The following is a 57671-nucleotide window of genomic DNA, read 5'->3' on the forward strand; positions in this document are numbered from 1 at the left end:
GATCGTTTTCCGATCCGATTTCCTCGGTGCTTTCCAGGTCTTCGCTCTCGCGTTTCCCTTTCCGGCGGTTCCGACTCTATCAGATCCTTTCGGCGTCTGATTCCCAGTCAGCGGGTTTGTCTTCCCGGCCCTGCGGCCGTTCCGACATCCCAAACCTTAGCGGATCTTCCCGGCGGTTCCCAATCGGGGCGCCGAATCCCTATTCGAATTGAATTCGGGCAAGCCGAAATCAACCCTGAGGGGCGATCGTGCTGGTGGTTGAGGTGCCGCTCCAGGCGGCGGATGGTGCCGAAGAACCGTTACGGCTCCGTGGCAACTCGGAGAACTCTACGGATCTGCCAGGGGGGTGTCAAGCATCCCTGTCAAGATTTTTTTCGGGACCGGATCAGTCCAGGTCGGAGAGCCGGCCGCCGGCGTCCGGCTGGGCGTGCTCCACCCGGCGCAGCAGCCTGGTGAGCACCTCGCCCAGCACCGCGCGCTCCGCGGGGACGAGGTCCTGGAGCAGGTCCTCCTCGAACACGGTCGCGAGGCGCATCGCCTCCAGCCACTTCTCCCGGCCCTCGGGGGTCAGCTCGACGATGACCCGGACGCGGTTGGACTCGTCGCGTTCGCGGGTGACCAGACCCTCGGCGACCATGCGGTCGATCCGGTGGGTCATGGCGGCCGGCGTGAGGCCGAGCCGCTTGGCCAGGTCGCCGGGTCCCATCCGATAGGGGGCCCCGGAGAGCACCAGCGCCTTGAGGACCTCCCACTCGGCGTTACTGATGCCGAGAGCGGCGGTCTGGCGGCCGTAGGCGACGTTCATACGGCGGTTCAGCCGGGACAGTGCCGACACGATCTTCTCGACCTGGGGGTCGAGGTCTCGGAACTCGCGCTGGTAGGCGGCGATCTGTTCTTCGAGTGTCGGCTCGGTGACGCCGTGGGTGTCGGCCATGGCGGCAGTATCGCACGGCACCCCTTTGCTTTGAAGTCCTTCGCTGTGTAGTCTTTAGGTCTGAATTTTAGCTTCGAAGTCTTCAGACTTAACGAGTGAGAGAGGTGAGCGTGACCAGGGCGAGGGGCGCGGCGATGCGCCGGATCCACGTGGGCAACGCACTCAGCGCGTTCGGGCTCGGCTTCACGGTCCCCTACCTGTACGTCTATGTGGCGCAGGTGCGGGATCTGGGGTCCATGACGGCGGGACTGGTGCTCGCCGTCTTCGCCGCGGCGGCGCTGGTCGCGCTGCCGTTCGCCGGCCGGGCGATCGTGCGGCGCGGCCCGCTTCCCGTCCTGCTCGCCGCCCTGGTCACCGCCGCGCTGGGCGCGCTGAGTCTGGGCCTCGCCGGAAGCGCCGGGACCGTACTGGTGTCGGCGGGGGCGCTCGGGGCCGGGCAGGCCGTGATGCAGCCGGCGCTGGCGACGATGATCGTGGACTGCTCGACGACGGAGACCCGCTCGCGGGCGTTCGCCATGCAGTTCTTCCTGCAGAACCTCGGTCTCGGGGTCGGCGGGCTCATCGGCGGTCATCTGGTCGACACGACCCGCGTCTCCTCCTTCACGCTCCTGTTCATGATCCAGGCGGCGGTGTTCCTGCTGCTGGTCGTGATGATGGCGACGGTGCGGATGCCCGCGTCGCCGCGGATCACGGACACGCCGACCGGTTCCTCGAAGGGCGCCTGGAAGCAGCTGCTGGGCAACCGGGCCATGGTGCAGCTCTGTGTGCTGGGCTTCGTGCTGTTCTTCGCCTGTTACGGCCAGTTCGAGTCGGGCCTGAGCGCGTACGGCATCGAGGCGGCGGGGATCTCCGCCTCCACGCTGGGCACGGCGCTGGCGGCGAACACGTTGATGATCGTCGTCGCGCAGTTCGCCGTGCTGAAGTTCGTGGAGCGGCGCCGGCGGACCCGGGTGATCGCCGCTGTCGGGCTCATCTGGACCGTGGCGTGGCTCGCGGCGGGCTACGCGGGCCTCGGCCACGGCAGCCAGGAGATGGCCACGGCCGCGTTCGTGTCGACGTACGCGCTGTTCGGGCTGGGCGAGGCGATGCTGTCGCCGACGGTCGCGCCGCTGGTGGCGGACCTGGCGCCCGAGGGGATGGCCGGGCAGTACAACTCGGCGTTCGCCCTGGTCAAGCAGTTGGCGCTGGCCCTCGGACCGGCGATCGGCGGTCCGCTCGGCGCCTCGCTGCACGCGCCGTACATCGTGACCTTCCTGGTCTTCTCGCTGGCGATCAGCGTGCTGGCCCTGCGGCTCGGCAGGCGGCTCGCCCCCGCGCACGACCAGCCGTGGGCGGTCTCGCAGAGCCGGGTGGTGGCCCGGGGCGGGGCGGCGGAGCCGGTCGCCGCGGAGGCCTGAGGCCGGCCGGACCGGCCGGGAGTGTGAGGAAGGGGCGCGGGCGCGCGTGAAGCGGCCCGCGCCCCTTCGTCATGTCCTACCGCCCGGCGGGCGGTCTCAGCCCTTCGGCAGGAGGAACTCGCACCACACGGCCTTGCCGCCGCCGGGGGTCCTGCGCGATCCCCAGCCGGAGGCGATGGTCGCCACGATCGCGATGCCCCGGCCCGACTCGTCGCCGGGGTCGGCCCGGCGGCGGCGGGGCAGGTGGTCGTCGCCGTCCGTGACCTCGATGATCAGGCGGCGGTCGGTGCGGCGCAGCCGCAGCCGCATGGGCGGGGTGCCGTGCTGGAGGGAGTTGGCGACCAGTTCGCTGGTGGCGAGGACACCCAGGTCGTGCAGCTCGACGGGGAAGCGCCAGCTGGTCAGGACGCCGGAGGCGAACGCGCGGGCGCGCGGGGCCGCCTCGACACCGCCGAGGAGTTCCAGGGCAGCGTTGCGGAAGAGGTCGGCCTCGGGGCCCGTACGGGCGGGGTGCTGGAGGACGAGGACGGCCACGTCGTCGTAGTGGTCGGCGGTGACGCCGGCCGAGCGGACCAGCCGGTCGCAGACGACCTGGGGCGTGCCGGTGGCTCCGGCGAGGGCCCGCTCCAGGGAGGCGATCCCCTCGTCCAGGTCCTCGTCGCGCCGCTCGACCAGGCCGTCCGTGTAGAGGACGGCCGTGGAGCCGGGGCTCAGCGCGATCGAGCCGGACGTGTGCACCCAGCCGCCGGTGCCGAGGGGCGGCCCCGTGGGTTCGTCGGCGCGGGTCACCGTGCCGTTCTCGTCGCGGACCAGGATCGGCAGATGGCCGGCGGTGGCGTACACCAGGCGGCCCTCGTTGGGGTCGTGCACGGCGTACACGCAGGTGGCGATCTGGTTGGCGTCGATCTCGGTGGCGAGACCGTCGAGGAGCTGGAGGACCTCGTGGGGCGGGAGGTCGAGGCGGGCGTAGGCGCGGACGGCGGTGCGCAGCTGGCCCATGACGGCGGCGGCGCGCACCCCCCGGCCCATGACGTCGCCGATGACGAGGGCGGTGCGGCCGCCGCCGAGGGTGATGACGTCGTACCAGTCGCCGCCGACCGCCGCCTCGGTGCCGCCGGGCTGGTAGGTCGCGGCGATGCGCAGGTCGTCGGGCTGCTCCAGCTCCTGCGGGAGCAGGGAGCGCTGGAGGGTGACGGCGGTCTCGCGCTGGCGGCGCTCGCTGGCGCGCAGGCGCTCGGCGGCCTCGGCGTGGTCGGTGACGTCGGTGGCGAACACCAGCACACCGGCGTCCCGGTCGCCGTCCTCGGCCACCGGGGTGCAGGTGAAGGTGTAGGAGCGGCCGTCGACGGCCTTGCGGGACTTCAGCGTGCGGGGCTTGCCGCTGCGCAGCACCTGGTCGAGAAGGGGGAGCAGGCCGAGCTCGGCGAGTTCGGGCAGCGTCTCGCGGGCGGGTGCGCCCGGGGACCGTGCGCCGAAGGCCGCCGTGTAGGCGTCGTTGACGTAGGCGAGGTGGTGGTCGGGGCCGTGGACGAGCGCGACGAGGGCCGGGACACGGTCGAGGACGTCGCGCGCGGGCAGTTCGTCGACGGCGGGCACGCAGGGGGCCGCGTCGGCCTGCCGTTCGGCGCGGGCCGCGGGCACGGAGCCTTCCCCCCGCCGGTCCGGGGAGGCCGCCTGCTCGGTCCGCGCGGCCGCGCGGCGCTGCGTTCCGGGGAGCCGGGCGCTCCAGCGGGTGAAGTTCACAGTGGGGAAAGCCTCGTGGGTGCTGAGGGCGGGCGGGTGCCCGTCCGAGGACGTGGGGCAGTCTGGCAGGTGGCCGGCCGCGGCGACATCCGTCAGACGCCGGGTCGTGCCGTGGAGTTCCTCGGTCCGGTCAGGACGACCCCTTCGGGTTGTCCGAGGGGCTGTGAGGAGGTTTTCCACCGGCCGCGAGTTCGAACTCCGCTCGCGGGTGTTCGAGCGAGCCGAGCGAGACGATCTCCCGTTTGAAGAGCCCGGCGAGGATCCACTCGGCGAGGACCCGGGCCTTGCGGTTGAAGGTGGGCACCCTGCTGAGGTGGTAGAGGCGGTGCATGAACCAGGCAGGGTAGCCCGTCAGCCTGCGTCCGTAGATCTGGGCCACGCCCTTGTGCAGGCCGAGCGAGGCGACGGAACCGGCGTTCCGGTGGGCGTACGTCTCCAGGGGTTCGCCGCGCAGCGCGTGGACGATGTTGTCGCCGAGGACGCGGGCCTGGCGCACCGCGTGCTGGGCGTTGGGCGCGGTCGTGGTGCCGGGTTCGGCGGCGGTGACGTCGGGGACGGCGGCGGCGTCGCCGGCGCCCCACGCGTGCGCGGTGCCGTCGACGGCCAGCTCGGCGGTGCACTTCAGCCGGCCGCGCCCGGTGAGCGGCAGATCGGTGGCGGCGAGCAGCGGGTGGGGCTGGACGCCGGCGGTCCACACGACCGTGCGGGTGGGGAAGCGCTGGCCGTCGCTGAGGACGGCGACGCGGTCGGCGCAGGAGTCCAGGCGGGTGCCGAGCAAAACCTGGATGTTGCGGCGGCGCAGCTGGGTGACGGTGTAGCGGCCCAGTTCTGCGCCGACCTCCGGGAGGACGCGTCCGGTGGCCTCGACGAGGATCCACTTCATGTCCTCGGGGCGGACGTTGTGGTAGTACCGGGCGGCGTAGCGGGCCATGTCCTCCAGCTCGGCGAGGGCCTCGACCCCGGCGTAGCCGCCGCCGACGAAGACGAAGGTGAGGGCGGCGTCGCGGACGCCGGGGTCGCGGGTGGAGGAGGCGATGTCCATCTGCTCGATGACGTGGTTGCGCAGCCCGATGGCCTCCTCGACGGTCTTGAAGCCGATGCCGTGCTCGGCGAGACCGGGGACGGGGAGCGTGCGGGAGACCGAGCCGGGGGCGAGCACGATCTCGTCGTAGCCGAGGAGCTCGGCCGCGCGTCCGTCCTCGGCGGTGGCGAGCGTGCTGACGACGGCGGTGCGCACCGCGTGGTCCACGGAGGTGACCTCCCCGACGACGACACGGCACCGGTGCAGGACCCGGCGCAGCGGCACGACGACGTGCCGGGGGGAGATCGAGCCGGCGGCCGCCTCGGGCAGGAACGGCTGATACGTCATGTACGGGTCGGGGGTGACGACGGTGATCTCGGCCTCGCCCCTGCTCAGCTCTCCCTTGAGCTTCCGCTGGAGGCGCAGGGCCGTGTACATCCCGACGTAGCCGCCGCCGACAACCAGAATGCGCGCACGTTCCTTCACCGTCCCATGACGCACCCGGCGCTGTCGTTTGTCCACAGGCTCGGCAATTTGTGTGACCGGCGGGCGGATGTGCGTGCCGACGGAGCCGGGGACTCCGGTGGCCCGGAAGGGGGGAATGCGGGCAGGTCAGCGGGGGCGGGCGGGTGCGGGCGAAGGGGTGGGATCCGGACATAAATGGCCCGTACTCCGATCGGGGGGCGCACTGTGCGGAACCTGCCCCTTCTGAATTGAGTCCCTCTCAACTATGTTCGTGTGTCGACGGGGTGTAGGGAATGTGGTCGAACCGGTCCGCGACGGGCGGTAGCGGTCGTCGCCCGGCGGCAGTTCCGCGCACTCCGGACTCAATGGCGGGGAGTCTCCGGGGGGAGACGTCATTTCCGGGGGAACACATGCATGTTCAGGACACTCACTGGTCGTCGGCGGCAGCGGTGGCACACGGCGACGCGGCGATGAGCGCGGCGGTCGGCGGGCGCGTGGACGGGGCGCGGACGACGCCGCTGCGCGTGGACGCACAGCGGAATCTGGAGCACGTGCTGCGCGCGGCGCGTGAGGTGTTCGGCGAGCTGGGGTACGGCGCGCCGATGGAGGACGTGGCCCGGCGTGCGCGCGTCGGGGTCGGCACCGTGTACCGGCGCTTCCCGAGCAAGGACGTGCTGGTGCGGCGGATCGCCGAGGAGGAGACGGCCCGGCTGACCGAGCAGGCGCGGACCGCGCTCGGCCAGGAGGACGAGCCGTGGTCGGCGCTGTCGCGGTTCCTGCGGACGTCCGTGGCGTCGGGCGCGGGCCGGCTGCTGCCGCCCCAGGTGCTGCGGGTGGGTGTCGCGGAGGAGGGCTCGTCCGGCGGCACCGAGGAGGCCCGGGTGCCCCAGCAGCGGTCGCAGACCGGGGTGGGGGCCGGTGAGCTGCGGCTGGTCGCGGAGGAGCGTACGACGGCGCCCGGCGTCGCCGACGACCCCGGGGTGGCCGCGCTGCTCGACGTCGTGGGTCAGCTGGTGGAACGGGCGCGTGCGGCGGGCGAGTTGCGGACCGACGTGTCCGTGGCCGACGTGCTGCTCGTGATCGCCACGGCGGCTCCGTCCCTGCCGGACGCGGCGCATCAGGCCGCGGCGTCCTCGCGGCTGCTGGACATCCTGCTGGAGGGCCTCCGGTCCCGGGGCGCTTAGAGGGTGCCCGCGGGGACCTGGGGGTGTCCGCCTGGACTTGGCGGTGCCCGGCTGGACTTGGCGGTGCCCGCCTGGACTTGGGGGTGTCTTCCCGGTCTTCGTGGATCGGCCCGCGGGGTCCCGCGGGCCCGCTTCACTTCCTCCCAGAGCCGCCCGGCGGATTCCGGTGGGCCCGAAGGTCACTCGTTCGGGGGAGGTTTCGGCGGGGAGACTGGCGTGATCGCGGTCCGAACGTGGCCTGTTCGGGCGGTGTTCGGGGTGAGTCGGTGGCGGTTTGCCCGGATGAGTGACGGGGTGGGAGAGCAGGCCGTCGGCCATGGCCGGTGTGGCACCCTGAGCCGGTGACGGATTGGGCTGGGCCGGTTTCGGGGGCTTTCCGCAATGGGCGTTGAGGGGTGGGACGGGGGGCGCGGCGAGGAGGACCCGGATGCCGGGGGACTGACCTCGCCGCAGGTGCCCAGTCAGGGTGGCCGGGGAACCGGCGGTGCCGGGAGCACCGGCGGCGCCCGGCACACCGGCGGGCACGGGGACCACGGGGAGGCCTCCCTGCCGGCCCAGCGCGAGGGCGGCATCCTGCCCCCGCCCCGGGAGATGCCGCCGGCCGACGGCGAACTGATCGGACTGATGCGGGCCGGCGACGACTCGGCCTACGAGGAGCTGTACCGGCGGCACGCGGACGCGGTGCGCCGGTACGCCCGCACCTGCTGCCGTGACGGGCACACCGCGGACGACCTCACCGCCGAGGTGTTCGCCCGCATGCTCCAGGCGGTGCGGGGCGGTTCGGGACCCGAGTACGCCGTACGCGCCTACCTCCTGACCTCCGTGCGGCGCGTCGCCGCGCACTGGACCCGGTCGGCCCGGCGCGAGCAGCTCGTCGACGACTTCGCCGTGTTCGCGCAGCAGGCCTCCCGCGCCTCCGAAGTGTCCGAGGACACCGCGGCGACGGGGTCCCTGGGGTCCTACGGTGCGGGGCTCGACCTCGGCGCCGACGTGCGTGCCATGCACGACGCCGAGCAGACCATGGCCATGCAGGCCTTCCGCTCGCTGCCCGAACGCTGGCAGGCCGTGCTGTGGCACACCGAGGTGGAGGACGAGTCCCCCAGTGACGTGGCCGTCCTCTTCGGACTCGACGCCAACGGCACCCGGGTACTGGCCAGCCGTGCCCGGGAAGGGCTCAAGCAGGCCTACCTCCAGGCCCACGTCAGCGCGTCCCTCGCCGACGACGAGGTGTGCGCGCGCTACGCCGACCAGCTCGGCGGCTACGCGCGCCGCAAGCTGCGCATCCGCGCCGAACGCGGGCTGCGCAAGCATCTGGAGGAGTGCGCCAAGTGCCGCCTCGCCGCGGCCCAGATCGAAGAGGTCGCGAGCAGCATCCCGGCCGTCGTCCCGGTCGCGGTCATCGGCTGGTTCGGTGCCGCCGGGTACGCCAAGGCGCTCGGGCTGATCGCCGGGGGCGCCGGAGTCGGCGCGGCCGGCGCCGCCGCCGCGGCGACGGGCTCCTCCGGCGGCGCGGGCGGTGGAGCGGCCGCCTCGGAGGGGATCGGGGCCCCGCTGAAGGCCGGTATCGCCGCGGGCGTGGTGGCGGTGGCCGCCGCGGCCGTGGCGCTGGCCCTGGTGAACGACAGCCACCCGGTCAGAGAGGTGGCCGAGCCGTCGCCGCCCGCGCCGGTGGTCCAGCAGCCGCAGAAGCCGCCCCCGCCCCCGCGGAAGAAGCCCGCGCCCGAACCGGTGGTGGCGGCCGCCGCGCCGGCCCCGGAACCCACCCCCACACCGCCGCCCCGGCCCACGCCCGCGCACACCCCCCGGCCGGCCCCCACACCGCCGCCCGCCCCGAAGCCTCGGCCCAGTCCGCCGCCGGAACCCGTTCCGAAACCGACGCCGAAGCCGAAGCCGCCCGCGCCCACCCCGGCCCCGCCGGCCCCGGCGCCCGCCGTGTACGAGGTGAGCGAGCTGAGCTACGACATCGACGGCGACGGCACCCGGCCCGAGATCCGGCTGCGCGGGAGCAGCTGGGTGTGGCAGCGCGGACACAACACCATCGGCGGCACCCGCTACGCGCCCGGCGTCACCGTGCGCGGGCAGTCCTCCGTCACCATCGACCTCAACCGCCGGTGCACCGCCTACGACGCGATGGTCGGCGTGGACGACCTCACCCTCGGCCTCGGCAACGTGTCCTTCTCCGTCTACGCCGACGGGGTGCGCCTGTGGCGGTCCGGTGTCGTCAGGGGCGGTGACGCGGCCGTCCCCGTCCATGTCGACCTCACCGGCCGCAGCACCGTCCAGCTCGTGGTGGAGCCGCACAGCGACCTGATCGACCAGGGCGCGCTGGCCGACTGGGCCGAGTCCCGGTTCACCTGCGGCTGAGGGCCTGCCTTCGGGGTCTTGCCGGGGTCGCGGGGTCCGGCACGCACCTCTGCGGCGTTGTCGTCGGTTGCCGACGCGCCGCGTCGGCGCGTCGGCGCGTCGGCGGGTCGGCGGGTCGGCGGGTCGTCGGCCCAGATGCCGCCGATCAGTGCCTGGGGGCGGCGCTGCGGCCACCCGCACGGGCGCGGCTCCGGGCGGCCGATTTCCCGGCGGCCGGCCCGCCGTGGCATGCGCCGGAGGTCTTCGCCGGACGCATGAGCGGGGCGGGCCCGGGCGGGCGGCGGCACGGAGGGGAACCGGGCCGCCGTCGCATCCGCGACGGCGCCGCGGACGGTGGCGGCAGGGGCGGCCGCGGGCGGTGGTCGCGCTCGGTCACCGCGGGCGGGTGGCGACGCCCGCGCCCAGCGCGCCCCGCTGGGGCGTGATGCCCGCCGGTACGGCCCGCGCGCGTGCGGGGGTTCCCGTCCAGCAGGTGCCCCGGCGGGAGAGGAGGCGGTGGAGCCAGAGTTCGAGGGAGACCAGGTCGGCGAGGCCGTCCAGCGGGAGGGGTTCGCCCGCGGCCGCCGCGCGGACGGCCTTGCGGACCACGCGGGCCTCGACCAGGCCCGCGTCGGCGAGCAGGGGTGAGGCGAAGAGGTCGACGAGAGAGTCGGCGGCGACCCGCAGTCCGGTGCGCGCGGCGGCCGCGGCGGTGGCGTGGGAGGGGACGCCCCAGCCGGACGGCAGATCGGTGACCCCCGCGCCCTCCAGGACCGTGCGCAGGACGGCGGAACGGGCGCCGGGCTGCACGCGCAGGGCCTCGGGCAGGGCGCGGCAGGCACGGACGACCTGGTTGTCGAGGAAGGGCGCGTGCAGGCGCTGGGAGCGGACCTCGGCGGCCTGTTCGAGCACGCGCAGATCGGCGGCGTAGCGGGCGAGGACGGCACGTGCGCGGAACTCGCCGGGGCGCAGGCCGGCGCCCGCGGCGGAACGGTCCGCGTCCGACTGGAGCAGAACCGATACTTCAGCCAGTGCCTCTCCGGTCAGCCAGCGGGCGGCCGGCCCGGGTCTGGCCCAGGTGAGCGCCGCGAGCGACGCCCCGACCGCGCCCCCCGGCTCCTCGAAGCGGCGCCGCTTCAGCCGGTCGGCCAGCTCCTCCAGGCCCGCCCGGTAGGAGGTGCGGGACAGCCGGCGGGCGGCGCCGTACACGCGCGCGGGGACCATCACCGAGCCGTCGGCCCGGGTGAGCGCGGCGACCGGCCGGACCAGATGGCGCCGCTGCCGGTCCATCAGCAGGTCGGCGAGCCGGGCGGGGTGGGCGTCCAGGACCTGGCGGGCCCCGTGTCCGGTGAAGTGGTCGGCGCTGCCCGCGGAGAGCCGGGCGCGGTGGCGGGCGGCGGTGACCAGGGAGGGCCCCGGTTCGTCGGTGAGCGGGCCGTCGAGGTCGGCGTAGGGCAGCGTCTCCTCGCCGCCGGCGACCACGACATGGTGCAGCCGCGGGTTGGCCGCGAGGGCCCCGGCGCGCTCCAGCTCGGCCTCGCGGCCGCCGACGGCCAGGTCGTTGAAGGTGACGGCGAGCAGCCGTTCGCCCGCGCCCGTGCCGTGGCCGAGCAGGGTGCCCGGCCGCCCGGGCAGTCCGGCGGCCAGCAGCGCCAGCGTGCCGGAGGCCGGGCCGCCGGACAGGTCGGCGCCGATGCCGGGGACGGGCATCCCGCGCGCGGCCCGCCGTTCGGCCGGTCCCATGCCGGGCACCGGGCCGGGATCGAGGTCGGGCACGTGCCGGGGTGCCGACAGCCGTGCGCGCACGGCGTCCACCAGGGCGTCCCGTACGCCGTCCACGGCGCGGTCGGGGTCGGCGGGGGGCGCGGCCACCGCGAGGGAGGCGACCGGCTCGTACCCGGCGACCTCGCGCGCCCCGGCACGCAGGATCAGCGCGTGCCCCGGGGGAATGCGCCGGACGCCTTCGTACGGGGTGGTGTCGCGCAGCGCGGCCGGCGTCTCGGGGGCGGCGAGCAGGGCGGCGAGGTGGCCGAAGTCGAGGTTGGCCTCGATGAGATCCGCCAGTGGCAGGGCGGCCGTGGCGTAGGCCGTACCGCCGGCCCAGGGTGTGTGGAACACCGGGCGGGCACCGGCGAGATCACCGCAGACGGTGATGCGGCGGCCCACCTGGACGACGGCCGTGTAGCTGCCGGTCCAGGTCGTCAGATGCCGCAGCGCGCCCCCGCGCGCGGTGAACAGTCCGCGGCGCAGCTCGTCGTCGGAGGCGCCGCAGGTGCCGAGGACGGCGATCCGGTTCTGCGCGTCGGCCGCGATCACGCGCACCTCGTCCGGCCGCCAGTCGCCGACCGCCCACAGCGGGTCCGGGTCTCCCCACAGGAGCTGGGAACCGACCGGGTGCAGCGTCTCGCCGTCGTGCCCGGTGGCCCCCGCGGAACCGATCCGGGCGGCGCCCGCGGCGGTGCTGCTCCACCCCACCAACCACCGCATCCGACGCCTCCACAGACTGTGGACAACCAGTGCACCGTACGAACCGGCCCCCATGCTGCCATGAAGAACGCGCCGGGGAGGGGCGGCGGCACCGCCTTCGATCGAGGAATAACGCGGGAGAAACACGGGACGGGCGGCCGAAGAACGCCGGACGGCCCGTGATGCGGGAGGGGCGTGAGCCGACGGCCGGCCGGGGAAGCCCGAGGCGGGGGCGCCCGGCGGGAGCGTCGCCCAACGTCCCGGCGGGGCACGGCGGATGGGGAACGGCGGGCCTCGCGGGCCGGAGTGGCACAGCAGGGGAAGGCGATGCGAATGCGCCCCCGAACGCTCCCCCGGAACGCCCTTCACGCCCTCAAGTCCCATGGTCGGAGCGGTAATCACCGCTCGCGGAAGAGAGCTGTTTTCGGCCAAATCGCCGAAGGGGAAGGAGGTTTGAGTACGCTCCGTACAGGCCTGCGGAGCGCCTGCCGATGCGAGGGCGCGCACAGTCCGGGAGGCGGGCATCGCCTCCCGGACCGGTCCGCCACCCGCGGGGATGTAGGTGGCGGTGTCCCCCAGCCCACTGGATCCAGTACAGCGGGCCGACCCACGCACACCCATGGAACCGCTCCCCCGGTGGCCGGAGGAGAGCGCACGAACGGGCGCACGGCCACACGCGTGGGGGCACGGCGGGGCCGGCCGTGCACGGTGCGTACAGGGCCGTACTCCCGTACGGACCACAATCCCGCCATCCGGAACAATGCCTCTTAACGCTTGGGATCCGGCGAACTACGCTGTGTTTACGAATGCCGCGTGGTTATGCCAGCGCGGCGGCCGTCTGTGTCGAGGGGTGGCGCATGTCCAGGGAGCAACGCGGGCCGAACGAGAAACTCGGCGCCGTTCTCGCCCTCGCGGGAATCAGCAACGCGGGACTCGCGCGTCGCGTCAACGACCTTGGCGCGCAACGCGGGTTGACGCTTCGGTACGACAAGACGTCGGTGGCGCGCTGGGTGTCGAAGGGCATGGTGCCGCAGGGAGCGGCGCCGCACCTCATCGCCGCCGCCATCGGGCAGAAGCTGGGCCGGCCGGTGCCGCTCCACGAGATCGGCCTGGCGGACGCGGACCCGGCGCCCGAGGTCGGCCTCGCCTTCCCCCGGGACGTGGCGCAGGCGGTGCGGTCGGCGACCGAGCTGTACCGGCTCGACCTCGCCGGGCGCCGCGCCGGCTCGGGCGGCATCTGGCAGTCCCTGGCCGGGTCGTTCGCGGTGAGCGCGTACGCGACTCCGGCCTCGCGATGGCTGATAACCCCCGCCGACAGTTCGGTCGCGCGGGAGGCGTACTCCGCCGAGGGCTCCGGCGCACCGGTCAAAGTCGGCCACAGCGATGTCCAGAAGCTGCGGGAGGCCGCCGAGGACGCCAGGCGCTGGGACTCCAAGTACGGGGGCGGCGACTGGCGTTCGTCCATGGTGCCGGAGTGTCTGCGGGTGGAGGCGGCGCCGCTGCTGCTCGGCGCCTACTCGGACGAGGTGGGCCGCGCCCTGTTCGGGGCCAGCTCCGAACTCACCCGGCTCGCGGGCTGGATGGCCTTCGACACCGGCCAGCAGGAGGCGGCGCAGCGGTACTACATCCAGGCGCTGCGGCTCGCCCGCGCGGCGGCCGACGTCCCGCTGGGCGGCTATGTGCTGGCCTCCATGTCGCTCCAGGCGACGTACCGCGGGTTCGGCGACGAGGGCGTGGATCTCGCGCAGGCCGCCCTGGAGCGCAACCGGGGGCTGGCGACCGCGCGCACGATGAGCTTCTTCCGGCTGGTCGAGGCACGGGCCCACGCGCGCGCCGGGGACGCGCAGGCGGCGGGCGCGGCGCTGAAGGCGGCGGAGAGCTGGCTGGAGCGGTCCCGGGAGGGCGACAACGACCCCTCGTGGCTCGGCTTCTACGGGTACGACCGCTTCGCCGCCGACGCGGCGGAGTGCTACCGCGACCTGAAGGCGCCCCGGCAGGTCCGCCGGTTCACCGAGCAGGCCCTGTCGAAGCCGACGGAGGAGTTCGTGCGCTCGCACGGGCTGCGGCTGGTGGTGTCCGCCGTGGCCGAACTGGAGTCGGGAAACCTGGACGCCGCCTGCGAGCAGGGCGTGCGGGCCGTGGAGGTGGCGGGGCGGATCTCGTCGGCCAGGACCACCGAGTACGTCAAGGACCTCCTGCACCGGCTGGAGCCGTACGGCGACGAGCCGCGCGTGGTGGAGCTGCGGGAGCGGGCACGGCCCCTCCTGGCCCCGGCGTAGGCGGGACGGCCATCCCGCGGGGGCGACCTCCTCACCCGCGGGGCCGGCCTCCGCACAGGGCCGGCCTCCTCGCGGGGACGGCCTCCCCGGAGGGGTGGCGCGGAGACCGGGCGTGAGCCGCCCGGCACGGGGTAACCCTCCTCCGGGGTACTGCGTCCGGCCCGGTCCGGCCGCGTTGTCAGTGGCGCGGGGCACTATCGGGAGTGGGAGGTGGTGCACGGTGCGAGGCGGTGCGTACGACTGCGATGTGCTGGTGATCGGCGGCGGGATCGTCGGCCTGTCGACGGCGTACGCGATCACGCGCGCCGCGCCGGGCACCCGGGTCACCGTGCTGGAGAAGGAGCCGGGTCCCGCCCGGCACCAGACGGGGCGCAACAGCGGGGTCGTCCACAGCGGGATCTACTACCGGCCCGGCTCGCGCAAGGCGCGGTACGCGGTGCGCGGCGCCGCGGAGATGACCAAGTTCTGCGCCGAGTACGGCATCGCGCACGCCGTCACCGGCAAGCTGATCGTCGCCACCGGGCGGGCGGAGCTGCCCCGGCTGCACGCGCTCGTGCAGCGCGGCCGGGAGAACGGCATTCCCGTGCGGGAGCTGGGCGCCGGGCAGATCGCCGAGTACGAGCCGGAGGTGCGCGGACTGGCCGCGATACACGTCGGCACGACCGGCGTGTGCGACTTCACCGGCGTCGCCCGGCAGCTGGCCCGGGCCTCCGGGGCGGAGATCCGGTACGGGGCGCGCGTCGTCCGCGTGGACCGGCGGGCCGGGCGGGGTGTGGCCGTGCTGACCGCGGGCGGGGACGTCGTCCGCGGGCGCGTGCTGGTGAACTGCGCGGGGCTGCACTGCGACGAGGTGGCCCGGCTGACCGGGGACGAGCCCGGGGTGCGGATCGTGCCGTTCCGCGGGGAGTACTACGAGCTGGCACGGCCCGAGCTGGTGCGGGGACTGGTGTATCCGGTGCCGGATCCGGCGTTCCCCTTCCTCGGGGTGCATCTGACCCGCGGGATCGACGGAAGCGTCCACGTCGGGCCGAACGCGGTGCCCGCGCTGGCCCGGGAGGGGTACGGCTGGGGCGTCGTACGGCCCCGTGAGCTGGCCGGGACGCTGGCGTGGCCGGGGTCGTGGCAGATCGCCCGGCGCCACTGGCGCTACGGGGCGGGGGAGCTGCGGCGCTCGGTGTCCAAGGCGGCCTTCACGGAGGCGGTGCGCCGGCTGCTGCCCGGGGTGCGGGAGGACGACCTGGTGCGGGCCCCGGCCGGGGTGCGGGCGCAGGCGGTGCTGCGGGACGGCACGCTGGTCGACGACTTCCTGATCCGGGAGGGTGAGCATGCCGTGCACGTCCTCAACGCGCCCTCCCCCGCGGCCACCGCGTCCCTGCCGATCGGCAGGGAGGTCGGACGCAGGGCACTGGACATGCTGGCGACGGCGTAGGAGCGGTGAGCGGGGACGCGGGCGGGCGCCCGGGCCCCCGGGAACGCCGCCCGAAGCCGCGGCCGGGGCTGTGCCCGGGGCGGCGGCCGTAGCGGCGGCCAGGGCGGCGGTCGTAGCGGCGGCCAGGGTGGCGGCCGGAGAATGGCCAGGGCGGCGGCCGGCTGCGCGGGGGTGCCCGGGGTCACCTCGGCGGTCCGTCCGGGAGGCGGGGACGGCCCCGTAAAATCGGGTGCACTGTGTCTGAGTCGCTGAACGCCCCCGAAGCTTCCCGGCCCGCCTCCGAGGAGGCGGCGCTCCCGCATGTTCCCGGTGTGTCCGCGCGGAACAGCCGGCCGAAGGGGGAGCCGCGCTTCCCCGAAGGCCCCCAGGCCGATCCGGCCGGCTCGCACTTCGAGCGGCGGATCCGCAGTTTCCAGCCGCGGCGGAGCCGGGTGACCACCGGGCAGGCCGAGGCGCTCCAGCGGCTGTGGCCCCAGTGGGGTCTGGACATCGACGGTCAGCGGCGGATCGATCTCGCCGAGCTGTTCGGGAACACCCACCCCGTCGTGCTGGAGATCGGCTTCGGCATGGGCGAGGCCACCGCGCAGATGGCGGCCGCCGACCAGGACACCAACATCCTCGCCGTCGACGTGCACACCCCGGGACAGGGCAATCTGCTCAACCTCGCGGACCGCAACAGCCTCTCCAACATCCGGGTGGCCAACGGCGACGCGATCATCCTGCTGCGGGAGATGCTCACGCCCGACGCGCTCGACGGGCTGCGCGTCTACTTCCCCGACCCCTGGCCCAAGAAGCGCCACCACAAGCGCCGGCTGATCCAGCCCGAGTTCCTGACGCTGGCCGCTGCCCGGATGAGGCCCGGGGCGATCGTGCACTGCGCGACCGACTGGGAGCCGTACGCCGAGCAGATGCTCGAAGTGCTCACCGCGCATCCGGACTTCGGGAACACCCGGAGCGACGGCGGTTTCGCACCCCGTCCCGGCTTCCGGCCGCTGACCCGTTTCGAGGGCCAGGGACTGGACAAGGGCCACAAGGTGAACGATCTGCTCTTCCGTCGCCTTCCCCACCAGGACGGATAACCCGGGGAAGCGGATGTCCCCGCACCGTTAGGGTCGGTGCCGTGGCCATCAGTCCCCCGCATCCGACCTACTCCCCGCGCCCCGGAAACGGGGCGCATCCGCACTGGTGGCAGCGCCGGTGGGTGCGCTACGGGGCACTGATCACGCTGCTCGCGCTGTCCGGGCTCGTCATCCTCGCGCTGGTGCGCCGGCAGACCGGCACCGAGGGCTTCGTCGTCGGACTCGCACTCGCCGTGCTGCCCGTGCCCTGGCTCATAGCCGCCTTCCGCTGGCTGGACCGGGTCGAGCCCGGCCCCTGGCGGAACCTGGTCTTCGCCTTCTCGTGGGGCGCCTGCGCGGCGGCGCTGATCGCCATCGTCGCCAACAGCTTCGCGACGGAGTGGATCGCCACGGCCACGGCCGACCCGACCGGCGCCCACACCCTGGGCGCCACCGTCGTGGCGCCGATCGTGGAGGAGTCCGCCAAGGCGACGGCCGTCCTGCTGGTCTTCCTCTTCCGCAGACGCGACTTCACCGGGATCGTCGACGGTGTCGTGATCGCGGGCGTCACCGCCACCGGGTTCGCGTTCACCGAGAACATCCTCTACCTGGGCACGGCCTTCGGGGCCGACCAGGTCTCCGACGACCGGGGCATACCGGCCGTCACCGCCGCCACCTTCTTCGTGCGCGTGGTGATGTCCCCGTTCGCGCACCCCCTGTTCACCGTGCTGTCCGGCATAGGCTTCGGCCTCGCCGCCGCCCTCCCGGCGGACCGGCGGCGCGTCCGGCGCGCCCTGCTCCCGGTGGGCGGCCTGCTGCTCGCGATGAGCATGCACGCCCTGTGGAACGGTTCCTCGGTGTTCGGCGAGTTCGGCTTCTTCGCCGTGTACGCCGCCTTCATGGTGCCCGCCTTCGGACTGCTGACCTGGCTGGCGGTCTGGACCCGGCAGCGCGAGCTGCGGACCGTGCGGGAGGAGCTGCCCGCGTATGTGTACGCGGGCTGGCTGGGGCCGGCCGAACCGTTCGCCCTGGGGTCGATGCGGGCCCGGCGGACGGCCCGCGACCACGCCCGCCGGCACTTCGGCGGAAAGCCCGCGGGTCGGGCGGTGGCGCAGTACGAGGCGTACGCGACCTCTCTCGCGTTCCTGCGGCACCGGGCACGGCGGGGGCGCGGGGGCGCGGACTTCCTGGTGCGCGAACGGGCGCTGCTGGAGGCGCTGTGGGAGCGGCGCGAGGTGGCCCGGCCCGCGCTGGAGCACGCGGCGCTGGTGGTGGCACCGCGCCGCCCCGCGACCCCCTGGCCGGCGTACGGGGCCCCGGCGCCCTACGGGTACGGCCAGGGTCACGGATACGGGTCGGGGTACGGCCAGGGGCCGGGGTACGGATCCGGGCCCGGTCCGGCCTGGGGGTCCGGGCCCGGGTACGCGGGACACGGGCCGGGACCGATGCCCGCGCAGGGACCGTTCCCGGGGCCCGCACAGGGACCGTTCCCGGGGCCCGCACAGGGACCGTTCCCGGGGCCCGTGCCGGGACCGGGACTCGTACCGCCGCAGGGCCCGATGCCGGGACAGGGTCCGATGCCGGCGCAGGGGTACGGCTACCCGGCGGGGTACGGCTACCCGGCCGCGCCCGATCCCGCGTTCAACCCGTACCGGTCGTAGCCGCGCGGGGCTCCCGGATCCGGGTCAGGCCGACGCGTCGGTCAGCCGGGCCAGTTCCGCGTCGGTGAGGCGCAGCCCGGCCATGCCGAGCAGGGCCGGGAGCTGGTCGGCCGTACGGGCCGAGGCGATGGGCGCGGTGACCGTCGGCTGGGCGGCGAGCCAGGCCAGGGCGACCGTGGCGGCCGGGACCTGGCGGTCGGCGGCGATCTCGTCCAGGGCGGTGAGGACCTGCCGGCCGCGCGCGGACTCCAGGTGCTTGGCGGCCGAGCCGGCGCGGGCGCTGTCGACCGTCGTACCGGGGCGGTACTTGCCGGTGAGGAACCCGGAGGCCAGGGAGAAGTAGGGGACGGCGGACAGCCCCTCGCGCAGGGCGAGGTCCTGCAGCGGGCCCTCGTAGGTGTCGCGGGAGACCAGGTTGTAGTGGGGCTGGAGGGCGACGTAGCGGGCGAGGCCCTCGCGGTCGGAGAAGTCCAGCGATTCCTGGAGACGCTCGGGGCCGATGTTGGAGGCGGCGATGTGCCGGACCTTGCCCGCCTTCACCAGTTCGTCGAGAGCGCTGATGATCTCCTCGACCGGAATCTCGGGCTGGTCGAAGTGGGTGTAGTAGAGATCGATGTGGTCGGTGCCCAGACGGCGCAGGGACGCGTCGGCGGCGGCCTTGATGTTGGCCGCGGACAGACCCTTGTACTCGGGGTGCTGGCTGACCTTGGTGGCGACGACGATCCGGTCGCGGTTGCCGCGGGAGGCCAGCCACCTGCCGAGGATCGTCTCCGACTCGCCGCCGGTGTTGCCCTCGGCCCACGCCGAGTAGCTGTCGGCGGTGTCGACGAAGTTGCCGCCCGCAGCGGCGTAGGCGTCGAGGACGGCGAAGGAGGTCGCCTCGTCGGCGGTCCAGCCGAAGACGTTGCCGCCGAGGGCCAGGGGGAAGACCTCGAGGTCGGAGGAGCCGAGCTTGCGCAGAGAAGCAGTCATGTTCCTTCTCAACGGTCCCTCCGGCACCACCCATTCCTGGTTCCCGGGAAGAAGGTGTGAAGCCAGGGGCCCGTGGGACGGTGGTGACGGGTGGGGTCCGTGCGGATCCCTCGGTGTCACGCGGGTCGCGGTGCGCGCGGAAAAGGCCCGGCCCCGTCCTGTCGGGTGACGGACGGGGCCGGGCCGGGTGCCGGTGCGGCGCGGGTCAGGGGTTCAGCCCGTTGCCCCGCAGCCACGCCATCGGGTCGATGCCGGTCGCCTGGCCCCCGGGGTGGACCTCCAGGTGCAGGTGCGGGCCGGTGACGTTGCCGGTGGCGCCGACGCGGCCGATGACCTCGCCGGTGCTGACCTTCTGGCCGACGGAGACGTTCAGCGAGGACTGGTGGCAGAACCACAGCTCGGTGCCGTCGTCGAGGGTCAGGACGGTGCGGTAGCCATAGGCGCCCGCCCAGCCGGCCTGCGTGACGGTGCCGCTTTGGATGGCCTTGACCAGGGTGCCGGTGGGCGCGGCGAAGTCGAGGCCCGTGTGGTAGCCGGAGGACCACATCGAACCGGCCTCGCCGAAGGTCGAGGTGATCGTGTACGACGGGACCGGCAGGGCGAACTGCTTGGCCAGCTTCGCCAGGCGCTCCGCCTCGGCCTGCTTCTTCGCGTCGGCCTCGGCGTCCGCCTTGGCGGTGACCGCCTTGGCCGCGGCCTCCTTCTCCGCCTTGGCCGCCGCGTCGGCGCTCTGCTTCTCGGCGGCGGCGACGGCGGCCGCGGTGGCCCGGATGTCGGCCTTGCTCTGCTGCTTCTCGGCCTGGGCCATGATCCGGCTGCGCAGGGCCTCGCCCGCGTCGCCGTCCTGGCCGCTGCTGTCCGAGGAGGCGCCGACCTGGCTCAGCGAGGCGGTCTCGGCCTGGTGGGTGTCGGAGGAGCCGCCGTCGAAGAGGGATCCGACGGACGACACGGACAGGTCCGGCACGGAGAGGGAGACCGGCGGCTTGCCGGTGTTGGCGCTGGCCATGCCGCCCGCGCCGACGGCGGCGATGACACCGACACCGAGGACGGTGGAGCTGCGGGCGAGTCCGCCCCCGCGCTGCTTGGCGACGCGGTGCCGGCCGCGCACCGGGGAGACGGACTCCTCGGTGGGGTTCCACTCCTCCCAGGGGCCCTCGTCGACGCGCGGACCGCCGTAGCCGAAGGTCTCGGGGTCACGCTGGGCCGGTATGAACGGGGCTTCCGGGGCAGGGGGGTTGGACGCCACGCGGGCGCGCTCCTTTCCTTCCTCCGCCTACCGGGTTAGCTGACGGGTTCGGAGCAGGAAGGTCTCCTACGCGCGTATACCTATGCGTGGAACTGATGCGGTTCACGTAGGTATTCGCGTGATTCACCCCAGGGTGGTGGTTCCCCGGTTCCCTCACGGGATTCGGCACATGCGCACGGCGCCGCCTCGGTTGACGGCTGGGACGACCGCGCTGCGTTATCGAACGTTAATAGACCCGCGTACCGGATTCCAAGCCGTTCCACTTGATCGTTAAGGCCATACGCAGTGGACGTAAGCCCCCAGGAGCGCCGAAAAAGGGGCGAGTTGACCGGCCATCAGGAGTCACACGGGTTTTGATGGTGACTCAGGGGGAACGCGGATGGCTTTCGCGCGCTCACCGAGGGTGATACGGGAAATGCGGCGGAACCGCACGGGGAACGGAAAAGACTCAGGGCCGGAATCCGTTTCCGGATTCCGGCCCTGAGTCTTCAGTAGCGGGGACAGGATTTGAACCTGCGACCTCTGGGTTATGAGCCCAGCGAGCTACCGAGCTGCTCCACCCCGCGTCGTTGTGTCTCAAGCATACGTCATGTTCGGGGTGCGATGCACATCCGTTCCGGGTGACGTGGGTCGCTCCGCTCCGGAGGCCTTCCCGGCGGCCGGAGCGGAGGGTGTGCGGGCGGGCCCCGGCGCGCGGGGCCCGGGCCCCTCAGCCCGCCAGGTGCGCGTTCGGCGCCTTCGCCAGAGCCTCGTACTCCGGCAGCAGGACGACGTCCGCGCCCGCGTCCGCCAGGACGCCGGCGCCGTCGGCCGACGCAACGAAGGTGTCCGGCTCGCGCCAGGCCGTGACCACCCGGCGCACGCCGGACCGCAGGATCAGCTCCGCGCACGGGGCGGGCCGGGAGGCGCGGCGGGAGCAGGGCTCCAGGCTGCTGTAGACGGTGGCACCGGCCAGCCGCGGATCGGCGGGGCCGACCTTGGCGAGAGCCGCCTCCTCGGCGTGGGCGACGGGGTCGCCGCCCTCGCGCGAGTGGCCGCGCGCCAGCTCGGTCCCGTCGGCGGCGACCACCACCGCGCCGACGCTGAAGGCCGTGTCCGACGGGGGGCACAGGGCGGCCAGCTCGCAGGCGGTGCGCAGCCAGTGCCGGTCGGCGGCGGCGGGCAGCGGGCCGGTGCCGGGCGCGGTGGGCTCGTACCGCATGAGGACGACGTCCTCGATCCGGCGGCTGTCGGTCAGCCTCAGCCGTCCGGCCTGGTAGGCCCCCGGCCCGAACAGACGCGGGGCCTGCTCATCGCCGACGAACAGCGGGGCGACCACCAGCTGGAGCTCGTCGGCGAGGCCCTGCTGGAGGAGCTGGGTGTGCACGGTGCCGCCGCCCTCCACCATGAGGCGCCGTACGCCCCGGACGTCGTGCAGGTGCTCCAGCAGGGCGCGCCAGTCGAGGGCGGCGCCGAGGGAGACGACGTCGGCGGTCGCGCCGAGGAGTCCGGCGGCCCGCCCGGCGCCCCGGTCGGTGGTGCAGACGAGCTTCTCGCCGCCGGTGTGCCAGAAGTGGGCGGCGGGGTCGAGGTCGCCGGTGGCGGTGACCGTGACCTTCAGCGGGTACTCCGGCCCGCCCCCGGCGACCCGGGCCGCGCGGCGCGCCGGGTCGTTGACGAGGAGCCTGGGGTTGTCGGCGCGGATGGTCCCGGCGCCGATCAGGATGGCGTCGACCGAGGCCCGCACCTCGTCCACCCGGTCGAAGTCGGCGGGGCTGGACAGCAGGAGCCGTTCGGGGCCGGTGTCGTCCAGATAGCCGTCGAGGGAGACGGCGGCGGACAGCAGGACGTACGGGTACGGCATCGGCGCGCTCCCTCGGGGAGACCCACACGGAGTCTTGGTTCAAGTTTGAAACAAACCTACACTGGCGGCATGACGACCCGCTGGCTCAGCCCCGAGGAGCAGCGCGCCTGGCGCGCCTACATCGCCGCCTCCCAGCTCCTGGAGGACGCGATCGACCGCCAGCTCCAGCAGGACGCCGGCATGCCGCACCTCTTCTACTCCGTGCTGGCCAACCTCTCCGAGACGCCCGGGCGGAGGCTGCGCATGACCGACCTCGCCGAGAAGCTGAAGATCACGCGCAGCAGGCTGACGTACGCGGTGACCCGGCTGGAGCGGGACGGGCTGGTACGGCGGGAGGACTGCCCCCAGGACCGGCGCAGCAGCCTCGCGGTGCTGACGGACCAGGGGATGGCCGTTCTGGAGCGTACGGCACCCGGGCACGTGGAGACCGTGCGCGAGACCCTCTTCGCCCGGATCACGCCGGAGCAGGTGCGGCAGCTGGAGGAGATCTGCGGCGAGGTCGCACGCGGGCTCCAGGGCGAGGACACGGGGGCCGTGGCGGAAGGAGTGCCGTGGCGGCGGCGGTCGGCCGCGTGCGCGGGGGCCGCCGAGGGGGCGGCCGCAGCGGAGACACCGGACGCGCGGACGACGCCCGGGGTGCCGGGGGCGTCCGGGACGCCCGGGACCACCGGGACGCCCGGGACGCCCGGGACGCCCGGGACGCCTGAGGCGTAGAACCGGCGGGCCCGGGGACGCCGCACGGGCCCGACGGACGCGCGGCTCGCCAGGCGGCGCGACGCCCCCGCACCCCTGCACCCCCGCACCCCCGCACCCCGACAGCCCGGCACCCCCGCGAGGACCCGCACCCGGCGGAGATCCACCCGCACCCATTGATTCAACTTTTAAGCATGGGATAGGGTCCCGGATCAAGCATCTGCTTCAAATCTGAAGCAGATGACGCCGCACGGACACCCGGAGACCCGCATGCCCGACACTCCCGCCGCCGCCACGCCGCGCGCCCGCGTCCGGGTACCGCTGCACTTCCCGGACGGCTACGTCGTCGACGCCGAACTCGTCACCTTCCACGGACTCGCCGACGGCCAGGAACACCTCGCCGTCGTGCTCGGCGACCCTGGTCCCGTCCCGCTGGTGCGCCTGCACTCCGAATGCCTGACCGGTGACGTGTTCGGCTCGGCCCGCTGCGACTGCGGACCGCAGTTGCGCGAGGCGGTGGAACGGATCGCGGAACGCGGGGGCGTGCTGCTCTACCTCCGCCAGGAGGGCCGCGGCATCGGCCTGTACAACAAGCTCGACGCCTACGCGCTCCAGGACCAGGGCCTGGACACCTACGAGGCGAACGCCGCCCTCGGCCTCCCGGAGGACGCCCGCGACTACACGGCCGCCGCGCAGATGCTGGCCGCCCTCGGCGTCACCGAGCTCGACCTGCTGTCCAACAACCCTGACAAGGCTGGCCAGTTGCGCGCCCTCGGCACGACCGTGCGCGACCGCGTGCCGACCGGCGTCTTCACCACGGCCCACAACGTGCGCTACCTGCGCGCGAAGGTCCTCCAGACCCAGCACACCCTGCCGCTGGGCGAGTTGGGCGGTCTGACGGGGCTCAACGCCGGGTGACCCGGCCGGGCGCGGCACCCCCGGCACCCCCCGGACACATGCAAGGCGCAGGAAACGCCGTACTGTTGAACCTCATGGCTCCGAGCGACGTATCAGTCACCATGGGTGGTTCTCCGACGTCACGGGCCGCGGTCGTGAGCACCCGGCCGGAATCCTCGCATCCGGGTCCGTACGCGGGCGACGGCCCGGACCCGCACGCCGCGGTGCCCCGGCCGGACGGGGCGGCCGGGGTGCCCGCCCGCGGGCAGCTCCTGGGCCTGGACGGACTGCGCGGACTGGCCGCCCTGTACGTGGTCCTCTTCCACTGCCGGCTGCTCGCCCTGCCGGGATTCCCCCACGACTCGGGCCCGCGCTGGCTGAGCTGGCTGATGTACGGACGGCTGGCGGTCGTCTTCTTCCTGGTGCTCTCCGGGTTCTCCCTGGCGGTCTCGCCGGCCCGCGCCGGCTGGCGCACCGCGGGCACGGGCCGCTTCCTGCGCCGGCGCGCCTGGCGGATCCTGCCTCCGTACTGGGCGGCCCTCGCGCTGAGCCTCGCCGTCGGCCGGTTCGTGGTGGCCGCCTCGCACCACGGGCCGCCGGACGGCAGGTCGGTCCTGGTGTACGGCCTGGTGCTCCAGGACATGTTCACGGCGCCGACGCCGAACGGGGCCTTCTGGTCCATCGGGGTGGAGGCGGAGCTCTATCTCGCCTTCCCGCTCCTGCTGCTGGTCCGGCGCCGGCTGGGGGCGGTCGCCATGGTCACCGGTGTGACACTCCTGGTGGCCGTCCGGGGTCTGTCCGCCGGGGCCGCCGGACCGGCCGAGGGTATGAACTGGCTGACCCCGGACCTCGCTCCGGTGTTCGCCGCGGGGATGGCCGGAGCGGGGATCGTCGTCGCGCCGGACAGGATCCGGCGGCTGCCGTGGCACTGGTTCGCGGCACTCGCCGCCGCACCCGTCGTCCTCCTCGTCGCCGTCGAGGGGCCGGTGTGGACGGTGGGCCACTTCTACTGGATCGACCTGGCCGTCGCGCCCGCCATGACGATGATCATCGCCGCGGTCGCCACCGGCAGGCCCGCGCCGCTGGTACGGCTCCTGACCACGCGTCCCGCGCGCGGCCTGGGCGACATCTCGTACAGCCTGTATCTCATCCATCTGCCGGTGGTCATGACCGTGGTGAGGCGGGTGGCCCCGCGCTTCGTGGCACCCGGCATGCCCGCGTTCTGGTTCACCGTGCTGCTCGCGCTCCCCGTCTCGGTCCTGAGCGCGTGGCTGTTCGCCCGGATCTTCGAGCTGCCCTTCAAACGCAACCGCTCCTGGAGCTCGATGCGCGCGGCCGCCCGTGCGCGCCGGACAGGCCCCGCACCGGAGAGGCCCCGCGTCGGACCCGGGCCCGGCGCGGACGCCGCGTAGCCGGCCGGGGAGGCGGCGTGGTGACGGGCGGCGCGGCGGGCGGCGGGCGGCCGGGGAGGCGGCTCAGCCCACCGGGGTGAGGTCGGCGGTCATCCAGCCGGAGGTGCCGGGCAGGCGGGCGGCGAAACGGCGGAGGGTGCCGCGGGAGTCGATCCAGTAGCGGGTGCGGCTGCCGTCCGCGCCGGCGGGAGCCCCGGGGGAGCTGCTCGCCGGGCGCGGGGCGGGGCCGCTGAACTCGGTGACGGGGTGTCCCCCGATGGTGGTGGTGCCGAGCCGCCGGGCGCCGCTGCGCGCGAGGAGCTGGGCGTTCTCGGGGCGGTCGGAGGCGAGGGCCGTGAGCAGGGCGAGGGCGGTGTCGACGGCCGAGGTGTCGGGCTGGAGGTCCCGTTCCGCCCAGCCGTCCTCGGGGGGCTCGGCGGGCACCGCGCCCGGCCAGTCGTAGTGCACCCGGACGCCGCCGCGATCCCACCGCAGCAGGTGCCGCCAGTGCTGCGAGGCGCCGGGGCCGGTGCCGCTCAGGAGGCCGTAGCCGGTGTGGGCGCGCCAGTCCAGGCGGGCGTCGAGCCGTACGGCCCGGCCGGGCAGGGGGATCATCGCCGTGGTGCGGGCGGCTCCCGCGCGGTAGTTGGTGAAGCGCATGAGGGCGAGGGTCTCCGCCTGCGGCCCGGTCAGCGGTGCCGGGTGCGGGGTGCCGGTGTCCCGGGCGCAGCCGGCGAGGGCGAGCAGGCCGCCGGCGAGGACGGCGCGGCGGCGGCTCATCGGACGGCCGCCTTCGCCGCGCGGGTACGGCTGCGGTCGGCCAGCAGATCGGGTCCGGGCAGCGGTACCGCGCGGGCGTCGACCGCGCCGGGCAGTCCGGTCGCCGGGGTGGCGGGGGCCGTGGCGGCGTCCGGCAGCTGGGGCTGGGCGGGGGGCGGGGCGACGTCCAGGAAGGGGATGCCGGCCGGGGCGGGGGTGAGGTGGAGCGCGGGACCCGCCGCGCGGACGTTGCCCCGGGGGCAGCGGGCGGCGGTGGCCAGGTCGGCGGGCAGGGTGCTGTGCAGGGTGTTGTCCTTCAGGCAGTTGCCCTGTCCGGGAGCCCGCTCCGACGCCTGGTAGGCGATGTCGACGCCGTTGCCGGTGGCGGTGTTGGCGGTGAGGCGGTTGCCGGCCGGGGCGAGGTCCTCGGTGGAGGCGAGCACGACGCCCGCCCGCGAGTTGCCGGTGATCAGGTTGCGCCGGATGTCGTTGTCCGTGCCGCCGGCGACGCCGATCCCGATGCCGAATCCCCCGTCGGCCTGCTCCGGCGTCCCGGCCTCCGTGTTGTCGGCGACGAGGTTGCCCGCGACGGTCGCACCGCTCTGCGGCACGAAGGCCTCGAGGTAGTCGGAGTCGACGGTCATCCCGACCCGGTTGTGCGTGAACCGGTTGCCGAGCACCCACATGTCGCCGCCGGCGTTGGTTCCCTCGTAGCCGACCGCGTTGAACTCGGCGACGTTGTGGCGCACCAGGATCCGGCAGGGCTTGCACTGACCGACGTAGAGGCCCGAATCGGCGCTGCCGGAGGCGTAGTCGTGCTCCAGGACACCACTGCGGGTGTTGAAGGCGTAGATGCCGTACAGGCCGTTGGCGTGCGCGGTGACGTAACGGACCCGGAAGCCGGTCAGCGGGGGGTACTTCGCCGGGTCCAGGCGGGTGTAGCCGCCGCTGCCGCGGGCGATGCCGCCGGCTCCGTCGGTCATCCCGGTGACGAGCACGCCGTTGAGCAGGTGGTTGCGTACGGTCAGGTTCTCCACGGAGACGCCGGGCGCCGTGACCACCACGCCGTTGCTACGGCGTCCCTGCCCGTCGATGACGACCTTGTTGCGGTCGGTGCCCCGCAGAACCACCCGTTCGGTGTGGATCGCGACGCTCTCGCGGTAGACGCCCGGCGACACCAGGACGAGGGAGCCGGGCCGTGCCCGGTCGACGGCGGCCTGGATGGTGGGTGCCTGCGCCGGTACGCGGATGACGGCGCCGGCGGTGTTCGCCTTGTCGCCACCGGCGCCCGGTCCGTCCGGTGCACAGGCGCCGGACGCCAGGGTCAGCACCGCGACGAGGACCGTGGACAACAGGCCCCTGCGGACGCGGCGGGGTGGCGGAGCAGGTGGCACGACGATCTCCATCTGGCGGGGGGAGAGGAGGAGGCCGGGATGATCGACCCCTGGCGGATCACCTTAGAGTGTTCACGTGACTACACAGAGTCCCGATCCGGGTGACGGTCCTCCGCCTCCGCCCTCCCTGCGCCGACGTCATCTGCTCGGCGGTGTCGCGGCGTTGACGCCGGTGCTGGCCTCGGGATGCGCCACCCGGGGGCGCACGGCCGCGTCCTCGGCCGAGCCCGGACACGGCCCCGCGCCCGCACCCGCCGCCCCCGCGGCGGCCGTTGCCGCGGACACCGTGGCGGTGGAAGGAGCGCGCCAGGGCGGCGTCGACCGCCCCGCGCAGCCCCAGCAGCAGCTGGCGCTGGCGGTGTTCGGCGTCCCGCGCGCGGAACGGGTGGAGCTGCGCCGGCTGCTGGCGGGGCTGGGCCGGCGCGTCGGGTCGCTGCACTCCGGGGGCGATCCGCTGCTCGGCGGCCTGCCGCCCGGCGACCTGACGGTGACGGTCGGGGTCGGGCCGCGCCTGGTGCGCGTCGCCGGCGGGACGCTGCCCGGAGCGGACGCGCTGCCTTCCTTCGCGCGGGACGACGTGGCCGACGAGGCCCGGGACGGGGACCTGCTGCTCCAGATCTGCGCGACGGACCCGCAGACGGTGGTGCTCGCCGAGCGTGCGCTCCGCGACTGGCTGACCGCGCGGGCGGTGCGGCCCCGCTGGTCCCAGCACGCCTTCAGACCCCCGGCCAGGACCCCTGGACCGGTGCGGAACCTGCTCGGGTTCCTCGACGGCATCTCGGTCCCGCGCACGCCGGGCGAGATGGCCCGCGAGGTCTGGCTGCCGGGACCGGCGGCCGTGCGGGACGCGACGATCGCCGTCGTCCGCAGGCTCCGCCTCGATGTCACGCGGTTCGCGGCGCTGAGCGTGCCGGAGCAGGAGCGGGTGATCGGGCGGCGGCGCGCGGACGGCGCGCCGCTCTCCGGTGGCGGCCCGGACGCCCCCGTGGACCTGGGGGCCAAGTCGGCGGTGGGCCGCTATCTCCTGCCGGCCATGGCCCACGCACGGCGTGCGCACCCGGCGGAGACGGGCAGCGGGCTGATGCTGCGGCGCGGCTACAGCTACGCCGGCTCCCCCGACGACCAGGGCCTGCTGTTCGTGTCCTTCCAGCGCGAGCTGCGCACCTTCACGCAGACCCAGCGGCGCCTGGACGACGGGGACGCGCTGATGCCGTTCGCCACGGCGACGGCCTCGGGGACCTTCCTCGTCCTGCCCGGTTTCTCGGCGGACCGCCCGCTGGGAGCCACCCTGTTCGGCTGACCCGCTCCCACGCACCGCGGGGAGGGCCCGGCGTCCGGACCCTCCCCGCGGTTCACCCGGCGGTCGCTCAGGTGCCCATCCACAGCCCCGCGTCGATGGAGTGGTCGACGGTGCCGGGCTCGCCGGTCGTCACCGTCGCCACGGCGGTGTCGGACTCCTCGTCGCCGTCCTTCGGCACCGCGTCGGAGTTGATGTCGTCTCCCGGCCGGCCCTCCCGGGTCCACCACAGCTCCCCGGCGTTCAGCGGGCCGTCGGGGATGGCGGACACGTTCGCCGTCGACTTGTCGAAGGTGATCGTGTACGTGGTGCCGGGGCGCAGCCCGTCGCGCTGGTCGAAGTAGTACTCGCCCTTGGCGTCGGTGCGCTTGACCGCGACGACCCGGCCGCTGGTGTCGCGCAGCGTCACGGTGACCCCGGGGATGCCGGTCGTCTCCTGGCTGCCCTGGGTGCCGCCGCCGTCGTCGTACCAGACCCGGTTGCCGATCTGCACCGGCGGCTCGTCGCAGAGCAGTTCCAGGTCGCCGAGGCCGTTGGCCTTGCCGAAGCCGCCGTCGTTGGCGTAGACGACGCCGAAGCCCTGCTGGGACGGGTCGTTGCCGCGGCTGCCGGTGTCACGGTCGAACCAGCCGACGCCGCCGGCGAACAGCTCGCGGGCCGGGTCGAGCATGGTGCTGGCGATACGGCCGTTGCCGAGCGGCAGCGCGAGCGCGCCCTGGGCGGTCTCCCGGTGGTACTGCCCGGTGTAGTAGTAGTCGCCGGTGTAGAACTCGTTGCCGTTGCGCCGGCAGCCCGGACCGCCCTCCCACACGTAGTCGCCGCCGGACTCGCGGCAGACCTTGATGATGTCGCCGCCGGTGGCGTTGGTCTCCAGCTTGTCCGGGCTGGCGTTGGGGTTGGGGCTGTAGATCTGCAGCCCGTGCTGGTCGCCGGTGCGGTCGCGGAAGCCGAGGACGAGCGAGCCGTCCCGCTCCACCTCGATGTCGCTGAGCATGGGCTGCGGGTACGCCCACGCACCCGTGTCGGGCGCCACGGGGAACCGCGTGAGGTCGTCCGGGGTCCACGGGTTCCAGTTGCCGGGATTGGGGACGACAGCCGGATCGCGCGGGAAGTTCAGCGGCGCGTCGACCACCGGCGTGCCCTGGAACGTGCCGGTCGCCGGGTTGAACCGCCAGACCACGGCCCGCAGGTCGGCGGTGTTCTGGCTGCTCTGCGCCGAGCACACGCCGCCGGCGTACAGCACGCCGTCGCGCCAGCCGAGGCCCATGGGCCGCCAGTCCTCGGGGTTGCGGCACGCCGAGTCGGGGATGTCGACCGGTGCGCCGAGCGGGCCGGCGGCCGTGGGCCCGGTCGCGTCGTAGGTGTAGAGCTTGCGGTCGTTCATGTTGACCACGTACAGCCGCGAGCCGTCGCCGGAGATCTCGATGTCGCCCAGCGACTCCTGCCCCACGACCGCCGCGAAGGGGGCGTCGAGCCTGTTGCGCTGGTTGTGCGCGGTCGTGCCGGCGTTCGGCACCGTGGTGAAGAGGGTGGTCGCGCCGGTGTCGCGGTCGGTCACGTAGACCGCGCCGGGGCCACCGGGGCCGTACTCGGTGTGCCGCTTGGCGTAGGCGCCGGAGAACACGCGCCGGTCCTTCTTGCGGTAGGCCAGCCCGTACAGCGTGCCGGTCTGGCCGACGGACGTCAGGCGGCGCGGGTTGTTCGCGTTGCCCTGGGTGTCCCCGCGCGAGTCGTAGGGGAAGGTGACCAGGGTCTTCTGTCCCGGCTTGGTCGCCGCCTGCTGGCAGGGCGTCACCAGGCCGGGGTTGTCCTGGCAGTAGTCCTCGGGGTTCCAGACGCCGAGGTTGAGAGTGACGTCGTGGCCGTCGTTCAGGTCGACGAAGTTCAGGTGCGAGGACAGGCCCGGGCCCGCCAGCGCGGGGCTCAGGAAGCCCTGCCCGGTCCGCGGGTCGTACTTGTCCGGCCAGTCCAGCAGCTCCACCCGGTACTGGCCGTTCGAACGGCTCCAGCTCGTGGTGTCGATGGTCACCGTGCCGTCGCGCCCGATCGGGTACTCCTTGCAGGTGCGGCTGCGGCGGTCCTCGCACAGCCGCACCCGCCCGGGCCCGAGCGGCACCTGGATGTCGTCGTTGCGGTCGCCCTTGGCGGCGAAGTCGCGGAACAGGTTGATCGTCAGCTTGCCCTCGCCCGGCGAGGCGACGGCGTACTGGGGTGGAACGAGGGCACCGGCCGAACACAGCGCGGCCAGCACCCCCAGCCACGTCTTCGTCTTGAGCACGTCTCTCCAGAATGTGGGAGCGGTGGGGGCGGGCAGCGGAAGTCCGCTCCGCCTCACGACGCCCATGGGAAAGGAGGCCCGAAGGAGAAGCCCGGGAATGCCAGGGAGGACCACGATCCCGCCGACACGGAGAGTAACGAAAAGATCGCTTTTCGTCGCTGTAAGTGATCGTGGCGTACGCGGTCGCCACCCTCACGGGCGATCCCGGCACGTCGGGGGTGACGAACTTCGCCGATCGGGCGGGCAGTTCGTCCAGAGGCGCGCGAACGCGTACGGCGCCCGGGCCGGCCGAAGCCGATCCGAGCGCCGCACAGCAGGTCGGAGGGGGTGAACCCTCCCCCGCGCGAGTAGGCCCTGTGGGACTCGAACCCACAACCAATGGATTAAAAGTCCACTGCTCTGCCAATTGAGCTAAGGGCCCGCGCGATGTTGCCTGTCCGAGCATAGCCGGAGGTGGCCGTGTCTCCGATCGGGTATCGGGGACACGGCCGCGTCGGACGGTGCGGACGGGCGGTCCGGTCACACCTCGGCGGGCGCCGGAGGCCGCTTCAGGAACCAGTGACGGGCCGAGGCGAACCACCAGGCCGCCGAGAAGCCGAGGACCGCCAGCACCGCGAACGGGGCGTAGTTGAAGGTCTTCCAGGTGACCGGGGAGACCTGGGGGAGCATGAAGAGGACCGTGATCACGCCCACCCAGGCCACCGAGACGACGCCGATCAGGGACGACCAGCGGCCCAGGTGCCAGGGGCCGCGCCGGAAGGCGGCGCCCTTCCTGACACGGAGGAAGGTCGGGATGACGTAGGCGATGTAGAGGCCGATCACCGCGATGGAGGTCACCGCCGCGTAGGCCGTGGAGTTGATGAGGTACGGCAGGCCGAGGACCAGGGCGCCCAGCGCGGCCAGCCAGACCGCGGCCACGGGAGTACGGGTGCGCGGGCTGACCGTGTGCCAGACGCGCGAGAAGGGCAGCGCGCCGTCGCGGGAAAAGGCGTAGATCATGCGGCTGTTGGCGGTGACCGAGGCCATCCCGCAGAACAGCTGGGCGCCGATCACCACCAGGAGCAGCAGCTTGCCCGCGGTCGCGCCCAGCGCGTCCAGGAGGATCTGGGCGGGGGGTGCGCCGGTCGGCGAGGCCAGTTCCTTGTCGTAGGACTGGATGGCGTAGGTGAAGCCGAGGAGGAGGACGAAGCCCGCGATCCAGGAGGTCCAGATGGAGCGGACGATGCCCTTGGGGCCCGCCGTGGACGCGTCGTGGGTCTCCTCGGTCATGTGGGCGGAGGCGTCGTAGCCGGTGAAGGTGTACTGGGCCATCAGAAGACCGAGCAGGACGACGTAGAAGCCGCTGCCCCAGCCCGTCTCGTTGACGAACTTCGTGAACACGAAGGATGTCGAGCGGTGGTGGTCGGGGACGACGGCGAGCGCGCCGACGATGACCGCCACCCCGAGCACGTGCCACCAGACGCTCACGCTGTTGAGGAACGCGACGATCCGGACGCCGAAGGTGTTCAGCAGACCGTGCAGGAGCAGGATCGCGGCGAAGAGCAGGACCGTGCGGCCCGGGGTCACGGTGAACCCGAACTGGAGGTTCAGGTAGGCGCCGAGGAAGGAGGCCGCGCCGAAGTCGATGCCGGCCGTCACCGCGACCTGGCCGAGGACGTTGAACCACCCCGTGAACCAAGCCCAGGCCGCCGCCGAACGCTCGGGGGCCAGCCGGTGGGCCCAGAAGTACAGGCCCGCCGACGTGGGGTAGGCGGAGCAGATCTCGGCCATCGACAGCCCCACGAACAGGGTCATCAGGCCGACGGCCACCCAGCCCCAGGTGATCACCGCCGGGCCGCCGGTCACCATGCCGAAGAGATACAGCGTGAGGCAGCCCGACAGGACCGAGATGATCGTGAAGGAGACCGCGTAGTTCGAGAACGCCGACATGCGGCGGGCGAGGACCTGGGTGTAGCCGAGCTGGGCGAGACGTTCCTCGTCCGACAGCCCGCTCTCCTCGGTCACTATGGCGTCATCTGTCATGCACCCAGCGATTCCCGCGCGGAGGACGTGACATGCGTCACGCGGTGGCCGGAAACGGTCCGGGGCAACGGCAAGGGCCCGTACGAACGTGTCGTACGGGCCCTTGTCAGGTCACTCGGCGTCAGCCGTTGCGCTTCCAGCGCGGCTTGTCGTCACGGCGGCCGAAGGAGGAGCCGTTGCCGCGGTGGTCGTCACGGCGGCCGAACGGACGCTCGTGGCCGCCGGAGCGGAAGCCCGGACGGTCGCCCTGGCGGTCGCGGTTGAACGGACGGTCGCTGCCACGGTGGCCGGCGCGGTCGTCGCGGCGGAAGCCGCCACGGTCGTCACGGCGCTCGAACGAACGGCCGCCACGGTCGCCACCGCGGTCGCCACCGCGGTCGTCGCGACGCTCGAAGCCGCCCCGCTCGCCGCGGTCACCGCGGTCGTCACGACGCTCGAAGGAACGGCCGCCACGGTCGTCACGGCGGTCGTCGCGACGCTCGAAGGAGCGGCCACCACGGTCGCCACCGCGGTCGTCGCGACGCTCGAACGAACGGCCGCCACGGTCGCCACCGCGGTCGTCGCGGTTGAAGCCGCCACGGTCGTCACGACGCTCGAAGCCACGGCCACCACGGTCGTCACGACGCTCGAACGAACGGCCACCGCGGTCGCCACCGCGGTCGTCGCGGTTGAAGCCGCCACGGTCGTCACGGCGCTCGAAGCCACGGCCACCACGGTCGTCACGACGCTCGAAGGAGCGACCGCCACGGTCGCCACCGCGGTCGTCGCGACGCTCGAAGGAACGGCCGCCGCGGTCGTCGCGGCGCTCGTAGTTGCCCCGCTCGTCGCGGCGCTGACGCGGCTGCTCGTACGCCTGGCGCTCGGCCTGCTCCGCGGCGGCGGCGGCCTGGGCCTCGGCCTCCACGGCGGCGGCCTGCTCGGCGACGGCCTCGGCGGCGGCCGCCACAGCGGCCTCCGGGTCCTCGCCGCGCTCGCGGGCGACGCGGGCGACCAGGCGGTCGGCCTCTTCGCGCAGCTCGGCGGCGCGGCGCTGCGAACGCTCCAGCTCCTTGGTGAGCTGGGCGACCTCGCGCTCGGCCTGCTGGGCGGCGTTGCCGGCGGACTCGGCCTGGACCTCGGTCATGGAGCGGGCGCCGGTGATCTCGGCGACCTCCGGCTCGAAGGCGGCACCGCCCTGGATGATGTGGCGCGCGGCGTCGACGCCGGCGTCCTCCATCAGGCGGAAGATCTGGCGGCGCTGGTGCGGCAGCGACAGGGAGACGACGGTGCCGGTGCGGCCGGCACGGGCCGTACGGCCGGAGCGGTGCAGGTAGTCCTTGTGGTCGCCCGCCGGGTCGACGTTCAGGACCAGGTCGATGCCGTCGACGTGGATACCGCGGGCGGCGACGTCGGTGGCGACGAGCGCGTTGACGTAGCCGTCCTTGAAGTCGGCCAGCGTCCGGGTGCGCGCACCCTGGGTCATACCGCCGTGGAGCGCGTCGGCCTTCACACCGGAGTCGCGCAGCTGCTCGGCGATGCGGTCGGCGCCCAGCTGGGTGCGGACGAAGATGATCGTGCGGCCCTTGCGGGAGGCGATCGCGGCGGTGACCGGCGCCTTGTCCTTGGGCTTCACGATGAGGATGTGGTGCGACATGGTCGTCACGGCACCCTGGGCGGCGTCGACCTCGTGCGAGACCGGGTCGACCAGGTAGCGCTTGACCAGGGTGGAGATCTCGTTCTCCATGGTGGCGGAGAACAGCATGCGCTGGCCGCCGGCCGGGATCTGGTCGAGCAGCTCGGTGACCTCGGGCAGGAAGCCCAGGTCCGACATCTGGTCGGCCTCGTCGAGGACGGCGATCTGCACGTCCTCCAGCGAGCAGGCACCGCGGTTGATGATGTCGCGCAGACGGCCCGGGGTGGCGACCAGGATGTCGACGCCGCGCTCCAGGGCGTAGATCTGGTTGCCCATCGAGGTACCGCCGCAGACGACCTTCATCTTCAGGCCGAGGACGTCGCCGTACGGCTGGAGGGCGTCGGCGACCTGCATGGCCAGCTCACGGGTCGGCGTGAGGATGACGGCGCGGGGGCGCTTCTTCTCGGTGCGGCCGCCGGCCAGCGTGGCCAGGGTGGGCAGACCGAAGGAGAGGGTCTTGCCGGAGCCGGTGCGGCCACGGCCGAGGATGTCCTTGCCGGTCAGGGCGTCCGGGATGGTCGCGGCCTGGATCGGGAAGGGGGTGGTGACACCGTTCTGCGCGAGCTTGCGCACGATCCCCTCGGGCAGACCGAGGTCGGCGAAGGTGATCTCGGGGGTGGTGTCGTTGGTGTCGGGGATCTCGGTCGTGTCGGCCGCCTCGGTCACGAGGGCGTCCTCGTGGTCGGAACCTTCGGAGATCTCGGCGATCTCGGCGGTTTCGAAGTCCTCGGCGTTCTCGGACACGACGAACTGATCAGTACTGGACACGGACATGCGAATGCGAATACCTTCCGGAGTCTCATCGGCACGCGCCCGTCAACTCCGTGATTCGCACATGACCGCCTCAATGCGGTCCGCCACGGCAAGGGAGAGTACGCGCCAAACGGCGCGCTCTGCGGTGGCGCCGGGCAAATGGGATCAAACGATCTACCACCATACGCACCCTGTACCCCCCAAGGCAAACCGAGGTCCATAGCCTCAGGTCAGCGGCCGGGCGGCCGTCACGCGGGTGCTCCCGCCTCGGGCGCCGGCTCCCGCTGGACCAGTTGCGGAGCCGGGTCCTCGTGCGCCGAGGAGGACGGCTCGGCGGACGGCTGTTCCGTGACCGGCGGAGGCGTGGGGGACGCCGGGGGCTCGGGCGGCGCGGAGGTCACCGGAGGGGTCGGCGGATCGAGCGTCGGCGCCGGATCGCCCGGCGCCTGGCTCCGGCCCGGCTTCGACGGTTCCGCGGTCTCGCTCCGCGCCCCGGACGGGCTCGCGGAGCCCTCCTCCGGCTTCCCCGGCCCGGCCTTGCCGCCGTGCCCGTGCTTGCCGTCCCCGGCCGCGGAGCCGGACACCGGTCCCCCGCCGCCGCCCACCGGGCCGCCGCCGGACGCGCCGCCGCCGCGGTGCCCCGACGAGTGCGCGGGCCTGGCCGGGCCCGCGTCGTCGCCCACGCTCACACAGCCGGCGGCCGCCGTGACGGCCAGCACCGTGACGGCCAGACGGACGGGTACGTTCAAGGGGCGCACGGCGGCCACCTCCGGAAGGCAAGGGAAGGACTCGCTCTCCCCAACTCCCGCCGCCCGCAAGAGGACACGCCCGCTGTTCGAACGTCTCACCCGTAGCCGAGGGCGTGCAGCCGGGCCTCGCCGATGCCGAAGTGGTGGGCGATCTCGTGCACCACGGTCACCTCGGTCTCCGCGACGACCTCCTCGCGCGTCCGGCACATCCGCAGCGTCGGCCCCCGGTAGACGGTGATCCGGTCGGGCAGCACGCCCGCGTACCACTCGCCCCGGTCGGTCAGCGGGGTGCCCTCGTACAGCCCGAGCAGTTCGGGGTCGTCGGCGGACGGCTCGTCCTCGACGAACACCGCGACGTTGTCCATCAGCCTCGTCAGTTCCGGCGGAATCCGGTCGAGCGCCTCGGCGACCAGTTCCTCGAACTCCTCGCGCGTCATCTCCAGCACACGGCCATTGTCCGGCACGTGACCCGGGCGCGGTCGTGGCGCGGAGCGTGGGTGCGGCTGGGGCTGCGGCGCGGAGCGCGGGTGCGGCCCTGGCGCGACTGCGGCGCGATGCGCGGGTGCGGCGCGATGCGCGGGTGCGGCCCTGGCGCGGCTGCGGCCCTGGCGCGGCTGCGGCGCGGAGCACGGGTGCGGCCCTGGCGCGGCTGCGGCGCGGAGCACGGGTGCGGCCCTGGCGCGGCTGCGGCGCGGAGCACGGGTGCGGCCCTGGCGCGGTCGCATATCCCCGTCCCGGTCCGGGCATACGGCACCAATGCCCCGCGCGCGCCTCGCTGCCCCGGACCGCCTGCCGCACCGGCCCTTCCCCGGACTCCGGCGCTTCCCCGGGCTCCGGTCCTTCCCCCGGCTCCGGTCCCGCCGCCGCGGGCCCGTCGTCCCGGAGCTCGCCGGCCGGGCCGGCCGCCTCCCGCGCGCGCTCGGACTGGCCGTGGTCGTGCTCGCCGGGGCGTGGCTGGGGCTGCTGGCGGTCGGGAACGTACGGGTGCCGGTCGGGCCGATGGACACCACGATGGCGCTGCGGCCCTCCCTCAGCGGCGGCACGAAGATCAACGTGGCCCCGCTGGGCTCGCTGAGCCTGGACAGCCATGTCGCGCCCGTCCGTCTGGACGTCGACGTCGACCGGCTCGACCCGGTGCGCTCACGGGCGCTGGTCGACCACCCCGAGCGGCTGTCCGGGCTCCAGCAGGAGGTCGCGCAGGACGTCGAGCACGGCACGCTGGACCTGGCGGTGCGCTCCGGCGTGGCCGTGGTGTCCGGGGCGACCGCCCTCGGCCTGGCCGTCTACCGCCGTGCGCGCCCCGCCCTGGCGGCCGGCGGGCTGGCCCTCACCCTGCTCGCGGCCTCGGGGGCGTCGGCGTACGCCACCTGGAACCCGGACTCGGTGCTGGAGCCGCGGTTCTCCGGGCTGCTGTCCTCGGCGCCGTCGGTCGTCGGCAACGCGCGCAGCATCGTGACCGAGTTCGACGTGTACCAGAAGGAACTGGCACGTCTGGTGACGAACGTGACGAAGCTGTACGACACCGCCTCCACGCTCCCCGCCTACCAGCCGGACCCCACCACCATCCGGGTCCTGCACGTGTCGGACATCCACCTCAACCCGGCGAGCTGGAAGATCATCGGCTCGCTGGTGGAGCAGTACAAGGTGAACGTGATCGTCGACTCCGGCGACACGATGGACCACGGCACGGCGGCCGAGAACGGCTTCCTGGACCCGGTCGGGGACCTCGGCGTGCCCTACGTCTGGGTCCGTGGCAACCACGACTCCCTGGCCACCCAGCGGTACCTGGAGCGCTTCCGGAACGTGCGCGTGCTGGACGACGGGCGGGCCGTGACGGTGGCGGGGCTGCGGTTCGCGGGAACGGGCGATCCGCAGTACACGCCGGACCGGACGGCCGTGCCGGGCGGGGACGCGGCGGAGCGGCTGGCCGGTGCCCGGCTGGCGTCGGCGCTGCGGGGACAGCGGGCCGCGGGCACCCCGGTGGACATCGCCGTCGCCCACGAACCGGTGGCGGCGCGCGGGACGGACGGGGAGGTGCCGCTCGTGCTCTGCGGCCATCTGCACCACGAGGGGACGCAGATCCTGCCGCACGGCACACGGCTGCGCATGGAGGGCTCGACCGGCGGCAGCGGCCTGCGCGCGGTGGAGCACCGCTATCCGGCGCCGGTCGAGGCCTCGATCCTGTACGTCGACCGCGACAGCCACCGGCTCCAGGCGTGGGACGAGATCAGGCTCGGGGGCCTCGGACAGACGACCGCCGAGGTCAGCCGCCACCTGCCCGAGGAGAACCAGCCCGGCGCGACCCCGGACCCGTCGCCCGGAACCCCCTCCGCGGCCGTGTCGCCCAGCGCGCCGTGAAACCGTTTTGGCGATCCTCGCCGCCATCACCTATGATTCTCACGTCCCCGACGCGCTGCAAAGCGCCCAGGCGGGCCGATAGCCCTCATCGTCTAGCGGCCTAGGACGCCGCCCTTTCAAGGCGGTAGCACGGGTTCGAATCCCGTTGGGGGCACGAGAACGTTCACGCTTCAACCCACCCTTCCGAGGGTGGGTTTTTGCGTTCCGGGAGCACGTCGCCCAGGCAGCCGTGTACGACGGCCCCAGCGGCACCCCCGCGTACCGGCCCCAGCGGACCGGCTCACGGACCGGCTCGCGGGTGCCGGGGATCCCGCACCGCCCGCGAGCCCTCAGCGCAGGCGGGCGGGCGGATTCGTCGTCGAGCGCCGGCTCCGGATGTGCCGCACGCCGCGGACCCCGTTGCTCACTTCCGGACCGGCCGGTCCCACGGCGGTCCCGGCCGCCACCGGGTCCAGCCGGCGCAGCGTGGCCAGCAGGCAGAGCTGGAGGCGGGAGAGCCCGCAGTACTTCACCCGGAGGTTCGACACATGGAACTTCACCGTCCGGGTCGTGATGCCCAGGCGGCCGGCGATCTCCGCGTTGGTCGGCCCACCCCGCAGCAGGTCGAGGATCTTCTCCTCGGTCTCGGTGAGAGGGGGACCGAGGGCGAGCGCGCGCAGGAGCGATTCCGCGGCCGCCGAGGTGCCACCGGCCTCGTCCGGCAAGCAGTGCCCGACCACCTGATCGACAGAACTCATGAATCCCCCCCGGGTTCAACAGCCGCGCGGACGGCAAAAGCGTGCGCAATGCTGATGCAAAGAAATCGTAACTGATCAGGTCAGCCGTTGAGTTGTGCGGCGAGGCGGAGCCGGTCCTGGGTCTGCTGCCTGAACAGGGCGAGGGTCTCGGCGTGCTCCTCCACCAGAGACTTCTCGTAGGCGCTCTGCACGGCGTAGCGGATGCCGATGTAGTTGACCCGGGCCTTGCAGGCGACGTCCGCCTTGGCGGCGGTGACGGCCTCGGGGCCGGAGAGCTCGCCCTGCTCCAGGCCCAGGTCCGACTGGACGGTGTCGGGACCGGAGGTGGTGAAGCCCGAACGGGCCATGCACTGCGACCACTTGGTGGTCACCTTCCGCACCCGGGAGTCCTCCAGCGCCCTGGACTCGGCCTGAGCGCCCAGGTTGAAGACGTAGAGGATGTCGACGGATCCCGGCTTCGGGGCGTACAGCTTCAGAGCCGACTCACGGCCGCAGCCGCCGACGGGCACTTCCTTGTGGTCGACGATGATGCCGCTGCCCGGCGCCTCCTCCGCCTCCGCCTGGGACATGGGTTCGCCGGTGGGGGCGGCCGCCCTGCCCTTCGCCTTCGCCTCGGCCTCGGCCACGGGGTCGACCCCGTTGAGCACCGTCTGGCCGGTCCTGCTGAGCGGGGCCGGCGACTGCCGCGTGGCCGGTGCCGGGTCGGTCGCCCGGCGAGGGCGCGCGTAGCCGAACCGGGCGGCGTCCTCCGCGCTGGCCAGCCCGAAGACCCGTGACCTCGAGTCGTCCGCGCCGGGAGGTACCGGGGCGGGGAGCGAGTACGCGAAGCCGAAGCGCTTCATGCACTGCTCGATCAGACGGTTCTGAGCCCGCTTCGCCTGATACTGCTGATCGGGAGTGATCTCGTACGCCGCGATGGGGAACGCGAGGCTTTCGGTGCTGCTCAGTTTCTCGACGCTGCCGAGGGCCGGCTCCTTGCCCGCGCCGCCGGCCGCGGTCTCCGCTCCCGCGCAGCCGCCGAGGGTCAGCGCGGCGGCGCTCAGCAGACAGGTGGCGGCCAGAAGTCGGGCTGGGAGAGCCATGGCGGGGGATCCTCGCGGTTGTCGTGCGGTCGGCGTGAGAGGACCGTCGCCCCGCTCGCGCATCGGCGAGCGGGACGACGAGTGGTGAGAGCTCGGGCGGGTGCCGCCCGGTGCGGCCTAGTAGGGGGCGCAGTACTCGACCACCCAGCAGGCCGACTCGATGTTGTTCTTGAAGTTGGCGCTCGCGTTGCCGACGTAGTAGGCGGGAACCTCACCGTGGTAGGTGCCACCGCTGTTGGGGCCGGTGTGGACGTACCAGTCGTCAGCGGTGCGGTTCTTGTAGGAGGCGGTGTTGTTGCCGACGACCTGGCCCTTGCCGTTGCACGAGGCGACGGTCGGGAAGGACTTGAAGTAGTCGTTGTTGAAGTCCAGGTCCTTGTCGTACAGGTCGAAGACGCAGCCCCCCTGGTCCGAGTTGTAGTAGAAGCCGATCTCGTTCGGGTCCAGGTAGCCGTCGGCGGCTCCCGCCGTGCCGGCGGTGACGAGACCGAGGGCGGAGGCGGCCAGCGCGACTGCGGCCACCCGGCGGATGAGGTGGGTCATGAACAGAACTCCTAGCCACTGAGGTGTCGTTGCGTGTGCGGCTGTGCGTGTGCCGCGCAATTACAGATCGTCGGTTGATCTCCGTCTACTGTCCTTCGGGCCAGTAGACGGCGGCTCTCGTCACGTGATGGGGTCAGCGGCGGACCGGCCCGTTCTGCGGCGGCGCGACGAGGAAATGTGACGAAGTGACCGCACGATCGGATGCCGGGCTCGAACCCGTTGTGACGACGCAGGAAGCCGCCGAGGCCGGCGTCGCGGCCGGAGGTCCCGCCGGCGGGCTTGCGCGCAGACGCCGCTGGATCTCCGCTGTCGCGGGCGGGGCGGTGTTGCTCGCGGGGGCCGGGGTGGTGGCGTCCACGCTGATCAGATCGCCTGCGCAGGCGGCGGCGGAGGCGCGGCCGCCGGAGCGGTCGGTACTGACGTCACCGGTCGAGTACCGGGTGCTGACGTCGTCGGTGATCGTGCGCGGGCAGGTCGTCGCCGGCCAGAGTGTGGACGTGGCACCGCAGGTGACCGGCGGGGAGGACGGCGCCGCACCCGTCGTGACCAAGCTGCCGGTCGGGCAGGGCGACCGGGTGAAGGCCGGGCAGGTGCTGCTCGAGGTCTCCGGGCGGCCGGTGTTCGCCCTGCCCGGGCGGATACCCGTCTACCGCGACCTCAAGCCCGGCGCGGAGGGCGACGACGTGAAGCAGCTGCAGAAGGCGCTGCGCGGTCTGGGGCACGGCACGGGCGCCGACCCCGCCGGCACCTTCGGAGCGGGGACCAAGGCCGCTCTCGACGCCTTCTACGCGGCGATCGGTTACGACCCGCTGCCGACCGTGGACGACGACGGGCAGGGCCTGAAGACGGCCGAGGACGCCGTGACGGCGGCCGAGCGGGCGTTGCAGGAGGCCCAGGACTCCAAGGACAAGGGGCCGGCGCGCGCGGTGCAGTACGCGCGGGACGATCTGGCCGAGGCGCGGAACGATCTGGCTGCCGCGCAGGCCGCGTCCGGTCCCCGGCTGCCGGCCGGCGAAGTGGTCTTCCTGCAGGGCTTTCCCGCCCGGGTGGACGCGGTGCCGGGGCGGGTGGGTGCGCCCGTGAACGGGACGATGCTGACGGTGTCCGGCGGGAAGCTCGCGGTGCAGGCCTATCTGCAGGAGCACCAGCAGGGCCTGGTGCGCAAGGGTCAGCGGGTGCAGATCTACTCGGAGCTGACCGGCATCGAGGCACGGGCGAAGGTGGGTTCGCTGGCCGGTTCGCCGACGGTGCAGGACAGCACCGGCGGGGGTGGTGACGGCCGGGGCGAGCCGGACGGCGAGGCGCAGGCGGCACCGGGGCAGAGCGGCTATCTGCTGCGGGTCGATCCGGACAAGGCCCTGGACGCCCGGCTGGCCGGGCAGGACGTGCGGCTGACCATCGAGGCGGCCCGCACCGACGGCAAGGCGCTGGTCGTACCGATCACCGCGCTGACCGCGGGCGCCGACGGCCGCACCACGGTCACGGTGCTCCGGCCGGACGGCGGGCAGCGTCGGGTGCAGGTGCGCACGGGCACCGCGGGCGACGGCTTCGTCGCCGTGGAGCCGGTGGGAACCGCCCGGCTGGCCAAGGGCGAGCAGGTCATCGTGGGCGTGAAGAAGGGGGCGGTGGGCCGGTGACGCCGGTCATCGAGTTCCGCCAGGTCGGCCTCACCTATCCGGGGCCGCCGCCCGTGCCCGCCCTCAAGCCGTGTGAACTGCTGGTCGAACCAGGGGAATTCGTCACCGTCGTAGGGCCTTCGGGCTCGGGCAAGTCCACCTTCCTCAACATAGCCGGGCTGCTGGACGCCCCCACCCACGGCACGTACCTCCTCGACGGCCACGACACCGGCGCGCTGGGCGACGCCGACCGGACCGCGCTGCGCGGCCGTCGCATCGGCTTCGTCTTCCAGGCCTTTCATCTGCTGCCGCACCGCTCGGCGCTGGAGAACGTCACCCTGGCCATGGTCTACAACGGCGTCCCCCGTGCCGAGCGGGCCGCACGCGCCCGCGACGCCCTGGTCCGCGTGGGCCTCGGCCACCGCGTCGACTCGCTGCCCACCAGGCTCTCGGGCGGTGAGCGCCAACGCGTCGCCATCGCCCGGGCGCTGGCCGCCGGCCCCTCCCTGCTGCTGTGCGACGAGCCCACCGGCAACCTCGACACCGCCAACGCCGGGGCGGTCCTCGGACTGCTGGACGAACTGCACGCCGACGGGATGACCATCCTGCTGATCACGCACGATCTGGAGGTGGCCGCCCGTGGTGGCCGCACCGTAGCCATCCGCGACGGTGTCCTGCGTGAGCAGCGGGTGGCCGCGTGAGGCCGCGCATCCGGCGTAGGCGCCCCTCCGCCGGCGTCACCCCCTCCGTCCTCGCCCCCCGCGACCTGCTCGCCGAGGCCACGGCCGGGATACTGCAGCGGCCCGCCCGCTCCGCGCTGACCGCGCTCGGCACGGTGCTCGGCGTCGGCACGTTCGTGGCGATCCTCGGACTGACCGCGACCACCTCGTCCCAGATCGACGCCCGGTTCGATGCGCTGACCGCCACCGAGGTGACGGTCGAGGAGACGGTGGACGACCCCGACCAGCTCACCGGGCCCGCCTTCCCCGAGGACGCCGACGCCCGGATGCGCAGGGTGAACGGGGTCGAGGCCGCGGGGGTGTACTGGACCGTACGGGACGACCGGGCGGGCAGCGTCCGCTCCGCGCCCGTCGGCGACAACGCCGGAGGCGAGCGGATCCCCGTGGTCGCGGCCTCGCCCGGCGTCCTGGAGGCCGCCGTCCCGACCCTGGCCGAAGGGCGGCTGTACGACCGGCGGATGGCCCGGACCGGCCGGGTCGCCGTGATCGGCGCGGGAACCGCGAGCCGGCTGGGCATCACCACCCTGGAGACCCACCCCGCGCTGTTCATCGGCGAGGAGTCGTTCACCGTCGTCGGGATCGTCGACGACGTGAAGCGCAAGGCCGACCTGCTGCTCTCCGTCGTCGTCCCGAGCACCACCGCCGAGCAGATCTGGGGCGCCCCCGGCCCCACCGAGTCCGGCATGCTGATCGCCACCGACCTGGGCGCCGCTCAGCAGGTCGCCACCGAGGCGCCCACCGCGCTGCGCCCCGACCACCCCGAGTACTTCAAGGCCGTCCCGCCCCCGGACCCCAGGACCCTGCGCTCGACCGTGGGCTCCGACCTGAGTCAGCTGTTCCTGCTGCTGGCCGGGATCTGCCTGATCATCGGCGCGGTCGGCATCGCCAACACCACCCTGGTCGCGGTGCTGGAGCGGACCGGCGAGATCGGGCTGCGCCGCGCCCTGGGCGCCCGGGCCCGGCACATCACCGTCCAGTTCCTGGCCGAGTCCGGAGCCCTCGGCGCCCTCGGCGGCCTGGTGGGCACCAGCCTGGGCACCGTGACGGTGGTCGCCGTCGCCCTGGCCCGGGACTGGACGCCGGTCGTGCACCCCGCGACCGTCGCCGCCGCCCCGCTGATCGGGCTGGTCACCGGCGTGCTGGCCGGCCTCTATCCGGCCTGGCGGGCCTCGCGGATCCAGCCGGTGGAGGCCCTGCGGTCCTGACCGGCGGGGCGGGCGGAGGGGCCGGAGGGGCTTGGCCACTCCCGTCGGGGTCCCCGGGCGGCGCCTTGAACATTGTGCAACCCGGGGCCCCGCTCTAGCCTGACCCCATGCCGCGTGACACGTTGACCAGGGAACAGATCGTCCGGGCCGCGATCGCGCTGCTGGACGCGGAGGGCCTCGACGGCCTGAACATGCGCAGCCTGGGCAAGCGGCTGAACTCGGCCGCCACGGCGATGTACTGGCACGTCAAGAACAAGGACCATCTCGTCGTGCTGGCCTGCAACGAGGTGTGGAACGAGGTCGGACTGCCCGACCTCGACGCCGTCGGCTGGCGCACGGCCGCCGAGCGGATGGCCGGGGACCTCCACGCCATGCTGGCCCGGCACCCGTGGCTGGTCCAGGCCTTCGCCTCCCAGCCCCTCTACGGCGAGAACAAGGCCCGTCACGACGACCACATCCTCGCGGTCTACGAACGGGCCGGCTTCCGGGGAACCGAGGCCGACCAGGCGGCCGGCGCCGTCTTCACCTACGTGCTCGGCCACGCCCTGAGCCTGTCCGCGGCCGTCTCCGCGGACCGCAGGCTGACCCGCGGCGGGGACGAGGCCGAGGCGCTGATGCGGGAGTCGATGGCCAGGGCCACCGAGATCGCCCAGCGCTACCCGCGCCTGCGGGAGCGGCTGGACACTTACGCCGCCCGGGAGTACGCGGCCGCCCCGGACCGGAGCTTCGAGGTCGGCCTCCGGGCCCTGCTGGACGGCCTGGAGCTCCGGCTCGGCGACCGGCACCAGAACCCGCACCCGGCCGCCTAGGGCGTCCGGGGAGCCGTCCCCCAGGAGACCCCGGCTGCCGGGAAGCACCGCGGCGGGCTCGCGCCATCCTCTTGCACACCGTTCAAGTGAAGCCCTACAGTCGACTTGCACTTAGTTCAATCCCTAGGTGAGGAGATCGTCGTGTCCCAGCAGCACCTGGCCGCCGCCGTCGAGGCGGCAGCGGCGGAGTTCGGCGTCCCGGGCGCCTCGGTGGGCATCCTGGCCGACGGCCGGGAGATCCACGCGTCGCACGGCGTCACCAGCGTCGACAACCCGCTGCCGGTGGACGAGCGGACGCTGTTCCACGTGGCGTCGGTGAGCAAGACCTACACCGCGACCGCGCTCCTGCGCCTGGCCCAGGAGGGAAAGGTCGACCTCGGCGCCCCGGTACGCCGGTACGTCCCCGAACTGGCCCTCGCCGATGAGGAGTCGGCGGAGCGGATCACCGTGCTCAACCTGCTCAACCACACCGCGGGCCTGGGCTGGAACCTGATCGGCGCCCACGGCGACGGCTCCCTCGCCGCGTTCGTGGCGGCGCTGGACGGCCTGGAGATCATCGCGCCGCCCGGCGCCCGGGCCTCCTACAGCCAGGCCGGCTACAACCTCGCCGGACGGATCATCGAGAAGGTGACCGGACTGCCGTACGAGAAGGCGGTGGCCGCGCTGGTCCTGGAACCGCTGGGGCTGGACAACACCTTCTTCGACCTGGACGACGTGATGGTCAGGCGGTTCGCCGTGGGCCACAACCGCGGCGAGGACGGCGCGCTCCGCGCCGCGCGGCCGTGGAAGGCGCACCCGGCCGGGACCCGGGGCGACAACCCCGGCGGCGGCGCCGTCTCCAGCACGAGCGACCTGCTGCGCTGGGCCCGCTTCCACCTGGAGGGCGGCTCCGGCGTGCTGCCGGCCGAGGCGGTGCGGAGCATGCGGGAGGAGACGGTCGCTCTGCGCGGCAGCACACTCGGCGACGGCCTCGGCATCTGCTGGTTCCTGCGCGGGGTGGACGGCGTCCGCACCATCGGACACGGCGGCTCGGGCAACGGGCAGTTCGCCGAACTGCTCATCGTCCCCGAGCGGAACTTCGCCGTCGTGTCCCTGGCCAACGAGGGACCGGGCGGTCTCCCCTTCAACCAGGCCGTGCTGCGCTGGGCGCTCGGGCACTACCTCGGGCTCACCGAGCGGGACGCCGAGCCGGTCCCGTACGACGCGGCACGCGCGCGGGAGGCCGCCGGACGGTACGAGATCGACGCCATGGACCTCGACATCGCCGACGACGGCGGCGCGCTCACCCTCGGCGTCCGCATCAAGCCGGAGATCCGCGCGGCCTCCGACGCCGACATGCCGCCGGACCACGCGCCGGCCGCCATGGGCTTCCTGCCCGGCGACGGCGACGAATACGTCATCACCGAGGGCGGCCTGAAGGGGCAGCGCGGCTTCTTCAGCCGCGACGGCAAGGGCGAGATCACGGGCGTCGACCTGGCGGGCCGCCTCTTCGGCCGGGCGCCGGGGCGGTGATCCGGCGGCCCGGACGGTGACCGGGAGGACGCGCGGACGCGCCGAGGAGCCCGGCCGGCACCCGCGCGTCCCCGCGGGGCGGAACCCCCCGGTCAGCGCGTTTTCAGTGCACCCCCGTCCTCTGATACGCTGCTCCAGCAACGTCACCCCAGCGGGGATGGCCACCTGAACCACAGGTGAAAATCACTTTGGGAGCACGTTCGACCGTGTGCGACACTGTTGTACACAACGCTTGGTCCTGTGGAGCAGTTTGGAGTGCTCGCCACCCTGTCAAGGTGGAGGCCGCGGGTTCAAATCCCGTCAGGACCGCTGAGGTTTTGTTTCACGTGAAACCTCGTGGCTGGGTAGCTCAGTTGGTACGAGCGATCGCCTGAAAAGCGATAGGTCGCCGGTTCGACCCCGGCCCCAGCCACAGCTAAGGCCCCGATCTTCGGATCGGGGCCTTGTTGTATGTCCGAAGACGTATGTCCGACGGTGCACGCACAACGGCGCATGTCCGACGTTGTCCGTCCGATCGCCCGCGGCGGGCACGGCGGCGCTGCGGTCTCCGCGGGCACCGCGGGCGCCTCCTGAGGGGGCCGGGCGATTTTCGTTCGCCAGGAAATTGCCCGAGGTGAGATCCTGGATCGCGTATGTCTACGCATCCTGCCCCCACCCTCGGCGCCCTCGCCCCCCGACTGACCGAGCTGTCGCTGCGTGACGCGCACCGGCTCGGCCGGCGGCTCGAAGGCGCGCGCAAGATCCGCAAGCCGGAGGCCCGAGCCGCCGTCCTCGCCGAGATCGAGGCCGAGGTCGGCAAGGCCGAGATCCGCATGGGCGAGCGGCGCACCCGTGTGCCCGCCGTCAGCTATCCCGAGCAGCTGCCGGTCAGCCAGAAGAAGGACGAGATCGCGGCCGCCATCCGCGACCACCAGGTCGTCATCGTGGCCGGTGAGACCGGGTCCGGCAAGACCACGCAGATCCCGAAGATCTGCATGGAGCTGGGCCGCGGGGTGCGCGGCATGATCGGGCACACCCAGCCCCGCCGTATCGCCGCCCGGACCGTGGCCGAGCGGGTGGCGGACGAGCTGAGGACGCCACTGGGCGAGGCCGTCGGCTGGAAGGTCCGCTTCACGGACCAGGTGAACCCGGACGCCACCTTCATCAAGCTGATGACGGACGGCATCCTGCTCGCCGAGATCCAGACGGACCGCGAGCTGCGCGCCTACGACACGATCATCATCGACGAGGCCCACGAGCGGTCCCTCAACATCGACTTCCTGCTCGGCTACCTCGCCCAGCTGCTGCCGAAGCGGCCGGACCTGAAGGTCGTCATCACCTCGGCGACCATCGACCCCGAGCGCTTCTCCCGGCACTTCGGGGACGCCCCGATCGTCGAGGTCAGCGGCCGGACCTACCCGGTCGAGGTGCGCTACCGGCCGCTGCTGGAGGAGGACGCCGAGGACGCCGACCGCGACCAGATCACCGCGATCACCGACGCCGTCGAGGAGCTGATGGCGGAGGGCAAGGGCGACATCCTCGTCTTCCTCTCGGGCGAGCGGGAGATCCGGGACACCGCGGACGCGCTGGAGAAGAAGAAGTACAGATTCACCGAGGTGCTGCCGCTGTACGCCCGGCTCTCGCACGCCGAGCAGCACCGGGTCTTCCAGGCGCACACCGGCCGGCGGATCGTGCTCGCGACCAACGTCGCCGAGACCTCCCTGACGGTCCCCGGCATCAAGTACGTCATCGACCCCGGATTCGCCAGGATCAGCCGCTACAGCCACCGCACCAAGGTCCAGCGGCTGCCCATCGAGCCGGTCTCGCAGGCCAGCGCCAACCAGCGCAAGGGCCGCTGCGGCCGTACCTCCGACGGCATCTGCGTCCGGCTGTACTCCGAGGACGACTTCCTCGGCCGGCCGGAGTTCACGGACGCCGAGATCCTGCGCACCAACCTCGCCTCCGTCATCCTCCAGATGACCGCGGCCGGCCTCGGCGACATCGAGAAGTTCCCCTTCATCGACCCGCCGGACCACCGCAACATCCGCGACGGCGTCCAGCTGCTCCAGGAGCTGAACGCCCTCGACCCGGACCAGAAGGACCCGCGCAAGCGGCTCACCGACACCGGCCGCAAGCTCGCCCAGCTGCCCGTCGACCCGCGCCTGGCGCGGATGGTCCTGGAAGCCGACCGGAACGGCTGCGTGCGCGAGGTCATGGTGATCGCGGCCGCGCTGTCCATCCAGGACCCGCGCGAGCGCCCCGCGGAGAAGCAGGCGCAGGCCGACCAGCAGCACGCCCGCTTCAAGGACGAGACCAGCGACTTCCTCGCCTACCTGAACCTGTGGCGGTACGTCCGCGAGCAGCAGAAGGAGCGCGGCTCGTCGTCCTTCCGCCGGATGTGCAAGCAGGAGTACCTGAACTTCCTGCGCATCCGCGAATGGCAGGACATCTACGTCCAGCTGCGCACGGTCGCCAAGCAGATGGGCATCCATCTGAGCGAGGACGACGCCCCCGCCGACCGCGTCCACGTCTCCCTGCTCGCCGGCCTCCTCTCCCACATCGGGATGAAGGATGTGAAGGACGGCAACAAGAACGAGTACCTGGGCGCCCGCAACGCCAAGTTCGCGGTCTTCCCCGGCTCCTCGCTGTTCAAGAAGCAGCCGAAGTTCGTGATGTCGGCCGAGCTCGTGGAGACCAGCCGCCTGTGGGCCCGGGTCAACGCGAAGATCGAGCCCGAGTGGGTCGAGCCGCTCGCCGGCCACCTGCTGAAGCGGACGTACAGCGAACCGCACTGGGAGAAGGACCAGGCGGCCGTGATGGCGTACGAGAAGGTGACGTTGTACGGCGTCCCGATCGTCGCCCAGCGAAAGATCAACTACGGCCGTATCGACCCCGAGGTCTCCCGCGAGCTGTTCATCCGCAACGCCCTCGTCGAGGGCGACTGGCGCACGCACCACAAGTTCTTCGCCGACAACCGCAAGCTGCTGAGCGAGGTCGAGGAGCTGGAGCACCGGGCGCGGCGCCGGGACATCGTCGTGGACGACGACACGCTGTTCGACTTCTACGACCAGCGGGTGCCCGAACACGTCGTGTCCGGAGCCCACTTCGACTCCTGGTGGAAGCACAAGCGGCACGAGCAGCCCGACTTCCTCGACTTCGAGCGGGAGATGCTCATCCGGGAGTCGGCGGAGGCGGTCACCAAGGCCGACTACCCGGACTCCTGGCAGCAGGGCGCCCTCAAGTTCCGGGTGACCTACCAGTTCGAGCCCGGCGCGGACGCGGACGGCGTGACCGTCCACATCCCGCTCCAGGTGCTCAACCAGGTCACGGACGAGGGCTTCGACTGGCAGATCCCGGGTCTGCGCGAGGAAGTGGTGACGGAGCTGATCCGTACGCTGCCCAAGCCGATCCGCCGCAACTACGTGCCCGCGCCGAACTACGCCAAGAAGTTCCTGGAGCGCGCGGTGCCCCTGCAGGAGCCGCTCACGGTCACCATGGCCCGCGAGCTGAAGCGGATGGTCGGTGTCCCCTTCGAGGCGGAGGACTTCGATCTCTCCAAGGTCCCGGACCACCTCAAGATCACCTTCCGTATCGTCGACGAGCGGCGCCGCAAGCTGGCCGAGGACAAGGACCTGGAGGCGCTCAGGCTCCAGCTGAAGCCGAAGGCGCGCCAGGCCCTGTCGCAGGCCGCCGCGGCGACCGCCTCCCGCCAGGGCGGCCCGTCACTGGAGCGGAGCGGCCTGACCGACTGGACGATCGGCACGCTCACCCGGGTCTTCGAGACGCGCCGGGCCGGACAGCCGGTCAAGGCCTACCCGGCCCTGGTGGACGACGGCGACACGGTCTCGGTCCGCCTCTTCGACACCGAGGAGGAGCAGGCCGAGGCGATGTGGCGGGGCACCCGGCGGCTCATCCTGCGCAACATCCCGGTGAACCCCGGCAAGTTCGCCTCGGACAAGCTGACGAACGCGCAGAAGCTGGCGCTCTCCGCCAATCCGCACGGCTCGGTCCAGGCCCTGTTCGACGACTGCGCGATGGCGGCCGCGGACAAGCTGATCGCGGACTTCGGCGGCCCGGTCTGGGACGAGGAGTCGTACCGGAAGCTGTACGACAAGGTGCGCGCGGAGATCGTCGACACGACGGTCCGCACGGTCGGCCAGGTGCAGCAGGTCCTCGCCGCCTGGCAGGCCTGTGAGCGGCGCCTGAAGTCCGTACGCAGCCCCGTGCTGCTGGCGAACCTGGCGGACGTCCGGGGCCAGCTGGACGCCCTGGTGAAGCCCGGCTTCGTGACCTGGGCGGGCATACGCCGCCTGCCCGACCTCATGCGCTACCTGGTGGCCGCGGACCGGCGCCTGCAGCAGATGGCGACCGGCGTGCAGCGGGACACCAGCCGCATGGAGAAGGTCCACGAGATGCGGGACGAGTACGCGTGGCTGCTGGAGCAGCTCCCGAAGGGCCGGCCGGTGCCCCAGCAGGTCCTGGACATCCGCTGGATGATCGAGGAGCTCCGGGTCAGCTACTTCGCGCACGCGCTGGGCACGGCGTACCCCGTCTCCGACAAGCGGATCGTGAAGGCGATCGACGCGGCCGCACCGTGAGCGGACAGGTACGGAGGGTGAGTTCGACCTCGGCCCTCACCCTCCTGTACAGTCTGTCTCGCAGCGCAACGCAGTAGGAAAAAGCGCCGCGAAACCTGGTCCTGTGGAGCAGTTTGGAGTGCTCGCCACCCTGTCAAGGTGGAGGCCGCGGGTTCAAATCCCGTCAGGACCGCAGAACAGAAGGCCCTCATCCCGCCCGGATGAGGGCCTTCTGCCGTACCCGGCCCCCGGCCCACTCCGGCCCTGCCCGTGCGCGGCCGTCACCATCGCCGCCACCGCCACCGCCGTACAGCGCGCTCGGGCACGTCACCGGCCGCCCGCCGATCCGACGGCCCGTCAGCCCGCCGGCGCCCCCGCGCCCCCTCCGGCAGCCCCCGCGCCCTCGGCCCCCGAGCCCCCGTGCGCCCCACGCGCCTCATGCACCCCGTTCCCCCCGGGGCGCCCCGCGCGCGACGCCGGGAGCCGCCGGGGCGGGCCGCCGGGGGCGCGGGCGCTCTTGACGGGGCCACATCCGGCCGGTACCCAGAGACCAGGGCCCGCTTCCCTGTACGGCCCGCGGAGGTGGCACATGGCGACATCGGCCAGGCATGAGACGCGGGCGCTCCTGAGGGCGCATCTGTCGGCCGCCTCGCCGTACCCGCACGCGACCCGCCACTGCCGCGTCTGCCGCCACCTGCTGCGGCTGGCGATGGACGCCGGGCCGAACGCCGAGGACGCGGGCGAGGAGGCCGCCGAGGACGAGGTCCCCCGCGGCGCCTGAGCGGTCGCCGGCCCCAACAGCCGCACAGGCGTGGGGTGGTGGAACGCTGAACTCCACTAGCGCACACATGCCGATGGCAACAAGGCGACCGGCATGTGACGGGTGTCACCACATGAGTTTTTGAAACGGTGGCACTTACCACCCTCATACAAGTGGTCAATTTAATATGTGCAATTGCACCCACCCCGAGGGCCGTGCGCAGCCGTTCCGACAGCCCTCCCCAGACTCCGACAAGGCCGCTCACGAAGCCCCCGCGACACCCCCGACCAGCGCACAAAAAAGATCGCGCTGGACTCGGCGGAGTCCAGCGCGATCTACGACGCACCCTGTGCTGCTTGCCATGAACGTGCCGTTCGGCGTGGGCGTGAGGCCTGTTGGGGCAGGTCCCGCGTCGCTTGGAGCCAGGAGACGGGCGCCTCGACCGGTTGGGGGTCGGCCGGATTGCCCGGTTATGCGATTGTTCAGGCCTCGCTGCGCTGCTGCGGGATGCCCGCCAGCAGTGCGCGGACCTCGGCCTCGCGGTAACGGCGGTGTCCGCCGAGCGTACGGATCGACGTCAGCTTGCCGGCCTTCGCCCACCGCGTGACCGTCTTCGGGTCAACACGGAACATCGTGGCGACCTCAGCCGGGGTCAGCAGCGGCTCGGCATCAGGGGTGCGAGCGGTCATGAGCGGCCTCCTCGGGAGAACCGAACCTTCTCGGTTCTTTCCTCTAAATTCTGCACCTTGACCCGCGTTGCCCGAAATGGCGGACGCGAGTCGAGTCGGTTATAGGACGAACGGCTTGTCCTCGGCACTACAACTACACCATCTGTCCAGCCGCGTCGGCCAAACCGATGGAATTGCCCTCCCAGGTGTTCATCAGCGACGGAAGCCGATGGACCATGCCATAGCGGACAGTCACGCCACTGTGACGATCAGTCACAGGGCGATCAGGAGTCGCCAGACCCCCCAAAGCGTGCAATGCGAAGATTCCGCCCATACGGGAGCATAGATGGGCGTGCGGAACCCTCCCCGGGCTCCTTGTCCTATTTTGGCACGAGGGGCGGCAAGAGACGCAAGCGCCTTGTAAGTGCCGTCCGTCACCCTTGAGGCAAAAGCCCGGATCGGGCCAACGGCCCGTCAGGTGTTCCAAGTGCGGTAGACCGTACGCTGTTCGAGGGCATTTCGACCGTGACCCACGTCACTCAGTTCGCGGAGCGCAGGTCCCGCACCGCTCGCCACCGCTCCACCAGCCGGCCGTAGGCCTCGCCGGCGGCGATGCCGTCGCCCCGGCGCAACGCCTCGACACCCGCCGCCACATCGGCCGCGGAACGGTCGTCCTCCAGCTCGCCGGCCGGCACCAGATGCACCAGGCCGCCGTAGTCCAGCTCCACCAGCGAGCGCGGATGGAATTCCTCCAGCCACCGCCCCACGTTCACCAGGCCCTCGATCAGCGGCCCCTCGTCCAGCGTCTCCTTGAGCGTGCGCAGCGCCCTCGCCACCCGTCGCCGGGCCTGCACCATGGGCGTGCGGTAGCGCAGCATCGGGGGCACCTCGCCGGTCCCCTTCTCGAACCGCCGCTCCTCGTCGGCGACCAGGACGAACCAGTTCAGCGGGATCTGCCAGGTCGCCGTGCGGATCCAGGGCCGGGCGTCGGGGTTGCGGGCCAGCCAGCGCTCGTAGTCCTGGGCGGCCTGGTCGCGCACCAGCGGCGGCAGGACCGCGTCCAGCACCGGCGCGGGCAGCTCCCCGGCCAGCTCGCCCAGGGCCTGCCAGCCGCGCAGCCGGGTCCGCCAGGGGCAGACGCAGACGACGCCGTCGGACTCCAGCACGAAGGCGTCACCGCTCTCGTGCACCGGCACGACGACGGGCGGGGTGGGCAGCAGGTCGGCCAGCGAGCGCCGCAGTTCGTCCTGGTACGAGGGCCGGTCCCCCCGGCGGGCGTACCGGGCCCAGTGGGAGCGCTCCGGCTCCGGGAAGGCTGCCAGCGGCTCGTACACACGCAGGTACGCGGCATAGGGGACGACGACGGAGGACACCTTGGGCACGCCTGCGTCCTCCCCACCGGGTCCGGCTCGAAACCACGGCAAATCGTGCCACGGCGTTACGTGCGCGCGCGGCACGGGAGAGTGATCCTTGACACTGCGCGGATGGTGACGGGACCGAGGCTCTACGCTCATGCCACGGTCCCCGCCACCCGCACGGGAGCCGTCTTCACTCGCCGCTCTGTACACAGGAGTCACCACCGTGACCGACGTAACCGGCGCACCCGCTGATGTCCTGCACACGCTGTTCCACTCCGCCCAGGGCGGTCACGAACAGGTCGTGCTCTGCCAGGACCGCGCCACCGGCCTCAGGGCCGTGATCGCCATCCACTCCACCGCCCTCGGCCCTGCCCTCGGCGGTACGCGCTTCTACCCCTACGCCAACGAGGCCGAGGCCGTCGCCGACGCGCTCAACCTCGCGCGCGGGATGTCGTACAAGAACGCCATGGCCGGCCTGGACCACGGCGGCGGCAAGGCCGTGATCATCGGCGACCCCGAGCGCGACAAGACCGACGAGCTGCTGCTCGCCTACGGCCGCATGGTCGCCTCCCTCGGCGGCCGGTACGTCACCGCGTGCGACGTCGGCACCTACGTCGCCGACATGGACGTCGTGGCCCGCGAGTGCCGCTGGACGACCGGCCGCTCCCCCGAGAACGGCGGGGCGGGCGACTCCTCCGTGCTCACCGCCTTCGGCGTCTACCAGGGCATGCGCGCCTCCGCCCAGCACCTGTGGGGCGATCCCGTGCTGCGCGGCCGCAAGGTCGGGGTGGCCGGTGTCGGCAAGGTCGGCCACCACCTGGTGCGCCACCTGCTCGACGAGGGCGCCGAGGTCGTGATCACCGACGTGCGCGCGGACGCGGTCCGGCGGCTGCTGGAGCAGTACCCGGGGCAGGTGACGGCCGTCGCCGACACCGACGCGCTCATCCGCGTGGAGGGCCTCGACATCTACGCCCCCTGCGCGCTCGGCGGCGCCCTGGACGACGAGACCGTGCCGGTGCTCACCGCGCGCGTGGTGTGCGGCGCCGCCAACAACCAGCTCGCCCACCCGGGCGTGGAGAAGGACCTCGCCGACCGCGGGATCCTCTACGCGCCCGACTACGTGGTCAACGCGGGCGGCGTCATCCAGGTCGCCGACGAGCTGCACGGCTTCGACTTCGACCGGTGCAGGGCGAAGGCGGCGAAGATCTTCGACACCACCCTGACGATCTTCACGCGTGCGAAGGAGGACGGGATTCCGCCGGCCGCCGCGGCCGACCGGATCGCCGAGCAGCGCATGACGGAGGCGCGCGCGGCCCGCTGAGTCCGGGCCCGCCCGGTGGCCTGCCGGCGGCGTCCCGCCCTCAGGCCACCGGCACGCCGCCGGACACCGCGAGACAGCCGCGAGACCGCCGCCGGGAGGTCGCCGGCACGTCACCCGGGAGCCACGCGGACCCGCGATCGGGTGTCCGATCGGACGCGTGGGCGGTACCCGTCGGCGGGAACTTCGAGAGAACTCTCACTCCCACCGGCGGGTCGTACCCCGATAAGTGGTTAAAATCGCCACTGACCAGCGAGGACAGGGCACCTCGTGGGTCCTGTGCACACGCGCGTGCTGCGGGCGACGTACCGTATGGGCGCGGGCTCAGGTACCGTGGAAGCCCTACGGACCGGCCTCTCCAAGGAGAGTCCGTTCCGGAACATGAACGCGTGTCAGACTCTGGGGCCGTCGAGCCCCGTCACCGAGGGGGTCGAGCCATGGGGCGCGGCCGGGCCAAGGCCAAGCAGACGAAGGTCGCCCGCCAGCTGAAGTACAACAGCGGTGGGACTGATCTGTCGCGTCTGGCCAGTGAACTGGGCGCATCGACTTCGAGCCAGCCGCCTAACGGCGAGCCGTTCGAGGACGACGAGGACGACGACGACCCGTACGCACAGTACGCGGATCTATACAACGACGACGACGAGGACGAGGACGACGAGTCCGGTCCCGCGTCGCAACACCGTCGCGGCGCGTAACGCTCAGACAGCACGCGCTCAGCCGCTTCAGCAGTGCACCTGCCCGGTCCGGGGCCTCAGCGCCGGACCGGGTTTCGTGCTGCCCCGAAGGCCGTGCCGCGCATGATGCCGGTGCCGCCGTCCGCTCGGCCCGCCGTCACCGGACCGAGCGGTCTGCGCGTGCTCAGGCCGCGTAGTCGCCGACCAGTTCGGCGCCCGTCGCGTTCCCGTCCCGGTCGGTGATCTCGCCGGCGACCCAGGCCTCGACCCCGCGGTCGGCCAGCGTCGCCAGCGCCACCTCGGCGGACTCCTGCGGGACGATCGCCATCATGCCGACGCCCATGTTCAGGGTCTTCTCCAGCTCCAGGCGCTCGACGGACCCGGTCCGGCCGACCAGGTCGAAGATCGCGCCCGGGGCCCAGGTGGAGCGGTCCACGGTGGCGTGCAGCCCGTCCGGGATCACCCGGGCCAGGTTGGCCGCCAGCCCGCCGCCGGTGATGTGGCTGAAGGCGTGCACCTCGGCGGTGCGGGTCAGCGCCAGGCAGTCCAGCGAGTAGATCTTCGTGGGCTCCAGCAGCTCCTCACCGAGGGTGCGGCCCAGTTCCGCGATCTCCGCCTCCAGGGCCAGTCCCGCGCGCTCCAGCAGGACATGCCGGACCAGCGAGTACCCGTTCGAGTGAAGCCCGGAGGACGTCATGGCGATCACCGCGTCCCCCTTACGGATACGATCCGCGCCGAGCAGCCGGTCGGCCTCCACGACGCCCGTACCGGCGCCGGCGACGTCGAAGTCGTCCGGGCCGAGCAGCCCCGGGTGTTCGGCCGTCTCGCCGCCCACCAGAGCGCAGCCGGCCAGCACGCAGCCCTCCGCGATGCCCTTGACGATCGCGGCGACCCGCTCGGGGTGGACCTTGCCGACGCAGATGTAGTCGGTCATGAACAGCGGTTCGGCACCGCAGACGACGATGTCGTCCATGACCATCGCGACCAGGTCGTGGCCGATGGTGTCGTAGACGCCCAGCCGGCGCGCGATGTCGACCTTCGTGCCGACGCCGTCGGTGGCGGAGGCGAGCAGGGGACGCTCGAAACGCTTGAGGGCGGAGGCGTCGAAGAGGCCGGCGAAGCCGCCGAGGCCGCCGAGGACCTCGGGGCGCCGGGTCTTCTTCACCCACTCCTTCATCAGCTCGACGGCGCGGTCGCCCGCCTCGATGTCGACGCCCGCGCTCGCGTAGCTGGCACCAGTGGTCTCAGGAGTCATGACTTTGAGAGCTTTCGTGTCGTACAGCTGTAGTGCTGCGGGGCTTACGGGCGACGGATCGCGTCGGAGGCGGCCGTGGCGGCGGGCCCCGAGGCGATCTCGGTCTCCAGGAGCTGCTTGCCGAGCAGTTCGGGATCCGGCAGCTCCATCGGGTACTCACCGTCGAAGCAGGCGCGGCACAGGTCCGGCTTGGCGATGGTGGTCGCGTCGACCATGCCGTCGAGGGAGATGTACGCCAGGGAGTCGGCGCCGAGCGAGTCGGTGATCTCGTCGATGGTCATGCCGTTGGCGATGAGTTCGGCGCGGGTGGCGAAGTCGATGCCGAAGAAGCAGGGCCACTTCACCGGCGGCGAGGAGATCCGGATGTGGACCTCGGCCGCGCCCGCCTCGCGGAGCATGCGGACCAGAGCGCGCTGGGTGTTGCCGCGCACGATCGAGTCGTCGACGACGACCAGCCGCTTGCCCTTGATGACTTCCTTCAGCGGGTTCAGCTTCAGGCGGATGCCGAGCTGGCGGATGGTCTGCGAGGGCTGG

Annotated in this window: 41 protein-coding genes, 6 tRNA genes, 1 pseudogene and 1 riboswitch (1 of these 49 running past the window's edge); of the genes and pseudogenes, 25 read left to right on the top strand and 23 right to left on the bottom strand. The window is 72.9% G+C overall.

Annotated features, from left to right (window positions below):
• Positions 1 to 385: 385 nt before the first annotated feature.
• Positions 386 to 934 carry a MarR family winged helix-turn-helix transcriptional regulator gene (locus ACIPRD_RS28195; RefSeq protein WP_401567072.1) on the bottom strand — a complete coding sequence of 183 codons (549 nt, stop codon included), beginning with the start codon at positions 932 to 934 and terminating at the stop codon, positions 386 to 388.
• A 134-nt stretch (positions 935 to 1068) separates the two neighbouring features.
• Between ACIPRD_RS28195 and ACIPRD_RS28200 the strand changes: the two genes are divergently transcribed.
• Positions 1069 to 2331 (top strand): MFS transporter, encoded by a 1263-nt coding sequence (locus ACIPRD_RS28200; RefSeq protein ID WP_356402469.1) that lies wholly within the window; start codon positions 1069 to 1071, stop codon positions 2329 to 2331.
• Between the two features lie 96 nt (positions 2332 to 2427).
• Here ACIPRD_RS28200 and ACIPRD_RS28205 read toward each other — a convergent pair whose 3' ends face one another.
• Positions 2428 to 4074, bottom strand: a complete 1647-nt coding sequence (locus tag ACIPRD_RS28205) for a SpoIIE family protein phosphatase (protein WP_356402423.1) — start codon at positions 4072 to 4074, stop codon at positions 2428 to 2430.
• Between the two features lie 130 nt (positions 4075 to 4204).
• Positions 4205 to 5581, bottom strand: a complete 1377-nt coding sequence (locus ACIPRD_RS28210) for an NAD(P)/FAD-dependent oxidoreductase (protein WP_401567075.1) — start codon at positions 5579 to 5581, stop codon at positions 4205 to 4207.
• 389 nt (positions 5582 to 5970) lie between these two features.
• Here ACIPRD_RS28210 and ACIPRD_RS28215 point away from each other — a divergent pair, with 389 nt between their 5' ends.
• Together ACIPRD_RS28215 and ACIPRD_RS28220 are read left to right on the top strand one after the other, a co-directional pair.
• Complete coding sequence (locus ACIPRD_RS28215) at positions 5971 to 6744, top strand: TetR/AcrR family transcriptional regulator (RefSeq protein WP_401567078.1); 774 nt, start codon at positions 5971 to 5973, stop codon at positions 6742 to 6744.
• 381 nt (positions 6745 to 7125) lie between these two features.
• Positions 7126 to 9108 (top strand): sigma-70 family RNA polymerase sigma factor, encoded by a 1983-nt coding sequence (locus tag ACIPRD_RS28220; protein ID WP_401567081.1) that lies wholly within the window; start codon positions 7126 to 7128, stop codon positions 9106 to 9108.
• Between the two features lie 372 nt (positions 9109 to 9480).
• On the opposite strand, the gene ACIPRD_RS28225 is transcribed toward ACIPRD_RS28220, so the two are convergent.
• Positions 9481 to 11574 (bottom strand): asparagine synthase-related protein, encoded by a 2094-nt coding sequence (locus ACIPRD_RS28225; RefSeq protein ID WP_356402415.1) that lies wholly within the window; start codon positions 11572 to 11574, stop codon positions 9481 to 9483.
• A gap of 836 nt (positions 11575 to 12410) precedes the next feature.
• Between ACIPRD_RS28225 and ACIPRD_RS28230 the strand changes: the two genes are divergently transcribed.
• The 4 genes from ACIPRD_RS28230 (at position 12411) to ACIPRD_RS28245 (ending at position 17980) form a co-directional block, all read left to right on the top strand.
• Positions 12411 to 13832 carry an MFS transporter gene (locus tag ACIPRD_RS28230; RefSeq protein ID WP_356402413.1) on the top strand — a complete coding sequence of 474 codons (1422 nt, stop codon included), beginning with the start codon at positions 12411 to 12413 and terminating at the stop codon, positions 13830 to 13832.
• A gap of 220 nt (positions 13833 to 14052) precedes the next feature.
• Positions 14053 to 15261 (top strand): L-2-hydroxyglutarate oxidase, encoded by a 1209-nt coding sequence (gene lhgO / locus ACIPRD_RS28235; protein ID WP_401567084.1) that lies wholly within the window; start codon positions 14053 to 14055, stop codon positions 15259 to 15261.
• Between the two features lie 236 nt (positions 15262 to 15497).
• Positions 15498 to 16340, top strand: coding sequence for a tRNA (guanosine(46)-N7)-methyltransferase TrmB (gene trmB, locus ACIPRD_RS28240; RefSeq protein ID WP_401567087.1), 843 nt, complete (start codon positions 15498 to 15500; stop codon positions 16338 to 16340).
• Between the two features lie 41 nt (positions 16341 to 16381).
• A complete protein-coding gene (locus tag ACIPRD_RS28245) occupies positions 16382 to 17980 on the top strand; it encodes a PrsW family intramembrane metalloprotease (RefSeq protein WP_401567090.1) in 1599 nt (532 codons plus the stop codon).
• A gap of 24 nt (positions 17981 to 18004) precedes the next feature.
• Here ACIPRD_RS28245 and ACIPRD_RS28250 read toward each other — a convergent pair whose 3' ends face one another.
• The 4 genes from ACIPRD_RS28250 to ACIPRD_RS28265 form a co-directional block, all read right to left on the bottom strand.
• Positions 18005 to 18952 carry an aldo/keto reductase gene (locus ACIPRD_RS28250; RefSeq protein WP_401567093.1) on the bottom strand — a complete coding sequence of 316 codons (948 nt, stop codon included), beginning with the start codon at positions 18950 to 18952 and terminating at the stop codon, positions 18005 to 18007.
• 205 nt (positions 18953 to 19157) lie between these two features.
• Positions 19158 to 20198 (bottom strand): M23 family metallopeptidase, encoded by a 1041-nt coding sequence (locus ACIPRD_RS28255; RefSeq protein WP_401567095.1) that lies wholly within the window; start codon positions 20196 to 20198, stop codon positions 19158 to 19160.
• Positions 20199 to 20205: 7 nt separating this feature from the next.
• Positions 20206 to 20376, bottom strand: a riboswitch (cyclic di-AMP (ydaO/yuaA leader).
• A gap of 314 nt (positions 20377 to 20690) precedes the next feature.
• Positions 20691 to 20764: transfer RNA gene (locus ACIPRD_RS28260), tRNA-Met, on the bottom strand.
• A gap of 143 nt (positions 20765 to 20907) precedes the next feature.
• Complete coding sequence (locus ACIPRD_RS28265; RefSeq protein WP_401567097.1) at positions 20908 to 22041, bottom strand: dihydrofolate reductase family protein; 1134 nt, start codon at positions 22039 to 22041, stop codon at positions 20908 to 20910.
• A 69-nt stretch (positions 22042 to 22110) separates the two neighbouring features.
• Here ACIPRD_RS28265 and ACIPRD_RS28270 point away from each other — a divergent pair.
• The 3 genes and pseudogenes from ACIPRD_RS28270 to ACIPRD_RS28280 form a co-directional block, all read left to right on the top strand.
• Positions 22111 to 22614: pseudogene (locus tag ACIPRD_RS28270) on the top strand (MarR family winged helix-turn-helix transcriptional regulator); the annotation flags it as partial.
• A gap of 390 nt (positions 22615 to 23004) precedes the next feature.
• Entirely contained in the window at positions 23005 to 23652 is a 648-nt protein-coding gene (ribA, locus tag ACIPRD_RS28275) for a GTP cyclohydrolase II (RefSeq protein WP_401567098.1), read from the top strand.
• A gap of 134 nt (positions 23653 to 23786) precedes the next feature.
• Positions 23787 to 25043: an acyltransferase family protein gene (locus tag ACIPRD_RS28280; RefSeq protein WP_401567101.1), complete on the top strand. Its 1257-nt coding sequence runs from the start codon at positions 23787 to 23789 to the stop codon at positions 25041 to 25043.
• Positions 25044 to 25106: 63 nt separating this feature from the next.
• Here ACIPRD_RS28280 and ACIPRD_RS28285 read toward each other — a convergent pair whose 3' ends face one another.
• Positions 25107 to 25802, bottom strand: a complete 696-nt coding sequence (locus ACIPRD_RS28285; protein WP_401567103.1) for a hypothetical protein — start codon at positions 25800 to 25802, stop codon at positions 25107 to 25109.
• Positions 25799 to 27175 (bottom strand): nitrous oxide reductase family maturation protein NosD, encoded by a 1377-nt coding sequence (locus ACIPRD_RS28290; RefSeq protein WP_401567106.1) that lies wholly within the window; start codon positions 27173 to 27175, stop codon positions 25799 to 25801. The genes ACIPRD_RS28285 and ACIPRD_RS28290 overlap by 4 nt, the downstream gene beginning before the upstream one ends.
• A 76-nt stretch (positions 27176 to 27251) precedes the next feature.
• Here ACIPRD_RS28290 and ACIPRD_RS28295 point away from each other — a divergent pair, with 76 nt between their 5' ends.
• Positions 27252 to 28475 (top strand): Dyp-type peroxidase, encoded by a 1224-nt coding sequence (locus tag ACIPRD_RS28295; RefSeq protein ID WP_356402390.1) that lies wholly within the window; start codon positions 27252 to 27254, stop codon positions 28473 to 28475.
• 67 nt (positions 28476 to 28542) lie between these two features.
• On the opposite strand, the gene ACIPRD_RS28300 is transcribed toward ACIPRD_RS28295, so the two are convergent.
• From ACIPRD_RS28300 to ACIPRD_RS28325, 6 genes are all read right to left on the bottom strand, one after another.
• A complete protein-coding gene (locus ACIPRD_RS28300) occupies positions 28543 to 30750 on the bottom strand; it encodes an SdrD B-like domain-containing protein (RefSeq protein ID WP_356402388.1) in 2208 nt (735 codons plus the stop codon).
• Positions 30751 to 31098: 348 nt separating this feature from the next.
• Positions 31099 to 31171: transfer RNA gene (locus ACIPRD_RS28305), tRNA-Lys, on the bottom strand.
• Between the two features lie 98 nt (positions 31172 to 31269).
• A complete protein-coding gene (locus ACIPRD_RS28310) occupies positions 31270 to 32772 on the bottom strand; it encodes an amino acid permease (protein ID WP_356402386.1) in 1503 nt (500 codons plus the stop codon).
• Between the two features lie 121 nt (positions 32773 to 32893).
• The gene (locus ACIPRD_RS28315) at positions 32894 to 35218 is read right to left on the bottom strand and encodes a DEAD/DEAH box helicase (RefSeq protein WP_401567110.1); all 2325 of its coding nucleotides are present in this window, start codon (positions 35216 to 35218) and stop codon (positions 32894 to 32896) included.
• Positions 35219 to 35445: 227 nt separating this feature from the next.
• Positions 35446 to 35955, bottom strand: coding sequence for a hypothetical protein (locus tag ACIPRD_RS28320; protein ID WP_356402380.1), 510 nt, complete (start codon positions 35953 to 35955; stop codon positions 35446 to 35448).
• An 86-nt stretch (positions 35956 to 36041) separates the two neighbouring features.
• On the bottom strand, positions 36042 to 36392 hold the full coding sequence (locus ACIPRD_RS28325; RefSeq protein ID WP_356402378.1) for a metallopeptidase family protein: 351 nt from the start codon (positions 36390 to 36392) through the stop codon (positions 36042 to 36044).
• A 310-nt stretch (positions 36393 to 36702) separates the two neighbouring features.
• Between ACIPRD_RS28325 and ACIPRD_RS28330 the strand changes: the two genes are divergently transcribed.
• Together ACIPRD_RS28330 and ACIPRD_RS28335 are read left to right on the top strand one after the other, a co-directional pair.
• A complete protein-coding gene (locus ACIPRD_RS28330; RefSeq protein WP_401567113.1) occupies positions 36703 to 38304 on the top strand; it encodes a metallophosphoesterase in 1602 nt (533 codons plus the stop codon).
• Between the two features lie 81 nt (positions 38305 to 38385).
• Positions 38386 to 38458, top strand: a tRNA-Glu gene (locus ACIPRD_RS28335).
• 175 nt (positions 38459 to 38633) lie between these two features.
• Here the strand turns inward: ACIPRD_RS28335 and ACIPRD_RS28340 are convergent.
• The 3 genes from ACIPRD_RS28340 to ACIPRD_RS28350 all read right to left on the bottom strand — a co-directional run bounded on the left by ACIPRD_RS28340 (position 38634) and on the right by ACIPRD_RS28350 (position 40666).
• A complete protein-coding gene (locus tag ACIPRD_RS28340) occupies positions 38634 to 39041 on the bottom strand; it encodes a helix-turn-helix transcriptional regulator (RefSeq protein WP_401567115.1) in 408 nt (135 codons plus the stop codon).
• An 80-nt stretch (positions 39042 to 39121) separates the two neighbouring features.
• Positions 39122 to 40123, bottom strand: a complete 1002-nt coding sequence (locus ACIPRD_RS28345) for a hypothetical protein (protein ID WP_401567117.1) — start codon at positions 40121 to 40123, stop codon at positions 39122 to 39124.
• A 117-nt stretch (positions 40124 to 40240) separates the two neighbouring features.
• On the bottom strand, positions 40241 to 40666 hold the full coding sequence (locus tag ACIPRD_RS28350; RefSeq protein WP_356402370.1) for a hypothetical protein: 426 nt from the start codon (positions 40664 to 40666) through the stop codon (positions 40241 to 40243).
• 221 nt (positions 40667 to 40887) lie between these two features.
• Between ACIPRD_RS28350 and ACIPRD_RS28355 the strand changes: the two genes are divergently transcribed.
• From ACIPRD_RS28355 to ACIPRD_RS28400, 10 genes are all read left to right on the top strand, one after another.
• A complete protein-coding gene (locus ACIPRD_RS28355; protein WP_401567120.1) occupies positions 40888 to 42303 on the top strand; it encodes a peptidoglycan-binding protein in 1416 nt (471 codons plus the stop codon).
• Positions 42300 to 42983 (top strand): ABC transporter ATP-binding protein, encoded by a 684-nt coding sequence (locus ACIPRD_RS28360; RefSeq protein WP_356402366.1) that lies wholly within the window; start codon positions 42300 to 42302, stop codon positions 42981 to 42983. The genes ACIPRD_RS28355 and ACIPRD_RS28360 overlap by 4 nt, the downstream gene beginning before the upstream one ends.
• Positions 42980 to 44227: an ABC transporter permease gene (locus ACIPRD_RS28365; protein WP_401567123.1), complete on the top strand. Its 1248-nt coding sequence runs from the start codon at positions 42980 to 42982 to the stop codon at positions 44225 to 44227. The genes ACIPRD_RS28360 and ACIPRD_RS28365 overlap by 4 nt, the downstream gene beginning before the upstream one ends.
• A gap of 107 nt (positions 44228 to 44334) precedes the next feature.
• On the top strand, positions 44335 to 45036 hold the full coding sequence (locus ACIPRD_RS28370) for a TetR/AcrR family transcriptional regulator C-terminal domain-containing protein (RefSeq protein ID WP_401567126.1): 702 nt from the start codon (positions 44335 to 44337) through the stop codon (positions 45034 to 45036).
• Between the two features lie 141 nt (positions 45037 to 45177).
• A complete protein-coding gene (locus ACIPRD_RS28375; protein ID WP_401567128.1) occupies positions 45178 to 46548 on the top strand; it encodes a serine hydrolase domain-containing protein in 1371 nt (456 codons plus the stop codon).
• A 234-nt stretch (positions 46549 to 46782) separates the two neighbouring features.
• Positions 46783 to 46857 (top strand) — tRNA-Asp (locus ACIPRD_RS28380).
• A 29-nt stretch (positions 46858 to 46886) separates the two neighbouring features.
• A tRNA-Phe gene (locus ACIPRD_RS28385) sits at positions 46887 to 46960 on the top strand.
• Between the two features lie 220 nt (positions 46961 to 47180).
• Complete coding sequence (hrpA, locus tag ACIPRD_RS28390) at positions 47181 to 51125, top strand: ATP-dependent RNA helicase HrpA (RefSeq protein ID WP_401567131.1); 3945 nt, start codon at positions 47181 to 47183, stop codon at positions 51123 to 51125.
• Positions 51126 to 51222: 97 nt separating this feature from the next.
• Positions 51223 to 51297 (top strand) — tRNA-Asp (locus tag ACIPRD_RS28395).
• 396 nt (positions 51298 to 51693) lie between these two features.
• Positions 51694 to 51885, top strand: a complete 192-nt coding sequence (locus ACIPRD_RS28400) for a DUF6274 family protein (RefSeq protein ID WP_356402356.1) — start codon at positions 51694 to 51696, stop codon at positions 51883 to 51885.
• 461 nt (positions 51886 to 52346) lie between these two features.
• Here ACIPRD_RS28400 and bldC read toward each other — a convergent pair whose 3' ends face one another.
• The gene (bldC, locus tag ACIPRD_RS28405) at positions 52347 to 52553 is read right to left on the bottom strand and encodes a developmental transcriptional regulator BldC (protein ID WP_003949541.1); all 207 of its coding nucleotides are present in this window, start codon (positions 52551 to 52553) and stop codon (positions 52347 to 52349) included.
• 518 nt (positions 52554 to 53071) lie between these two features.
• Positions 53072 to 53914, bottom strand: coding sequence for a hypothetical protein (locus ACIPRD_RS28410; RefSeq protein WP_356402354.1), 843 nt, complete (start codon positions 53912 to 53914; stop codon positions 53072 to 53074).
• A gap of 199 nt (positions 53915 to 54113) precedes the next feature.
• Between ACIPRD_RS28410 and ACIPRD_RS28415 the strand changes: the two genes are divergently transcribed.
• A complete protein-coding gene (locus tag ACIPRD_RS28415) occupies positions 54114 to 55211 on the top strand; it encodes a Leu/Phe/Val dehydrogenase (RefSeq protein WP_401567134.1) in 1098 nt (365 codons plus the stop codon).
• A 434-nt stretch (positions 55212 to 55645) separates the two neighbouring features.
• Positions 55646 to 55903 (top strand): DUF3073 domain-containing protein, encoded by a 258-nt coding sequence (locus ACIPRD_RS28420; protein ID WP_356402350.1) that lies wholly within the window; start codon positions 55646 to 55648, stop codon positions 55901 to 55903.
• 163 nt (positions 55904 to 56066) lie between these two features.
• On the opposite strand, the gene purM is transcribed toward ACIPRD_RS28420, so the two are convergent.
• Together purM and purF are read right to left on the bottom strand one after the other, a co-directional pair.
• The gene (purM, locus tag ACIPRD_RS28425; RefSeq protein WP_401567136.1) at positions 56067 to 57137 is read right to left on the bottom strand and encodes a phosphoribosylformylglycinamidine cyclo-ligase; all 1071 of its coding nucleotides are present in this window, start codon (positions 57135 to 57137) and stop codon (positions 56067 to 56069) included.
• Positions 57138 to 57181: 44 nt separating this feature from the next.
• Positions 57182 to 57671 carry the end of an amidophosphoribosyltransferase gene (gene purF, locus ACIPRD_RS28430; RefSeq protein ID WP_401567138.1) on the bottom strand. Its footprint extends 1040 nt past the window's final position, so 490 of the gene's 1530 nt are visible here — the last part of the coding sequence; its start codon lies off the right edge, out of view — the gene reads right to left on this strand; it ends in the stop codon at positions 57182 to 57184.

Source organism: Streptomyces sp. NPDC090108 (genome assembly GCF_044747185.1).
Classification (GTDB): Bacteria; Actinomycetota; Actinomycetes; order Streptomycetales; family Streptomycetaceae; genus Streptomyces.

What these genes read in the sequence shown, in the direction of transcription:
- ACIPRD_RS28420 (WP_356402350.1), top strand. Translation starts at nt 55,646, where the DNA reads ATGGGGCGCGGCCGGGCCAAGGCCAAGCAGACGAAGGTCGCCCGCCAG.
- ACIPRD_RS28225 (WP_356402415.1), bottom strand. Translation starts at nt 11,574, where the DNA reads ATGCGGTGGTTGGTGGGGTGGAGCAGCACCGCCGCGGGCGCCGCCCGG.
- ACIPRD_RS28315 (WP_401567110.1), bottom strand. Translation starts at nt 35,218, where the DNA reads ATGTCCGTGTCCAGTACTGATCAGTTCGTCGTGTCCGAGAACGCCGAG.
- ribA (WP_401567098.1), top strand. Translation starts at nt 23,005, where the DNA reads ATGCCCGACACTCCCGCCGCCGCCACGCCGCGCGCCCGCGTCCGGGTA.
- ACIPRD_RS28250 (WP_401567093.1), bottom strand. Translation starts at nt 18,952, where the DNA reads ATGACTGCTTCTCTGCGCAAGCTCGGCTCCTCCGACCTCGAGGTCTTC.
- bldC (WP_003949541.1), bottom strand. Translation starts at nt 52,553, where the DNA reads ATGACCGCTCGCACCCCTGATGCCGAGCCGCTGCTGACCCCGGCTGAG.
- purM (WP_401567136.1), bottom strand. Translation starts at nt 57,137, where the DNA reads ATGACTCCTGAGACCACTGGTGCCAGCTACGCGAGCGCGGGCGTCGAC.
- ACIPRD_RS28215 (WP_401567078.1), top strand. Translation starts at nt 5,971, where the DNA reads ATGCATGTTCAGGACACTCACTGGTCGTCGGCGGCAGCGGTGGCACAC.
- ACIPRD_RS28310 (WP_356402386.1), bottom strand. Translation starts at nt 32,772, where the DNA reads ATGACAGATGACGCCATAGTGACCGAGGAGAGCGGGCTGTCGGACGAG.
- ACIPRD_RS28345 (WP_401567117.1), bottom strand. Translation starts at nt 40,123, where the DNA reads ATGGCTCTCCCAGCCCGACTTCTGGCCGCCACCTGTCTGCTGAGCGCC.
- ACIPRD_RS28330 (WP_401567113.1), top strand. Translation starts at nt 36,703, where the DNA reads ATGCCCCGCGCGCGCCTCGCTGCCCCGGACCGCCTGCCGCACCGGCCC.
- ACIPRD_RS28400 (WP_356402356.1), top strand. Translation starts at nt 51,694, where the DNA reads ATGGCGACATCGGCCAGGCATGAGACGCGGGCGCTCCTGAGGGCGCAT.
- ACIPRD_RS28265 (WP_401567097.1), bottom strand. Translation starts at nt 22,041, where the DNA reads ATGCCGTACCCGTACGTCCTGCTGTCCGCCGCCGTCTCCCTCGACGGC.
- ACIPRD_RS28285 (WP_401567103.1), bottom strand. Translation starts at nt 25,802, where the DNA reads ATGAGCCGCCGCCGCGCCGTCCTCGCCGGCGGCCTGCTCGCCCTCGCC.
- ACIPRD_RS28350 (WP_356402370.1), bottom strand. Translation starts at nt 40,666, where the DNA reads ATGACCCACCTCATCCGCCGGGTGGCCGCAGTCGCGCTGGCCGCCTCC.
- hrpA (WP_401567131.1), top strand. Translation starts at nt 47,181, where the DNA reads ATGTCTACGCATCCTGCCCCCACCCTCGGCGCCCTCGCCCCCCGACTG.
- ACIPRD_RS28370 (WP_401567126.1), top strand. Translation starts at nt 44,335, where the DNA reads ATGCCGCGTGACACGTTGACCAGGGAACAGATCGTCCGGGCCGCGATC.
- ACIPRD_RS28220 (WP_401567081.1), top strand. Translation starts at nt 7,126, where the DNA reads ATGGGCGTTGAGGGGTGGGACGGGGGGCGCGGCGAGGAGGACCCGGAT.
- ACIPRD_RS28195 (WP_401567072.1), bottom strand. Translation starts at nt 934, where the DNA reads ATGGCCGACACCCACGGCGTCACCGAGCCGACACTCGAAGAACAGATC.
- ACIPRD_RS28200 (WP_356402469.1), top strand. Translation starts at nt 1,069, where the DNA reads ATGCGCCGGATCCACGTGGGCAACGCACTCAGCGCGTTCGGGCTCGGC.
- ACIPRD_RS28230 (WP_356402413.1), top strand. Translation starts at nt 12,411, where the DNA reads ATGTCCAGGGAGCAACGCGGGCCGAACGAGAAACTCGGCGCCGTTCTC.
- ACIPRD_RS28340 (WP_401567115.1), bottom strand. Translation starts at nt 39,041, where the DNA reads ATGAGTTCTGTCGATCAGGTGGTCGGGCACTGCTTGCCGGACGAGGCC.